The organism is Allobosea sp. LjRoot9 (assembly GCF_964252745.1).
Taxonomy (GTDB): Bacteria; Pseudomonadota; Alphaproteobacteria; order Rhizobiales; family Beijerinckiaceae; genus Allobosea.
The window spans coordinates 1,638,053-1,693,795 of sequence record NZ_CAXUPC020000001.1 but is presented as its reverse complement, the minus strand read 5'-3'; the positions used below and the strand labels follow the sequence as shown (position 1 = coordinate 1,693,795).

The following is a 55,743-nucleotide window of genomic DNA, read 5'->3' as shown; positions in this document are numbered from 1 at the left end:
GTACCATAACGGCAGATGCGCGCCGCGAAGGCGTGGCGAAAGGATGAGCTCTTGCCGACGGCCGCGTCCCCGGAAAACCAGCTGATCGACGAAAACCAGCTGATCGACCGCATCTATGAGGCGGCCATCGTCCCGGAGGGATGGCCGGAGGTCTTGCGGGCGACAGCCGAGCTCGCCGGCTGCCGCGAGGCGCTGTTCGGCACGATACTGGACGCAGAGGCGCGCCTGACGGCGTCGAGCGCGGCCTTCGAAAATACCTATAACGACATCATGCTGCGCCTGCCCGTGCCGGTGAACCAGCGCAGTCTGCGGCTTCTTGCCTGCCGGCATGCAGGCTTCATCACCGACACGGATGTGTTCACGGCCGACGAGATCGCCACCGAGCCGCTCTATCAGGAGATGCTGATCCCTTCGGGCTATGGCTCGGCCGTGGCGACGGCGATCGCCTGTCCCTCGGGCGATGTGATCGTCGTCCATTGCGAGCGCGGCTTCGATGAAGGCACCGTGGAGCCCGAGGCGGTCGCTTCGCTCAACCGCTTGCGGCCGCATTTCGCCCGCGCCGGCCTGCTGGCGCGGCGTCTCGGGCTGGAGCGGGCGAGAGCTGCCGCCCAGGCGCTCGAAATGATGGGTTTGCCTGGCGCCGTGCTGGGACCGGGCGGGCGCATTCTCAGCGCCAACAGCCTGCTGACCGCGCTGATGCCGGCGATCTTCCGCGACCGGCCGACGCGGCTCGGGATCGTCGACGCCGCCGCCGACCGCATGCTGGAGACGGCCATGGCGGCGCTTGCCTATCAGGCTCATGATGCGGCGGTGCGTTCGATCGCGATCCCGGCAGGGCAGGGGCACCCACCCATCGTCGTGCATCTCTCGCCTGTGACAGGCCGGGCGCGCGACGTGTTCACGCTGGCGAGCGCGATCCTGGTCGCGACGCCGGTGCTGCCCCATCGCGTTCCGGGCGCTGATCTCATCGAGGGGTTGTTCGACCTGACGCCGGCGGAGGCGAAGCTCGCGGCGATGATCGCCGCCGGGCATGCACCCCGGCAGGCGGCGCAGCGATTGGGCGTGACGGAGGGGACCGCGCGTACGACGCTCAAGCGCGTCCTCGCCAAGACGGGGGTTCACCGCCAGTCGGATCTCGTCGGTATGCTTCAGGGCGCTGCGAAGCTCGGCTGACTGCCGAGATGGCAGGGATGCCCCCATTTGGGGGGTGCGCGGATCGCGGCGGCGTGAAATCTCTGGAAATATATGCAGCCTATCGGCTGCAATTCGGGGCGCCGTCACTCCGGCGGACCGCTTCCGGCGGGCTCTCATGGCAGATGAGGGCTGTTTGCCGGTTGAAGCTTACGCCACCATGACCGGGTCAAGCGGTCATGGTGGCGCTTTTTTAAAGCGCTCAGGAAGCCTTGAACGGCACGAAGTTCTGCTTCTGCGTACCCAGCCCATCGATGCCGAGCGTGACGACCTCGCCGCCCTTCAGGAAGCGCGGCGGCTTGAAGCCGAGGCCGACGCCGGGAGGCGTGCCGGTGGTGATGACGTCGCCGGCATCCAGGCGCATGAACTGGCTGATGTAGTGCACCAGATAGGCGGCGCCGAAGATCATCGTCTTGGTCGAACCGTTCTGGACGCGCTCGCCATCGACCTCGAGCCACATACCGAGATTCTGCACGTCGGCGATCTCGTCTGGCGTCACCAGCCAGGGGCCGAGCGGTCCGAAGGTCGGGCAGCCCTTGCCCTTGGCCCATTGTCCGCCGCGCTCGGCCTGGAACTCGCGCTCCGAGACGTCGTTGCAGACGCAGAAGCCGGCGATCGCGGCCATGGCATTCTTCTCGTCGATATAAGAGCCGCCGTCGCCGATAACGATGGCGAGCTCGACCTCCCAGTCGGTCTTCACCGAGGCCTTCGGGATCATCACGTCGTCATAGGGGCCGACGATGCAGTTCGGCGCCTTGTTGAACAGGATCGGCTCCTTGGGGATCGCGGCGCCGGTCTCGGCGGCGTGATCGGCGAAGTTGAGGCCGACGGCGATGAAGTTATGCACGTCGCCGACGCAGGCGCCGATTCGCGGCGAACCCTGGACGAGCGGCAGCGATTCGGGATCGAGCGCCTTGAGCTTGGCGAGCGAGGCCGAGCCGAGCGTCTTGCCGGCGAGATCCGGAATGACGCTGGAGAGGTCGCGCAAGCCGCCCTTGGCGTCGAGAAGAGCCGGCTTTTCCTGGCCAAAAGCACCATATCGCAGCAGTTTCATAGTGTTTCCCCCTGTTTCAATCGATCTAATTCGGGTGGCGCGCACCTGAGCGGATGGGGCGCGCAATGACAAGTGAGTTCCCGCGCATGACGCGGCTGCGTCTGGATAGCCATGAGATTGTTGCGCTGATGCAACGTATCCCGCGAAAGCAACATGCCCGGCAATCGGGCTGCCTTGCATGGTTTTTAGCCGGGTGTGTCGAAATCGGCGATAGTTCGCATGTAAACGATCGTTTTGTCGGCGCCGCCGCGCGACGATGCGAGAAATCGGCGGGTTTTTAGCGATTTTTCGGCCTGCCGCTTCGGAAACAAGCGAAGTTGCGGCGTTTTCAGGGCGCTTGCGGCGGGATTGCGGCGAAACCGGCCTCGCGTCATGGTGGTGTCAGCGAGGCGCTTCGACCTCGAAAGAATGCAATCAAAGGGATGGATTAGGATGAAGAGCACCGTTCGCCTCATCGCCGCGGCAACCGTTTCGGCAGCTGCTCTTCTCGCGGCCGGCTCCGCCTCCGCCAGCTCCTTCGCCATCCGCAGCGGCCAGAGCGCCGAAGGGCTCGGCATGGCCTATGCCGGCGCCGCCTCGGGCGGCATCGGCATGGGGGCGATGGCCTGGAACCCGGCCACGATCACCATGTTCCCGGGCCGCAACAGCAACTGGAACTTCACCTATCTCAACGCGAATGCCGATTATCAGCCGACCGCGGCTACGCGGCTGGGCTCGCCGGTTGGCCCGCTGAGCCCGATCCAGAACGGCACCGGCAATCTCGGCGGCGACGGCGCCTTCATCCCCGCCTCCTACAGCGCCTGGCAGCTCACCGACCGCTTTTGGATCGGCCTGACCACCGGCGCGCCCTATGGCCTGCGCTCCAAGCCCGACCAGCAGGTCAATGCCGGACAGGTTTATGGTCGCTCGGCCAAGGTGCAGACGATCAACGTCTCGCCGACCGTCGGCTACAAGGTGAACGACTGGCTCTCGATCGGCGCCGCGGTGCAGGTCCAGTATTTCAATGCCGCGCTGAAGCAGGCTTCAGGCGTCGGCCCGACGGCCGCACCGGTCATCATCGAAGGCGACACGATCGACTTCGGCTATCGCTTCGGTATTACCCTGACGCCGTTCCAGGGGACCTCGATCGGCCTGGCCTATCGCTCCGAGGTGCGCCAGACGCTTGAAGGCACGTTCCGCACGCCGCTCGCGGTCATTCCGGTCAAGGCCAACCTCAACCTGCCCGATTCGGTCGTGTTGGGCGTATCGCAGGTGATCAATGATCAGTGGCAGGTCCATGCCGGCGTCGAATGGACGAATTGGAGCCGCTTCCGCAACATTCCGATCGTCAGCCAGCTGAACGGCGCGCCGGTCACCAGCCTGAACTTCCAATATGACGATGCCTGGTATTTCTCGCTGGGCGCGGAATACAAGTACAGCAGCGCGCTGACGCTGCGCGCCGGTGTCGGCTACGAGCTCTCGGCCGTGAACGACCGCAACCGCACGATCTTCATCGCCGACAATGATCGCCTCTGGCTCTCGGCCGGCTTGAGCTATCAGGTCACCGACAAGCTGAAGCTCGATCTCGGCTACACCTATATCGATGTGAAGAAGGCGAGCGTGAACTACACCGGCTCGCATCCGCAGCAGGCCGCCGTGTTCTACACCGCCGAGGCCAAGCCCTCGATCCACATCGCCTCAGTTGGCCTGACCTATCGCTGGGACGACCCCACCGAGACGGTCCCGGTGCGCCCGGTCGTTCGCAAGAACTGAGCGGAGCTTCCGCACACAAGGAAAAGCCGGCCTTCGGGCCGGCTTTTTTGTTTGTGAGCTTTTTGTTTGTGGGCTTGGGGCGAGCGCGGGGCTGTGAAGGTTTGCTCTGGATGGGCAGCGGTCATAGCGGCTGCCCGGCTGCGAAATGTCCACGGCACACCTATGGTCACGGTTCCTGCGTATCGACCGGAGCAACCGCAAGACCATCGATGCCGCTGCGCGCGACGGAACTCGCCAGAAAACCGCTTGAGCGCATCTCGCCGAGGGCCGTGTTGACCAATTGAAGCCGGTCCTGATGATCGATCGGCACGGCCACGGCTTGCGGCACACCGTAAAAATTGTCGTCGAGCATTCGCAGGCCGGGAACGCCGAGCGTCGCGCTGGAGAGCCGCTGTCGCCCACCCGCGAAGGCAATCACATCCCCGTTCCGAAGCCACTGGACAGCATCTCGCAAGGTATAGTCGGGCGTCTCTCGCACCTTCGCTGCGATCAGCCGCCCTTTCAGCCACACGCCGACACTGTCATCGGTGTTCACCCCGATCACCTGAGTGGGGCGGTCAAGCTCCTTCACGGACCGGAGCGGGGAATCTGCACTCACAAGCGCGCTCTGCTGCACCAGCATGTAGGTCCGGGAGTAGAGCACGATGCCAGTGCGCGCCGGGTTCGGAGCGACAAATCCGATGTCGACCTGGCCGCTTCGGACCGCCTCAAGCACGGCGGCGGCCGTCGGGAGGGGCGTGATGCTGACCGGCACCTCCGCCCGGCGGCCCAGTTCGCGCGTGATGTCGGCGACCACACCTGAAACTGTGCCGGTTGCCGGGTCGCGGCGAGCCTGCGCGACGTTCGTACCGATATATGCAACGCGCAGCGTGCCGCTCGGCGCCAGCACTGGGTCGGCAGCCTGCCCCGGACAGGCGAGCAAGACCGCAATGAGCGTGAGCAGGGCACAGCGCATGGGAAACCTCGGCATGAGAAACCCCGGCATGAGAAACCTCGGCCCATTGTTGAGCGTTAGGATATCGTGGTCACAACCTTATCCGCTCCGGCGAAAGGCGATATGCGCCGGCGAAAACACTTGGAGCGTTGAAAACACCTGGAGCGTTTTCGAGCGGAGTGGAGACCGGTTCGTCGCCGGGCTGGCGCGCAACGGAAAAGCTGGTCTTCGGGGCGGCTTTTTTGTTTGGCAGCGTGCGGTCATTCCCGATCGACTACGGTGCGAACCTGTCGTGCCACCCGATGAAAATCCAGCTCGGGTTCGTTGCCTTGAGCGTCGCTGGCGAGCCAAGCGCGCTTTGCGCGCAAATAATCGGCCATCGCTTTCAGTTCCGCCGCCTTGGTCTCAAGCTTGCCGATCTGCGCCGTGACGACCTCGATCCTGCGTTCGGCAGTCATGTGTCCGGCGCGGCGTTCGGCGCCCAGTGCCGCGATCTCCTTGAGGGACAGTCCGGCCGCCTGGGACAGGCGAATGAGTTCGACCGCTCCTACGTCGCTTTCACTGAAGATTTGATAGGGGTGGCGACCGCCCTTGCTGCCCGCGCCAGGCCGGAGAAGCCCAAGGCGGACGTAGAAGCGCACCGTGTCGGTTGTCAGCCCGGTTGCCCGCGCGAATTCGGAGATCAGCACGATCCGCCTCTTGACCATGGAGCGTGGTCCACACTTACAGCATGTGCCTCGCCAGGTGCAGAGGTGACGAGATGACGAACAAGATTTTTCGGATCGGCGGCGATCTGCCCGTGCATCGTATGGGATTTGGCGCAATGCGCCTGACGGGTCCCGGTGTCTGGGGGCCGCCGGAGAACCCGGCTGAAGCGGCTGCCGTTCTCCGTTGCGCGGTCGAACTGGGAATCGATTTCATCGACACGGCCGACGTCTATGGCCCTGGCGACAATGAGAGGCTGATCAGGGACACGCTGGTTCCCTACGAGCCGGGGCTGGTGATCGGCACGAAAGGCGGGATGGTTCGCAGCGGCCCGGCGACGCCGACCGATCCGGGCATGTCCATGAATGGCAGCGCCGCCCATATCCGCCGGGCGGTCGAAGGCAGCCTGTGCGATCTGGGCCTTGAGTGCATCGATCTCTACCAGCTGCATCGGGTCGATCCGACGATCCCGATCGAGGATACGATGGCGGTGTTCCTCGCCTTGCGGAACGAAGGCAAGATTCGCCATATCGGCCTGTCCGAGGTTGGGATTGAGCAGATCGAGCGGGCGCGATCGGTCGTCGAGATCGCCACCGTGCAAAACCGCTACAACCTGACCGACCGCCGCCACCACGAGGTTCTGGACTATTGCGAGCGGCACGGTATCGGCTTCATCGCCTTCTACCCGCTAGGGGCCGGCACATTGGCCAGGTCGGCGGCGGTGGAGCAGATCGTCGCGCGCACCGGCGCAACGTCGGGGCAGATCGCACTGGCATGGCTGCTGCAGAAATCGCCGGTCACGATCCTGATCCCCGGTACGTCATCCCTGACGCATCTCGAACAGAACGTCGCTGCCCGCGACCTCATCCTGACGGAGCAGGAGCTGACGGCTCTTGAGCAGATGGATGTGACGTCGCTCGGCTGAGCGCGCTATGCCTTCATCTTCACATAGCTGCCCGGCGCATCCTCCAGTGCCGGCAGCTTGCCGTGTCCGGGCTGGCGCGCCGGCACGCGCTTTGGCGCCTGCGCCTCGATCCAGGCAAACCAATGCGGCCACCAGGAGCCGGGATGCTCGGCGGCCGCCGCGATCCAGTCCTCGTAGCGCCCCAAAGCCGCGCCGCCGGTCCAGTACTGATATTTGACCTTGGCGGGCGGGTTGACCACGCCGGCGATATGGCCCGAACCCGCCACGACATAATCGACAGGGCCGCCGAAGCATTGCGAGCCGAGGAAGACCGACGGCGCCGGGGCGATATGGTCCTCGCGCGCGGCCAGATTATAGATCGGGATCGTGACCTTCTTCAGGTCGAGCGTCTTGCCGCCGATGCGCATTTCTCCCTTGGAGAGTTTGTTCTCGAGATAGCAGTTGCGCAGGTAGAAGGAGTGGTTGGCGGCCGGCATCCGGGTCGAATCAGCGTTCCAGTAGAGCAGGTCGAAGGCGGTCGGGGCCTTGCCCTTGAGGTAGTTGTTGATCGCATAGGACCAGATCAGGTCGTTGGGCCGCAGCATGTTGAAGGCGCCGGCCATGCGCGAGCCGTCGAGATAGCCGCTCTTGGCCATCTTCTCCTCGACCGCGCGAATCTGATCCTCGTCGACAAAGACGGATAATTCGCCGGCCTTGGAGAAATCCACCTGCGTCGTGAAGAAGGTGGCGCTGTCGATGCGCTTGTCCTTGGTGGCCGCCATATAGGCCAGGGAGACGCCGAGCAGCGTGCCGCCGACGCAGTAGCCGATCGTGGTGACGCGCTTCTCGCCCGTCGCCTGTTCGATGGCGTCGAGCGCAGTAAAGACGCCTTCGCGCATATAGCTCTCGAAATCCTTGTTGGCGTGGCGCTCATCGGGGTTGACCCAGGAGATGCAGAAGACGGTGAGCCCCTGCGATACGCACCAGCGGATGAAGCTCTTCTCGGCGTTGAGGTCGAGAATGTAGAACTTGTTGATCCAGGGCGGCACGATCAGCAGCGGGCGCTTCAGCACCTGCTCGGTTGCGGGTGCGTACTGGATCAGCTCCATGATCTCGTTGCGGAAGATCACCTTGCCTGGAGTGGTGGCGATGTTGACGCCGACCTCGAAGGCATGCGCGTCCGACTGGCGGATCTTGAGCTCGCCCTTGCCGGCCTCGATGTCCTCGGCCAGCATCTTCATGCCGCGCACGAGATTGTCGCCGTTCTGCCGCAGCGTCTCGCGTAGCAATTCCGGATTGGTCGCGACGAAGTTCGAGGGCGAAAGCGCGCCTGCGATCTGCTTGACGTAGAAACGCGCCTTCTCGCGCGTATGCGGGTCGATATCCTCGGTGCGCTCGACCATGTCCTCGGCCCAGCGCGAGCCGATGAGATAAGCCTGCTTGACGAAATCGAACATCGGATGCGCCGACCAGTCGGGGTCGTTGAAGCGCGCGTCGCGCTTGTCGGGCTGCGCCACGGGCTCGGTCGCCTCGCCGCTGACGCGCTTCAGCGTGGCGCTCCACAGGCTGAGGAAATCGGCCGTGATCGAGGCCTGCGCCTCGATGATCTTGCGGGGATCGCTGACCCAGCGCTCGGCGACTCGGCCAAGCGTCTTGACCATCTCGCTGACCTCTTCAGTCGGACCGGTCTTGGCCTCGCCGCGCTCGATCGGCTTCAGATAGGCAGCGGTGACCTTGCCGTATTCCTCGACCAGGCGGCCCATATTCTGCGTGAATTGATCGAAGTCGGGCGCTAGGGTCTCAGGCGCGGCATCGGGCGAACCGGCGTCCAGTCTCGGCTTGTCGTCCTTTGGCCGATTCATGGCGCGTCTTCTCCCGTCGCTTTATTCTGCGGGGCAGCTTAACACTCCCCATTTTGGTCCCATTAAGGACGTAGCCGATATGATTGACAAACAAAAATCGACAATGCGCCGGAACCGCTCATGCTCTTCGATCCGCCCATGATGAAATCGATGATCATGCTGCTGGGGCCGGCCGTGCTTGCCCTGTCGCTGGCAGGCTGCGCGGGCGAGGGACCGGTCAAGACGGTCGCCGAAGTCGCCGGAATCGCCACGACCCCGCAAGAGTCCAAGAGCTTCGTGCAGCAGACACGCCCTGTCGATCCGGCCTACATCCCGATCAACAAGACGATCGCCGTCAATCCTTTATGTGCAAGCCCGACGCCGCCGCCGGCCTATACGCCGACGGGTCAGGCCGCCCGCTTCGCGGCTCCGGTGCCCGCTCAGAAGCCGACCGACCCCTGCAAGCGGCGCGCCGAGTTCAAGCAGATTGAGAGCCAGCTCGAGGCCAGACGAATTGCCAATGATGCGGCAGGTTCCCAGGCCATCTCGCTCGGCAAGGCCTTGCCGGCACCGGCTCCAGCCGCGGCGCAGCCGACGAACTGAGCCGGCATCGACCCGGGAAGCCGGCCTTTTTGGGAGCGCCTGATCGATTCTTGCGTTTTTAGGGCTGCCATGACCGAAGATGCGGTGCTAAGCACTCCTGGCGCAAGGATTATGACTTGCGCGCATCATAAGTCCGCCGTCCTGGCGAGGGATCTGTTCGATATGGCCGATTTTCACCGCATCAAGCGCTTGCCGCCTTACGTTTTCGAACAGGTCAACAAGATCAAGGCAGCCGAACGCGCCAAGGGCGTCGATATCGTCGATCTCGGCATGGGCAATCCCGACCTGCCGGCCCCCCGGCATGTCATCGAGAAGCTGGTCGAGACCGCCGGCAAGCCGCGCACCGACCGGTATTCGGCCTCCAAGGGCATCGGCGGCCTGCGCCGCGCCCAGGCGCATTATTACGAGCGGCGCTTCGGCGTGAAGCTGAACCCGGACACGCAGGTCGTCGCGACGCTCGGCTCCAAGGAAGGCTTCGCCAATATGGCGCAGGCCATCACCGGCCCGGGCGATGTCGTGCTGGTGCCCAATCCGAGCTACCCGATCCACGCCTTCGGCTTCCTGATGGCGGGCGGCGTCATTCGCTCGGTGCCGGCCGAGCCGACACCGGCGTTCTTCCCGGCGCTGGAGCGGGCGATCATCCATTCCGTGCCGAAGCCGATCGCGCTCGTCACCTGCTATCCTGCGAATCCGACGGCCTTCACCGCCTCGCTCGATTTCTACCGTGATCTCGTCGCCTTCGCGAAGAAGCACGAACTGATCCTGCTCTCGGACCTCGCCTATGCCGAGGTCTATTTCGACGACAACAACCCGCCGCCCTCGATGTTGCAGGTGCCGGGTGCGATGGATGTGGCGGTCGAGTTCACCTCGATGTCGAAAACCTTCTCGATGGCGGGCTGGCGCATGGGTTTCGCCGTCGGCAATGAGCGGCTTCTGGCTGCGCTCGCACGGGTAAAATCCTATCTCGACTATGGCGCCTATACGCCGATCCAGGTCGCGGCGGCGGCTGCCCTGAACGGCCCCGACGATTGCATCCGCGAGATGCGCGAGATCTACCGCAAGCGTCGCGACGCGCTGGTCGAGAGTTTCGGCAAGGCCGGCTGGGAGGTGCCCGTGCCGCAGGCCTCGATGTTCGCCTGGGTGCCAATTCCGGAGAAGTTCCGCCATCTCGGCTCGCTGGAGTTCTCGAAGCTCTTGATCGAGAAAGCCGAGGTCGCGGTCGCGCCGGGTATCGGCTTCGGCGAGCATGGCGACGATTTCGTCCGCATCGCCATCGTCGAGAACGAACAGCGCATCCGCCAGGCAGCCCGCAATGTCGGCCGCTTCCTCAAGACGGCGGACCAGACCCTGCACAACGTCATCCAGATGCCGAAGGCCGGGTGAGGGCGGAGCCAACCCGGGCGCGACGCCAATACCATCCACCGCGTCATCCCGGGCTTGACCGGGGATCCATCGAAGGGCGCTGAACTCTACGATGGATCCCGGATCTCCGCTTCGCTGCGTTCGGCGTGACGGGGAGGGTGTCAGAAGGGCCGTAAGGACTGGACCGCGCCTGCGAAACATGGGAACCCCTTGGTCACGGACACGCCCGTCCGGCTCGGGGCTCAAGGCACGCGAGATGTTCTCAAAAGGCCGTCTGATCGGCATCGGCTTCGGCCTGTTCGCGTTGATCTGCCTCGTCGCCACCTTTGATTATTCGCGCGGGCGACTGCCCCAGACGGATTCGCCGCTGGTCGCCGATGTGCTGGCCGCAACGATCGCGCGCGATTGCGGCCGCGACGCCACCGAGATCGTCACCCGCTACATCCCCCTGGGCACTGAGCAGGCACAGGCCGAGCAGGTTCTGGAGAGCGTGACCATCGTGCCGCCGAAGCCCTGGTTCTGGCGCCCCATGATCGAGAACTCGACTGCCTGGGACGGATCCTCTCTCGAGGCGCTGCGGACGATCAAGGCCACGGCTTTCGGCAACAACCTGCTGCGGATTCATTTGAGCTTCGCCGAGAAGAAGGTGAAACGGATTGCAGCCGAGGTGGTCTGCCGCTTCGACTGATCACTTCCATGTGGGGAACCAGCTGTGACGATCGTGGTTCAGCGAGAAAGTCCGGATCAGCCGAGCGTCGTTGATTTTCTCGGGAAAGCCGATGAGCGCTCTTCGGCGCTCTATCCATCGCAGAACAGGGTCGGATCGCCCCTGGCCGCGCTGCTGGCGGACAATATTCGTTTTTTCGTCGCGAGGGCGGACGGCAAGGCGTTGGGATGCGGCGGCTATGCCGTCTTCCCGGATGGCTCGGCAGAAATGAAGCGCCTGTTCGTCGATCCCGATTCGAGAGGGCAGGGCGTCGGCTTCCGGCTCGTCCAGGCGATCGAGGCTGCTGCTGCGCAGGATGGTGTCCGGCGGATCTTCCTGGAGACGGGCGTCAAGTCACATGAGGCCTTGGGTCTCTACCGGCGCTTCGGATTCAAGCAGTGCGGACCGTTCGGCTCCTATGCCAACGACCCGTTGAGCATCTTCATGGTCAAATCGCTCGAGCCGGCGTGAATGGCCTATCATCCCGACCTGCGCCGTTGACTTGCGCCTCCCCTCATGCGACCCCGCGCCATATGACCCTCGCGCCTCCCTCGCCACAATCCTCGCCGCTTCGCATCGGCCTTGCCGGGCTTGGCACCGTTGGAGCCTCCGTGCTGCGCATCCTGCGCCGGCAGGAGAATGCGCTGGCCGCCCGCTGCGGCCGCGCCATTCGCGTCACCGCCGTCTCGGCGCGCGACAGGACCCGGGATCGCGGCGTCGATCTCGCCGGCCTGACCTGGTTCGACGATCCCGTCGCGCTGGCGAAATCCTCAGAGATCGACTGCCTGGTCGAGCTCATCGGCGGCTCGGACGGCCCGGCCAAGGCTGCGGTCGAGGCCGCGCTCGCTTCCGGCAAATCGGTCGTCACCGCCAACAAGGCGCTGCTCGCCCATCATGGCGTGGCGCTGGCGACGCTCGCCGAGGAGCAGGGCGTGGCGCTGGCCTTCGAGGCCTCCTCCGCAGGCGGCATCCCGGTGGTGAAGACGCTGCGCGAGGCCTTGTCGGGCAACAATGTCACGCGGCTCTATGGCATCCTGAACGGCACCTGCAACTACATCCTCTCGCGCATGGAGATGGAGGGGCTGACCTTCGAGGCCTGCCTCGCCGACGCCCAGCGCCTGGGCTATGCCGAAGCCGACCCGACCTTCGATGTCGAGGGCTACGACACGGCTCATAAGCTCGCCATCCTGACCAGCCTCGCATTCGGCACGAAGATCGACGCCGAAGCGATTCATGTCGAAGGCATTTCCTCGATCGCCCCGCTCGATCTGAAGATGGCCGACGAGCTCGGCTACCGGATCAAGCTGCTCGGCGTCGCCGAGCGCACCAAGACCGGCATCGAGCAGCGCGTGCACCCGACCATGGTGCCGAAATCCTCGGCCATCGCGCAGGTGATGGGCGTGACCAACGCCGTCACCATCGATGCCGACGCGGTCCGCGAGATCACCCTGGTCGGTCCCGGCGCCGGCGGCGACCCGACGGCTTCTGCCGTCGTCGCCGATATCGCCGATGTCGCACGTGGTACGGCGGGCCTGCCTTTCGGACTGCCCGTGGCGCGGTTGGAAACGCCGACGCGTGCGCCGATGCAGCGGCATGAAGGCGGCTATTATGTCCGGCTTGCCGTGCTCGACCATCCCGGAGCGGCGGCCGCAATCGCGACCCGCATGGCGGAAGCCGACATCTCGCTCGAAAGCATCGTCCAGCGCCGTTCGGAGAGCGCTGCCGCGCGCGATCCTTCCGGGCGTTCCGGCGCGCCGGTCCCGGTCGTGCTCATCACTTATGCCACCAGCGAATCCGCGATCCGGGCGGCGTTGGAGAAGGTCTCTGCCGACGGCCATATCGCGGAACCGCCGCAAGTCATCCGTATAGAGCGCGAGTAGCGAATAGTGAGTGGCGAGTAGAGTTCCATTCGCCACTCGCTACTCGCCATTCGCCCCCAAGGGAGCCATCCATGTCCGAAGATCTCCGTATTTCCCCGAACCAGATCATCGAGCGCTATCTCTCGATGGAGCTGGTCCGCGTCACCGAGCGCGCCGCCGTCTCGGCCGCGCGCCTGCGCGGTCACGGCAACGAGAAGGCGGCGGACCAGGCGGCGGTCGACGCCATGCGCCGCGAGCTCAACCGCCTGCCGATCGACGGTGAGATCGTCATCGGCGAGGGCGAGCGCGACGAGGCGCCGATGCTCTTCATCGGCGAGAAGGTCGGCACCAGGCAGGGCCCCAAGGTCCACATCGCCGTCGATCCGCTCGAGGGCACGACGCTCTGCGCCAAGGACATGCCCGATTCCATCGCCGTGATGGCGATGGCCGAGGCCGGCAAGCTGCTCAACGCGCCTGACGTCTACATGGACAAGATCGCGATCGGCCCGGGCTATGCCCGCGGCGTGGTCGATCTCGACGCGTCCGCGACTGACAACATCTATGCGCTGGCCAAGGCCAAGGGCGTCAAGCCGAGCGAGATCTCGACCCTGATCATGGATCGCCCGCGCCATGCCAAGCTGATCGAGGAGGTCCGCAAGACCGGCTGCTCGATCCGCCTGATCACCGATGGCGACGTCGCCGGCGTGATCTACTGCACTGAGCCGGACAAGACCGGTATCGACCTCTATCTCGGCATCGGCGGCGCGCCTGAGGGCGTGCTGGCGGCAGCCGCGCTGCGCTGCGTCGGCGGCCAGATGCAGGGCCGCCTCATCCTCGACACCGAGGAGAAGCGCGCCCGGGCCCTCACCATGGGCATCACCGATCCGAACCGGAAATACAGCATGGAGGAGATGGCCTCGGGCGACACCATCGTCTGTGCCACCGGCGTCACCAATGGCGGCATGCTGAAGGGCGTCAGGTTCGGCAAGGAGGTCATCGAGACCGAGACGATCGTCTATCGCTCGATCACCGGCACCGTGCGCCGGATCTATGGCGAGCACCGTCAGTTCGAGAAGTTCAAGCTCGATTGAGCCTGAGAGGCGAGAGCCTCGTCGAACCCAGCGCGGTTTCGAGCGGAGTGGCCCAACCCCGTTTCGCGTGAAGAAAGCGCGTTAAAACAAGAGGATGCAGCCATTTGACGATCCAGTTGGGTCGAAGATTGCTGTAGAGAGCCATGCCGCGCCCGACGCCGTCTTCAGCGCTCAACCGCCTCCGTGTGCTCGATCTCTCGCGCGTCCGGGCGGGGCCGACCTGCGTGCGGGTCTTCGCGGATTTCGGCGCCGATGTGATCAAGGTCGAGAGCCCGCCGGGCTTCGACCCCAACGAGAACATGAGCGGGCCGCGGCATGGCTATGACATGCAGAACCTGCATCGCAACAAGCGCTCGCTGACGCTCAATCTGAAGACGGAAGGCGGCGCGGCGGTCCTGCGCAAGCTGATCGAGAGCGCCGACCTCCTGGTCGAGAACTTCCGGCCCGATGTGAAGGAGCGGCTCAGCCTCGATTTCGAAACGCTGCACGCGCTCAATCCGCGCCTGATCCTGGTCTCGATCTCAGGCTTCGGCCAGAGCGGGCCTTACCGGACGCGCGCGGGCTTCGACCAGATCGCCCAGGGCATGGGCGGAATGATGTCGGTGACGGGTCTGCCCGGCCAGGGTCCGGTGCGCGCCGGCATCGCGGTGGCCGATTCCGCCGCCGGGCTTTATGGCGCGATCGGCGCGCTGGTGGCATTGCAGGAGCGTGCCGTCTCCGGCAAAGGCCAATGGGTCCAGACCTCATTGCTCGAGGCCCAGATCGCGATGATGGATTTCCAGGCGGCGCGCTTCCTGGTCGAAGGCCAGGTGCCGCCGCAGGCTGGCAACGACCATCCCTATTCGACGCCGATGGGCGTTTATGCGACGCGCGACGGCCACATCAATATCGGCGTCGGCGCGGAAGGGCATTGGCGCTCCTTCTGCGGTGCGATCGACCGCCCCGGCCTCGCGGCTGATCCGCGCTACGATAATATGGAGAAGCGGCTCAAAGCGCGGCCCGAATTGCGCGTGCTGATCGAGGCTATCCTGACGACGCAGGACAGCGCCCATTGGCTGGCTGCCTTCGAGGCGGCGGCCGTGCCGGCCGGGCCGATCTATGCGGTCGACGCGATGTTCGACGATCCCCAGGTCCAGCATCTGGGCATCGCGCAGCCGGTTTCGCATCCGGTGCTCGGCGATATCCGCGTCATCGGCGAGCCTGTCGGCTTGTCGCGCACGCCGGCTTCCGTGGCGACGCCGACGCCCGAGGCCGGCGAGCACAATGCCGAGATCCTGGGTGAGCTCGGCTATGACGAGGCGGCGATCTCGCATTTGAGAGATAGTGGCGCGATCTGAAAGGAGCCTTGAGAGCATGGACGACGAGATTCTGTACACCGTTGCGGACGGCATCGGCACCATCACGCTCAACCGCCCCCAGGCCCGCAACGCGCTGACTTTCGCGATGTATGAGCGGCTCGCTGCGATCTGTGGCGATCTTCCCGGCCATGGCGACCCGAAAGTGCTCGTCCTCACCGGCGCGGGCGAGAAGGCTTTTGCCGCCGGCACCGACATCACGCAGTTCCGCGCCTTCAATACGCCAGACGACGCGCTGGCCTATGAGAGCCGGATCGACCGCATCATCACGGCGATCGAAAGCTGCCCGATCCCGACCATCGCTGCGATCTCGGGCGCGGTCACGGGCGGCGGGGCGAGCATCGCCTGCGCCTGCGACATCCGGATCGCGACGCAATCGGCCCGCTTCGGCTTTCCGGTGGCGCGCACGCTCGGAAACTGCCTGTCGATGAGCAACTACGCCCGGCTCGCGACGCTGCTCGGCCCGGCCCGCGTCAAGGACATCGTCTTCACCGCGCGTTTGATCGAGGCCGAGGAGGGGCAGCGCATCGGGCTCTATAATGAGCTCGTCGCCGACCATGCTGCGCTCCTCGTCCGGATGCGCGAACTGGCGACCACGATCGCAGGCCATGCGCCTTTGACGATGCGCGCGACCAAGGAAGCGCTGCGCCGCATCGCCAAGGCCAATGGCCACCCGCAGGGCGATGACCTCGTCCTGATGTGCTATATGAGCGCCGATTTCCGCGAGGGCATGGAAGCCTTCCTCGGCAAGCGCGCGCCGCATTGGCAGGGCAAGTAAGCCGGACGAAGCGGAGGCCAGGGATGCCTGTTTGGGCTCGGAACCACGCCGTCATTCCGGGGCAGGCCGCAGGCCTGAGCCCGGAACCCAGAACCGCAGGTGGCGGCGATACAAGCGCTACCGATGACTACGCGTACTTCCCAGCTTCATCGGTTCTGGGTTCCGGGCTCTACGCTTCGCGTAGCCCCGGAATGACGGCGTGGTTCCGAGTGTAAGCGGGCGTGTCCTATCAGACCGCCTGCGCCGCGGCGCGCCCGGCGGTTCGGCCGGAGAACAGGCAGCCGCCGAGGAAGGTGCCTTCAAGGGCGCGATAGCCATGCAGGCCGCCGCCGCCGAAGCCGGCGGCTTCTCCGGCCGCGTAGAGCCCGGGCACCGGCTCGCCTGCGCTATCCAGCACGCGCGCGGACAAATCCGTCATCAGGCCGCCCAATGATTTGCGGGTCAGGATGTTGAGCCTGACGGCGATCAGCGGGCCATGCTCCGGGTCGAGGATGCGATGCGGTTTTGCAGTCCGGATCAGGCGGTCGCCGAGATAGGCGCGGGCGCCGCGCAGCGCCGTGACCTGCAGATCCTTGCCGAAGGGGTTGTCGAGCGTGCGGTCGCGCGCCTCGATCTCGGCCCGAAGCCGTGCCTCGTCGATCAGCGTCTCGCCGGCAAGCACATTCATGCGCGCGACCAGCCGGGAGAGATCGTTCTCGACGATGAAATCCTCGCCCTTGTCCATGAAGGCCTGGACGGGCGCCGGCACGCCGCCGCCCGCTCGTCCCAGCACTTGGCGCCAGCTTTTGCCGGTCAGATCGGGATTCTGCTCGGAGCCCGAGAGCGCGAATTCCTTGGCGATGATGCTGCGGTTCAGCACGAACCAGGAATAATCGTAGCCGGTCTTCATGATGTGCTCGAGCGTGCCGAGCGTGTCGAAACCGGGAAACAGCGGCACCGGCAGGCGGTTGCCGCGCGCATCGAACCAGAGCGAGGAGGGGCCTGGCAGGATGCGGATGCCGTGTCGCGGCCAGATCGGCGCCCAATTGGCGATGCCCTCGACATAGTGCCACATCCGGTCGCCATTGATCAGCCGGCCGCCAGTCGCCTCCGCGATTGCCAGCATCGCGCCGTCGACATGGTCGGGCACGCCTGAGAGCAGGCGCTCAGGCGGAGCGCCCAATCGCTGCGGCCAGCTCGCCCGGACGAGATCGTGATTGCCGCCGATGCCGCCGGAGGTGACGATCACGGCCTGCGCCTTGAGCGCGAAAGCGCCGACCGTGCCGCGCGAGCTCTTTGCTCCACGCTCGACCGTGCTCGCCTCCAGGATCTCGCCCGCGACGCCGTCGACCGCGCCGGCGCTGCGGGCAAGCGCGGTGACGCGGTGGCGAAAGCGCAGCTCGATCAAGCCACGAGCCTGCGCCTCCTTCAACCGGCGCAGGAACGGCTCCAGCACGCCGGGCCCGGTGCCCCAGGTGACATGGAAGCGCGGTACCGAATTGCCGTGGCCGCTGGCGAGATAGCCGCCGCGTTCGGCCCAGCCGACGACGGGGAACCAGCGCATGCCCATGGCGTGCAGCCAGGCGCGCTTCTCACCCAAAGCGAAGTCGAGATAGGCCTGCGCCCAGGCGCGCGGCCAGTCGTCCTCAGGGCGGTCGAACCCGGCCGAGCCGAACCAGTCCTGCGCCGCGAGTTCGCGCGAATCGCGAATGCGCAGGCGGCGCTGCTCGGGCGTGTCGACCATGAACAATCCGCCGAGCGACCAGAAGGCCTGCCCGCCGAGCGATTGCTCGGGCTCCTGATCGAGCAGGATGACCTTTCGACCGGCGTCGGTGAGCTCGGTCGCGGCCACGAGCCCGGCGAGCCCGGCTCCGATGATGATGACGTCCGCGTCCTGCCCCATATATCCTGCCCCACGCCTGCTGCCCTTTCCCGGCTGCTTGCCGCGCAGTATGGCGATCCCCCAAGCCCCGGCAAGGCAGGTAGTGGTTGACGAATGCGCGCGCCTGCGCGACCCCCTCAGATCATGAGTCTCATTCCCCAGCGCCTTTTCCTCGGCGTGTCCCACTCCGTGCTCGGCCGGCCCTGGCGCGACAGGCTGGACGCCGCAGGGCTCGGCCGCGCCGAGGCCTTGGCACAGCTCGAAGGCATCCCCGATACCTTGTCGCGCCTGCTCGCCGGGCGCGGCGTCGAGCCCAATGAGGCCTTGCGCTTCCTCGAGCCCCGCCTGCGCGATCTCCTGCCTGATCCCGCGACGCTGACCGATATGGAAGCCGCCGCCGCCCGCCTGGCCGAGGCGGCGCAGCGGCGTGAAAAGGTCGCGATCTTCGGCGATTACGATGTCGACGGCGCCTGCTCGGCAGCCCTGCTCGCAGGCTTCCTGCGGCAAGCCGGCGCGCAGCCGCGCATCCATATCCCGGACCGCTTGATCGAGGGCTATGGCCCCAACAGCGACGCCATCCGCACACTGGCAGGCGAAGGCGCGACGCTGCTGGTCACGGTCGATTGCGGCACGACCAGCCATGAGCCATTGGCCGAGGCGCAAAGGCTCGGGCTCGATGTCGTCGTCCTCGACCACCATCAGGCGCCCGAGCTGCTTCCGCCGGTCACCGCGCTGGTCAATCCCAACCGGCAGGACGATCTCTCCGGGCTCGGCCATCTCTGCGCGGCAGGCGTCGTCTTCCTGACGCTCGTCGCCCTCAGCCGGACGCTGCGGCGGCAAGGCTTCTGGGCGGGCAGGGCGGAGGGTGAGCCCGATCTGCTGGCGGCGCTCGATCTCGTGGCGCTGGCGACTGTGGCCGATGTCGTGCCGCTCAAGGGCCTGAACCGCGCCTTCGTGCGCCAGGGCATCGCCATATTGCGGGGGCGGACGCGGCCGGGACTGGCCGCGCTGATGGATGTCGCGGGCCTCGATGGCCCGGTGCAGCCCTGGCATCTCGGCTTCCTGCTCGGCCCGCGCATCAATGCCGGCGGGCGCATCGGCGATGCGGCGCTGGGCGCCAGACTCCTGCTGACCGAAGACGAGATCGAGGCGCGCAGCATCGCGACCGAACTCAACCGATTGAACCAGGAACGTCAGGAGATCGAGCGGCAGGCGGTGCTGGAAGCCACCGCGCAGGCCGATCATGCGCTGATGAACCTGCCCGACCAGCCCGTGCTGATGGCGGCCTCCGCCGATTGGCATCCCGGCATCGTCGGCCTCGTCGCCGCAAGGCTGAAGGAGCGCTTCCGGCGCCCGGCCTTTGCGCTCGCTTTGAACGGGGAGGGTGGTGCGACGGGGTCGGGCCGTTCGGTCGCGGGCGTCGATCTCGGCCGCGCCGTGCGCGAGGCGGTCGAGGCCGGGCTCGCGGTCAAGGGCGGCGGCCACGCCATGGCGGCCGGTGTGACGCTGGCTGCCGGGCAGGCTCCTGCCTTCCAGGCTTTCCTGGCCGAGCGGCTGGCGATGCAGGTCGCGGCGGCTGATGAGGCCGAGGCGCTGCTGATCGATGCGGCGCTGAGCGCGGGCGGCGCCAATCCGCGCCTGCTCGCCGAGATCGACAAGGCGGGGCCTTTCGGCGCGGGCAGTCCCGAGCCGGTTTTCGTCTTTCCCGCGCATCGCCTGGTCGAGGCTGTCGAGATCGGCAGCGGCGGCCATGTCCGGATCAAGCTCAAGAGCGGCGACGGCGCAACCGTGGGCGGCATCGCCTTCCGCGTGGCGCAGGAGCCGCTGGGACGCGCCCTGCTGGCGGCGCGCGGCGAGAGCGTTCATCTCGCCGCGACGCTGACGCTGAACCGCTGGGGCGGCCGTGAGAGCGCCGAGCTGCGTGTCCTCGACATGGCGCGTCCGGGCTGATTGCGGTGGTTTTCGAGGTAGGGCGGGGGAGCGGTGGGCCTGCCCAACTTTCCCCGGATATCGTCAAACTGGTGCTTGCAGAGGGCGCGCCCTGCCACTATACCTCGCCCCGCTTCTCGACGGGCAGCCGTCGATTCAGAGGCCCGCGACCTTCGTCTATCGGTTAGGACACCAGCCTTTCACGCTGGGGAGACGGGTTCGACTCCCGTAGGTCGCGCCATTTCACAATCGCAGCTTCGAACTGTCTCCGCTCAGTCCGCGTGACCACTCATCATGTGGTCAGCCAGGCTGTAGCAATGGCTCGCCTGATAGGCGTTCCGACCCCGGTTCATATGCGTCAGGTTGAACGCCCGGATGGCCTGCAACGAACGGCGCTCCGCGAGGAATTTGCCGATCGAGGAGAGACCGCGGATCTTGACGCCGAAAATGTTCTCGCCGCGGGGAAAGACATAGCTGACGTCTTCTAGCGTCATCACGCTGCGCTCGATGAAAGCTTCATCCACCTCGCCCTGATCGAGCGAATGGTCCCTGGTGAAATCGGAAAGATGCACCAGAAATAGCGCGCGGACGCCCTCGCCATCCGCATAGAGCGAGAAAAGCTCCATCCAGCTCGCATTGACGCGAATGAGCGCCTTGCCCGGCGTCGACGGCAGACAGGAAACCGACCAGTAATGCCGCTCGGTCCGGCTCGGGATCGGGATGCAGTTGCGGCCGTATTGCCGGAGAATGTCCAGGACCTCTTGTGCCTGGGGCCGGCGCAGCAGCTTCTCGAACCGCGCGACGTATTTGAGACGCAGTTCCAGCGACTCCGAGCGCTCATCGGCGTCGCGCAGGGTCGTCTTGCCCTGCATCCAATCGCTCTGCTGCTGGAGATCCAGGAATCGGCGCAGACCGGTGGTGCTTGGGCGGCGGGGCGCGCTCACGTCAGGTACCATGTCGGCCCAGTCGGTTCGGATGGGGTGTCAGCGATTCGATCAGCCTCAGATAGTCGAGTCAGGCCGCGTCCCGTTCGACGCCATTGCCGCCGGAGACTACGAGGCTCGTTGAAGCTCGATCGACCCAGAGCGACAACGGCTCGGCCTGTTTTGGACGAGCTCTTAGGCAATGAGCCGTTCGGTGTCGGAAGACAGATCTCCCAATTTGGATTCATCAATCTCAATGCCCAGTCCAAGCATATCCGAAACCGGATAAAAATCGCCCTTGATCAGCGGGCCGTCCTTTACGAACTGGTTTCGCGAGGGCGGATTGTCGTTCTCATACGATTCGAGAATGACAAAGTTCGTCAGGACCGCTGCCAATGTGACCGAAGCTGCGATTGCGATCGGCCCATGCGGATTGTGAGGCGCCACGCCGATCGAATAGGTTTCGGCAGCGTGGCCAATCTTGATCGCTTCGGTCAGTCCGCCGACGCGGATGATCGACGGCTGCACGAGGCCGACGGCCTGCTTCTCGATGATCTCCGCAAATTGCCTGCGGGAATGGAACCGCTCCCCGAAGGCAATTCTCGCATGCGTTGCCGCCGAGAGCCGCCCGAGTGCCTCGGCGCTTTGATACTCCGTCGGCTCTTCCACGAAGATCAGGTTGCAATCAGCGATCCCGGCGCAAAACTGGGCTGCCGAAGCCCAATCGAGCCGTCGCCAGATATCGACCATCAGGCCAATCGACGGCCCCAATGCCTCCCGCACCGCCTTCACTTCGGCGATGGCGCGCGGCACGTCATGCTTCATGACCTGATAGTGGAATTGGTCAGGCGTGCCGAACGGATACCATTTGAGGGCCGTCGCGCCTCGCGCAACGGCAGCCCTGGCCTTTTCGATCAGATCCTCGGTCGAGGTGTAACCGGCCCACCACTGGTTGAGGTAGACGCGGACCTTGTCACGAACGGCTCCGCCAAGCAGCTTGTGCACGGGCAGGCCATACGCCTTGCCGGTGATGTCCCACAGAGCCTGGTCGATCGCGGCAAGGGCGGCCCGGCTGCTCGCTCCGTCGCTCCAGTAGACCTTGTCCTTCAGTGTCGCCCAGTGCTTTTCGACCGTGGTCGGGTCCTGCCCGGCGATCGCGCGAAATCCTTCCTGGATTCCGGCGATGACGGATGGCCAGCGATGGTCGAGCGTTGCTTCGCCGACACCGACAATGCCCTTGTCGGTCTGGAGGACAGCAATCAGGTAGTGCTTGTTTGCATTCGGATGAACATAGGTCCGAAGCTCGGTCAGTTTCATGATGCTGTCCTCAGGTCGGGAAGATCGGCGGCGTTTGGGCGGGCGTTCGTCGCCTATTGCGACGCGGCCGCGGTCACGATGATCTCGACGAGGACGTCGGGCGCGCCCATCTCGCATTGAGCCGTCGCTCGCGTCGGCGCCGCATTCGGCGCGGTCCAAGCGTTCCAGACCTCGTTCATGCCCTCGAAGTCCCGGGAGAGGTCCTTGATCCAGATCTGTGCGGTCAGGAGGCGGCTCTTGTCGGTGCCTGCCTTCGCCAGGAAATCCTCGATCTTTGCGAGGGTCTGCTGCGTCTGTCCCTTGATATCCTGGCTGCGGTCATCGGCGGTCATGCCGCCGACGAAGACCATGCCGTTGTAGATCACGGTACGGCTGCGGCGCTTGTCGGTCTCGATACGGACGATATCGCTCATGGTGGTTCCTTTCGGTCGGTGGTGAAATTCTTGTGGGAAGGCCGCGGTCTACTGCACGAAATCGCCGAGCATGACGGGCTTGATCGGTGGCCTGATGCGGTAGTAGCCGACCTCCTCGGGTGCGACTCCGCGCGCACGAGCGATGATTTCTGTCACCGTCAGGCCGCAGAACCGCCCCTGGCACGGCCCCATCCCGCAGCGCCCGAACGCCTTGGTCTGATTGGGGCCGAGGCAGCCCAGTTCGACATAGCGGCGGATCTGCCCGGCGGTGACCTCTTCGCACCGGCAGACCACGACGCCGGGATCCTGCGGGATCCGGTTCTCGTCGGTCGGTCGGTAGAGGGCGTTCAGGAACGGCCGAATATGGGTATGGCGCTTGAGCTGGCTCTGCAGCGCCGCCCGCTGGGCGCCATCCACCTTGACGCCGAGGCGTTCGCTGATGGCCAAGGCAGCCAGCCGACCTTGTACGGCGGAGGCCTGGGCGCCCACGATGCCGCGGCTGTCGCCTGCGACATAAAGCGGCGTGTCACCCAGGCGTCCCCACGGGTCGGTATCGGGAAGCCAGCAGAGTTGATCTTCATCCCAGCGATGCTTTGCGCCAGTCGACCAGCTCAGTTGCGTGTTGGGGACGATGCCCTGATGCAACAGCAGCAGCGACGTCGGAATCCGAACCGCTCGCCCGCGATGCCTGAAGGCAAGGCTCTCGGCCCGCTTCTCTCCCGCGATCGCGAGTTCGCTGGCTCCCGAGAAGACAGGGACGCCGTGGCGCCGAAGAGCTGAAAGCAGCTTGAGGCCCTTCACAAGGTCGCGCCAACCCCTCAGTGCTCCGAAAGCATGGGGCAGGGCGCGCTTGTAGGCCGATGGCGCAGCGGTGGCATCGACCAGCGCCGCGATCGTCGCACCGGCCCGCAGGTACTGCCAGGCGAGCAGGTACAGCAGCGGCCCGCAGCCGGCGAGGACGACCGGACCATTCGGCAGAGCTCCCGAGCCTTTCAGCAGGATCTGTGCGGCGCCGGCTCCCATGACCCCGGGCAGGGTCCAGCCGGGGATGGGGAAAGGCCGCTCCATCGCGCCGCTGGCGAGCAGGATATGCTTGCCGACGACCTGCTGGGAGCGACCGCTCGCCACGTAGTCGACGGCGCCATCCAAAGACACATTCCAGACAACGGCGCCGCGAAGATGTCGCGCTCCGCTGTTTTGGAAGTCCGATGCCAGGCTGCGGCCGGCCTCGTAATCCTTGCCGAGTATCTCGACACGGTCCGCCGGAGCGGACTCGATGTTGCGATAGATCTGGCCACCGCTGGCGGCCTGCTCGTCAAGCAAGACGACAGACAGATCGAGCGCGCGAGCCTCGCAGGCCGCAGCCATCCCGGCAGGGCCGGAGCCAACGATGACGAGGTCGACCATGGCATCGCTCATGGTTCTTCTCCGAAGCCGAGTTCTTCTCCAAAGCCGATGTCATCCAGATGGGCGGCGCCGATCTGGCGGCACACCGTCATCCCGTCACTGACCGGGACGAGGCAGCTCTGCCTGGCGGGAACGCCGTCGATTTCCACCAGGCATTCGAAGCAGACGCCCATCATGCAGTAGGGCGCTCGCGGCACCTGGCCAACGACGCTCGAACGAAAATCATGCACGCCGCCGACGAGCAGGGCAGCCGCGACGCTGATCCCGGCCGGCACCGTCAAAGGCTTGCCGTCGAAGGTGATCGTGACCGTTTCCAGATCCGGCGACCGCGGAATCGCGAAGAGCGCGTCAGTGGTCATGGGAGAAGCTCGCATTGGGGTCCAGGAAGCGATCGCCCTTGAAGACGTCGAAGTCAGCCGGCGCCTGTGCGAGGCCGGCCATCCACGGCCCGATCACGAAACTATGGGCGGCCGCGAGCGTGACACCGCTATGGCTCGTCGCCATATAGGCCCCAGGGCACGAGGCCGAGCCCTGGTAGATCGGGTGTCCATCGGGCGTCAGCGGCCGCAATGCGCCCCAGGCCCGGACGAGGCGTGCACGCGCCAGCGCGGGAAAGGTCGCGACGGCGCGGCGCGCCAGCCCTTCGATCTTCTCGGTCGTCGTGCCGTCGTCCAGCCCGACATCCTCCGAGGTTGATCCGATCTGCACGCTGCCTTCGGCGGTCTGCCGGCACTTGTTGGTCGGATAATCGAGGAACGGCTTGAGCCGTTCCGTGATCAGGACCTGGCCGCGGGTCGAGGAGACCGGCGCATGCAACCCCACCTGCGGCGCCAGCCGGGCATTGCCGAGACCGGCCGCCAGGACCAGCCGCTCGCTCTTCCAACGCTGGCCGTCGGTCGCGAGGGCCTCGAACTGCCCGCTATCGCGATCATATTGAACGTCGGCGATGTCGACGCCGCTGATGACCTCGGCGCCTCTTTGGCGGAGAGCCGCATGCAGGCCCCGCAACAGCTGCAACGGATTTGCGTGACCGTCCAGCGAACAGAAGCTGCCGCCGACCACGGACGGGCCGAGACCGGGCAGATATTGCCGGAGCTCGGGCGGATCCATCATCTGGAAGGGGATGCCGCCAACCTCGCGGTCGATCCTCTCCAGAAGGTCGGCGCGCACCCTGACATCCGCTTCGCTGAACCCCAGCCAGAAGCCGCCCGGCTGCTGCAGGCCGGCATCGACATTCGTCAGATCGAGGAGTTCCTTCTGCAACTCGGGCCATAGCTTCAGCGCATCGCGGCTCCAGCTCGCATATCGCGGCATCTTGCCGCCCTTGCTCGACACCCAAACCAGCCCGAAATTGCCTCGGGAGGCGCGGAAGGCGACGTCGCCTTGATCGAGGACGCGGACCTGAATTCCGGCGCGGACCGCGCCGTAGGCGATTGCCGCCCCGACGAGACCACCTCCGACGACGGTCATTGTCTTGTTGCCCATGTGAAACTCCAGTCCGGGCCCCTCGCATCGCGAATTTTGGGCGCACGTATCCTGTCCTCGCCAGGGATGACGAGGTTCGTTCAGCTTCGATTGGTCTATTTTTTCCCGATGAGGACCTTGTCCAGCCCGACGATCCTGTCGAGCGCGAACATGAATCCCATCGTTCCGATGATCAGGATCGTCGAGACCGAAGTCGTTACCGGATCGGTAAGCTGCGATATACGATTGTACAGCGCGACAGGCAGCGTCATCGTCCCGGGCGTCGCAACGAATATCGTCATCGTTACTTCGTCGAAACTCTGGATGAACGCCAGGATCCACCCGGCGGCCACGCCCGGCAGGATCAGCGGCAGGAGAATTCGACGAAAGGCGACGAAGCGCGACGCGCCCAGCGATCTGGCGGCAGATTCGGCATCGCGTTCCAACCCGATCACGGCAGCCAACGTCAGTCGCAGCGAATAGGGAACGACCGTGAGCGCATGGACCAGCGCCAGCGCTAGGAAGGAACCGGTCCATTCCATGATGGAGAAGAAGCGCAGGAACGCGACGCCAAGGACGACATGGGGGATCATCAGCGGCGACATCAAGAACGCCATCAACCCATCGCGGCCGACGAACCGATGCCGTGCGATGGCAAGCGCCGCAGGCACGGCGACGATCGAGGCCAACGTAGCCGAGGCAAGTCCCAGCCAGACCGATAGCCAGAATGCGCTGATCAGTTCAGGCGCGGCCAGGATCTCGCGATACCAGCGAAGCGAAGCGCCGTCGAAAGGCATCGAGACGTATTCCTTGTCCGACAGCGACACCAGCATCACCACGATGAGCGGGGCCATGATGAACCCGGTGAGAAGCGTGTGGAATGTCAGCGCCACAGGCCCGTTTTTTCCGATTCCCCCGCCGCTCATGCGAACACCTGCTTGAAACGCCGCTCCACGAGCCGGTTGCATCCAACGATGATGAGGATGTTGGCGAGCAGGAGCAGGACTGCGATGGCTGCCCCGAGCGGCCAGTTCAGGGAATTGAAGAACTCGTCATAGAGCGTTGTCGCGACGACCTTGACCCTCCGGCCGCCGATGATCGCCGGCGTCGCATACGCAGATGCGGACAGGGCGAACACGATGATCGCGCCCGACAGGATGCCGGGCATGAGTTGTGGCAGGATGATGCGGCGGAAGCTCGTCAGCGGCCCGGCGCCCAGAGATCTCGCGGCATGTTCGACCTGATTGTCGAGCCGTTGCAGCGCGCTCCAGACGGCGATGATCATGAAGGGTAGGAAGACGTGCGTCAGCACGATGATCACGCCCGTCATGGAGAAGAGAAGCCGAACCGGCTGATCCACAAGCCCAAGCCGGAGCAGGGTGGAATTGACTAGGCCCTGGCTGCCGAGCAGGACCGACCAGCCCAGCGTGCGGACGACAACCGAGATCAGCAGCGGGCCGAGAATGACGACGAAGAAGGTGCCGCGCCAAACGGGCTTCATCTTCGCGAGGATCAGCGTTTCCGGCACGCCCAGAATGATGCAGAGGACGGTGACGCCAAGGGCCATACCACCGGTGCGAAGGAAGATTTCCTGATAGTAGCCGTCGAAGAGGATCTCGATGTAGTTGCCAAAACTATAGGTAGGCTGGATCCCGCGCATGCCGTCGAATGCGTTGAACGACAGGATCGCCGTCAAGACCAACGGCACGGCGAGCAGACCCAGGAACAACGCAAGGGCCGGCATCGACAGGAACCACGGAGCCCCGCTCCCTTGGGGTGTTCCGTCAGCCATGGGTCACCTCCGGAGCAACCACCCGCAGATCCTCGGCGCGCCAGCTGACGCCAACCGCATCGCCCTCCTGGGGTTGCGCCGTTCCGAGGTTCTGGGTGGTGACGCGCAGTGTCCCGACATCGGTTTCGACCTCGTAGATCCACAGGCCGCCGAGGAAGAGCCGCGTCCTCACCCGCCCGGCCACCGTCGCCTCCTCGTCCGGACCGATCCGGAGGCGCTCCGGGCGAACGAACACCTTGATGTCGGAACCGACACGGCCTTCGTCGGTCTCCGCAGAAAATGACGAGGAGCCCACGCGGATGACGGCCGCACCGTCGCGCCAGGATGCAATGTGTCCGGTCAGGACGTTGGTGTGCCCGAGGAACTTGGCCGCGAACTCCGTGGTCGGCTTGTCATAAAGCTCTTGTGGACTGCCGAGTTGCGCGATCCCGCCATTCGTCATGACGGCGATCCTGTCGCTCATCGTCATCGCCTCGACCTGATCGTGCGTCACCAGGATCGCGGTGATGCCAAGACGCCGCTGCAGCGCCCGGAGCTCAACATGCATCTCCCCGCGGAGCTTGGCGTCGAGATTCGACATGGGCTCGTCCAGCAGGAGGACACGGGGACGGATCGCAAGCGCCCGCGCGATGGCGACCCGTTGGCGCTGACCGCCCGAAAGCTGCGTCGGGTAGCGGCCCTCCAGACCGGAGAGGCGCACCATGGCGAGCGCTTCTTCGATCCGCCTGCGCAGCTCGGTCCCCTTCACGCGCCGCATCTCAAGACCGAAGCCGATATTCTGTGCCACGCTCATGTGCGGGAACAGCGCATAGCTTTGGAAGACGACGCCCATGTCGCGCTTTTCCGGCGCGACGTTGGTCAGATCCTGCCCATCGACCACGACGCTGCCGGTGGTCGGCGGCACGAACCCCGCGACCATCTGCAGCGTCGTCGTCTTGCCGCATCCGGAAGGGCCGAGGAGCGACAGGAATTCTCCCTCCTCGACCTCCAAATCTACGCCGCGAACCGCCTGGACAGGGCCATAGGTCTTCGACAGGTCTCGTAGAGACAAGCTGCTCATATGATGGCTTTCGCTTGGACGGCTGGCGTGATCAGCGGAGAGCCGCGCTCACCTTTCGATCGTGCGATTCCAGCGGTTCGTCCACTCGGCACGCTTCTTGTTGATCTCGGGCCAATTCATGGGGATCATGTTGTCGACGTTTTTCCGGTAGGGCAGCCCCGCCGCGAGCTTGTCATCCAGAGCGGTCAGGCGATTCGTCGGCCCCAGCCCCTCTAAGGCCAGCTTTGCCTGAACTTCCGGCGTGACCAGATATTGCAGGAAGGCCTGGGATGCCTCGGGCGCGCTGTTCTGAACGACGGGGCAGGCGCCCAGAACGAGAACCGGCGCACCCTCCTGCGGGTAGACGAATTCAAGAGGGAAGCCGGTGCTCTTCATCGCAATCGCACGGCTGCTGCCCCAGACAGCGACGTCGACATCGTTGTTCTGGAACATCTCGGCGAGCTTTGCGGGTGACGACGACCAGCTCAGGACGTTCGGCACGAGATCCTTGCGAATGGCTTCGAAGCCAGGATCGATGTTCTTCTCATCGCCGCCGTTGATCCGGGCGAACATCACGAGCGTATGGACGCCATAGGTTCCCGACAGCGAAGACGCGGTAAAACGCTGGGAATACTTCTTGTCGGTGAGATCCTTCCAGGACGTCGGAGGAGCCCAGCCCTTCTTCTCGAAACTTGCTTTGTTGTAAGCGATACCGGTCCCCACAAGGCCAATGCCGATTCCGTTCCGGCCGAAATGAGCAAAGGTGTAGACGTCCTTGTAGATCGGCGCGTCAGCCAGCTTATCGCAGTATCCAAACTGGATTGCCTGATAGAGCGGACCGTCATCGACGATGGCGACGTTAATCTCCTGCTTGCCGCTCTGCGCTTGCAGCTTCGCAACGATCTCGCTGGAGATGCCAGGAACATAGGTGATTTTCACGTTATGCTTGGCTTCGAACTCAGGAATGATCTGTGATTGAATCAGTTTCTGAGTGCTGCCGCCGGGGCCCGCAACGTACATCGTCTGCTGAGCATATGCAGATGAGCTAATAGCTGTCGTTCCAACGAGCAATAGGGTTCGCAGATACTTCATTTTCCCCTCCGAATTTTCTTCGGTAGATCTGAAAGGAGGGGCGCATCTCTCTCGCCCCAAGCTCCTGCAGACATCCAAGACTATTTACCGGCTCTCATCAGAGCAAATAGAAATGAACCGAGGGCCTATGCACTGATGATATAGGGCCAGCGCATTCAATGAGCCGTTTTGGGCATCACGGGCTGGTGCGCGAGGCTCGGTCCTCGGCGAGGTCGGGATGTGTCGCGGCACGCGTATGTCGTCTAGCTGCCACGCGACCATCCCAAACGGGCCAGTTCAAACAAAGTCGGCCGGTTGCGGGTCGAATACCGGTGAGGCCAGGAAGCGCTGACGTTCAGTCCGACAAGGGTATCATGCTGGTCGCGAGCGATTGCGGAGGCGCCAAAAGCGCATCTTGCTCTTCGATCGTCACGAGCTTGAGGACCTCGACAAAGCTCGCGACCAGACGATCTTCCGGGCGGGCTTTGGAGTAGATCAACATTGCAGCGTGTTCGAGTGCCGGGCGGAAGGGACGCATCACCACGCCCATATGGCGGAAGTCCTGGGCCGCGATCGGGTTGACGATGGCGAGACCAAGCCCCTGCGCAACCAAGGAGCAGGTGATCGAACTGTAGGAGGTCTCGAGGGTGATCCGGCGGCTGACGGCGGCCTGCTCAAAAACCTCGTCGACAGCGGAGCGTCCGAAGTCGTTTCGGGCGAACGAAATAAAGGGCTCTCCCGCCAAGTCCGCCGGCTCAACGCACATCTTGGCTGCGAGACGGTGGTTCTTCGGCATCAGGCATACGCCGTCAATCCGGTACAGTTCTTCGCTTTCGAAGCCATAGCTTTCGATGAGATGCGAGACGATGCCGATATCGCAAAACTGTTCGTCGACCCATTGCGAGACTGCGGTGGAATGCCCGGCATGGATGGAGATACTTGCTTCGGGGTAGATCTCAGCGAAGCGCTTGATCGTCTTGGGAATCAAGCCGAGGGCCAATGTCTGGATCGCCGCGATTCTCAGGATGCCGCCGCTGAACCTGCGGATGCGATTAGCGGCTTCATCGAGGCGTTGCAGTCCGACGAAGCTGCGCTGCACCTCTTTGAAGAATGAGACCCCGTCACTTGTCGGAACGACCTTCCCCGGCAATCGATCAAACAGACGCAGCCCAGTGGCCTTTTCCAACTGCGCGATCGATCGGCTGACATTGGGCTGAGACGTGTGGAGGATGCGGGCCGCAGCCGTGGTGGAGCCTGAGACCATGACGGCTCGGAATGCCTCCACATGAGATAACCGCATTGTCGCTGTCGCGCCCTTCAGGCCTTGAGATGTCAACGCGAGAGCCTAGAGCATTTCCGCGTTTCTTCGAATCGCGGAAATGCTCTAGCTCCTTATTTTATCGCATTGTCTTCACGCGAACCGGGGTCCACTTCGCTCGAAAATGCTTTAGCGGCAGTTTGGCACGGTATCAAAAGAGATCGGCATGGCTGGGACCACCCAGAATGCGCCCCTGGAAAAGTACGCCTGACCTCAAATCGGACCTGCTCGACATAAAGCCAAGAAGACCGTGCGGTTCATGGCGCTGTCGTAACCGAGGGGGGCGGTAGTCGAGGGTTGCCCCCACGATATGTCCCCCCTTCGGTCCCGCTGCCCGTCCAGCTGACGCAAGGCGTCCTTCGGAGCGCCTATTCAGCTGGGCAGAGCACCAGATGACCGGGCGCGACTTCGCTGTATTGCGACGGCGCGGCCACGTGACCGGCGGGATGGATGGGCGAGCTTAGGACCGGGTGGCCGGTCAGGCTGCGCGTCGTCCGTCGCGCCGGATCGGCGATCGGAACCGCCGACAGAAGAGCCCTTGTATAGGGGTGCTGCGGGGTCTCGAAGATTGCGGCACGCGGGCCGATTTCGACGATCCGGCCCAGATACATCACTGCGACACGATGGCTGATCCGCTCGACGACGGACATGTCGTGGCTGATGAACAGACAGGAAATTCCCAGATCCGCCTGCAGCTCCATCAGCAGGTTCAGCACCTGCGCCTGCACCGAGACATCCAGCGCCGATACGGCCTCATCGGCGATGATCAGCTTCGGGTTGAGGGCAAGCGCGCGGGCGATGGCGATGCGCTGACGCTGGCCGCCCGAAAGCTCGTGCGGGTAAAGCTCGATGAAGGCGGCGGGCAGGCGCACGCGGTCGAACAGCTCTGCCACGCGCCGGTGCAGGGCCTGTCCCGACAGCCGGTCGTAATTGAGCAGGGGCTCCGCCACCTGGTCGAACAGGCGCATTCGCGGGTCGAGGCTCGCATAGGGATCCTGGAAGATCATCTGCATCTTGCGGCGCAGTGCGTGCATTCCCTGCCTCGACTGGGCCAGAACGTCCTGCCCGTCCAGCACCACCTCGCCCGACAAGGGTTGGATGAGGCGCAGGATCGAGCGGCCGCAGGTCGACTTGCCGCAGCCCGACTCGCCGACGAGGCTGAGCGTCTGGCCACGGTCGATGGTGAAGCTCACATCCTCGACCGCGTGGACATTGGCGATGGTCCGGCGCAGCAGCCCCTTCTGGACAGGGAACCGGGTGCACAGGTGACGCACCTCGAGAAGCGGCGCAGCCTCCGTCCCGGCAGCTGTCGCGATGGAGGGGGCGGCCGCTGCGCGTGGGGCATCGCCGGTCGCGATGCCGCGCATCGGGGCTGGGCAGGTCGTGCCGCGCATCTCGCCCAGCCTGGGCACGGCGGCGAGCAGCGCGCGCGTATAAGGGTGTCGCTGGTCGGAGAAGATCGCCTCGACGGGACCATCCTCGACCTTGTCGCCGCGATACATCACCACGACCCGGTCGGCCATCTGCGCGACCACGGCCATGTCGTGGGTGATGAACAGCACAGCCGTTCCCGTCTCGCGCTTCAACCTGTCGATCAAAGCGAGTATCTCGGCCTGGATCGTCACGTCGAGCGCGGTCGTCGGCTCATCGCAGATCAGCAGGCGCGGCTCGCAGGCCATCGCCATGGCGATCACGACGCGCTGGCGCATGCCGCCCGACAATTCATGCGGATATTGCTTCAGGCGGCGCTCGGGCTCGCTGATCTGCATCTGCGTCAGCAGGTCGAGCGCGCGGGCGCGCGCCGCAGTCGCCGGGATGCGGCGATGCGTCAGGATCACCTCGACCAGCTGGCGCTCGATCGTGAAGACGGGATTCAGCGCCGTCATCGGCTCCTGGAAGATCATGCCGATCTGGTCGCCCCGGATCGCACGCATCCTTGCCTGATCGGTCCGGGCGAGGTCGATCACGCGCCCGTCGGCCTGCCGAAAGCGCAGCTCCCCTCCGGCGATCCGGCCGCCGCCGAATTCGACGAGCCGCATCAGCGACAGCGCCGAGACCGACTTGCCCGAACCGGATTCGCCGACCACGCAGACGCATTCCCCGGGTGCGATGTCGAAGCTGATGTCGCGCACGCCGATGACGGGGCCGGAATCGGTCTCGAACGCGACGCGCAGGCCCGCGATCGAAACGAGTGGCGTCAGGCCGGATGCTTGCGGAGCATGGGACGTATCGAACATCAAACCTCCCGGGCACGGGCCCGGCCATCTTATTGGCTTGAAGGCGCCGCCGCAGCCGGGGCAGAGCATCCGGCGCGGTGCGGGCCTGTCTCGAAAAAAGTACTATTTGTTACATATTGACTGCGGTATGGCGTGCTTGCAATATATTTTACATAATCCGGCGATCGCGACAGGTGCCTTCAGGATGGATCAGAACCTCACATGCGGCGCTGCCGGCGACTGCGCCCGCCGCATGCGCGGCTGAGGCCCTCCAGATGTTCCAATACACGCTGCGCCGGCTGCTGGTGGCGATCCCGACGCTCCTGCTGATCAGCCTGGTCATCTTCCTGCTTCTCGGCCTCGCGCCCGGCGATCCGATGGCGCAGCTGCCGCTGACGATTCCGCCCGAGGTGAAGGAGAAGATGCGCCAGTCGCTCGGCCTCGGCGATCCGCTGATGCTGCGCTACCTGCTGTGGCTCAAGCAGTTCTTCTGGATCGAGCCGCTGCATGTCCTCGACACGTTCTTCGGGCTGAACCTGGCAGGGGACAGCCAGCGCGTGATTTCGTGGCAGTCGCGCGCGCCCGTCGCCGATATCATCGCGCTGCGCCTGCCGCAGACGCTGTGGGTCGTGGGCCTGGCTTATCTGGTGGGGATCGCGATTGCGCTGCCGATCGGCATCCTCTCGGCCTATCGGCAACATAGCTGGTTCGACCAGCTCGGCACCTTCCTGTCGATGATCGGCTTCTCGGTGCCGACCTTCTTCACCGGGGTCGTGCTGATCGTGATCTTCTCGGTCGAGCTGCACTGGTTTCCCTCGCTCTACGATACGACGCTGAAGGTCACCGACTGGAACAGCTTCCTGGCGCAGCTGCGCCAGATGGTTCTGCCGGTGATGGTGCTGGCGCTCTACAATGCGAGCCAGATCAGCCGGTTCATGCGGGCCTCGATGCTCGACAATTTGCGGCAGGACTACGTCCGCACCGCTCGTGCCAACGGCCTGAGCGAAAGGGCCGTGGTGCTGGTCCATGTGCTCAGAAACTCGATGATCCCGGTCGTGACCGTCATCGCGATGGGCGTGCCGCAGATCTTCGGCGGTGCCATCATCACCGAGCAGGTCTTCAAGGTGAATGGCATCGGCGAGCTGCTGATCTCGTCGATCCAGGCGAATGACGTGCCGATGGTGCAGACCCTGACCTTCATCTTCGCGGTGCTGATCGTGCTGTTCAACCTGGTCGCCGATATCCTGTACGGCGTTCTGGATCCGAGGATCCGCTATGACTGAGCGAGGATCTGCTCTTACTGAGGTCGCCGCGACCGCTGCCCGCCGGCGCTCGAGCCAGGCGCGCGATGTCTGGCGCCGGTTCCGCAGCCATCGCGGCGCGGTGATTGGCGTGGTGATCCTGGGGGCGATCCTGCTGGCGGTCATCGCGGGGCCCTGGCTGTGGCAGCTCGACCCGACCGCGCTGGCGATGCGGCTGCGCAACAAGGGCCCGTCGCTGGAGCATCCGCTTGGCACCGATCAGCTTGGCCGCGACATGCTGGCGCGATTGATCGCGGGCGGGCGGGTCTCGCTGACGGTCGGGCTGACGGCGATGGGGCTGGCGCTGCTGCTGGGCACGCTGGTGGGGGTCTGTGCGGGGTTCCTGCGCGGGCTCGACGGGGTCCTGATGCGCTTGACCGATCTGTTTCTGGCGCTGCCGCTGCTGCCGCTGCTCCTCGTCATGTCGATGCTGTTCCGCGAGCCGCTCTCGCAATGGCTCGGCGCCGAGACGGGGATATTCCTGCTGATCGTCACCTCCATCGGCGGAACCAGCTGGATGCACACCGCGCGCCTCGTGCGGGGCGAGGTTTTGAGCCTGAAGGAACGCGAATTCATCCTTGCCGCCCGGTCGATCGGCACGCAGCGCGGCAAGATGATCCTGCGCCACATCCTGCCCAATGTGCTGTCGCCGATCCTGGTTTCCGCCACGCTCGGGATTGCGAGCGCGATCATGACAGAAAGCTCGCTGTCGTTCCTCGGGCTCGGCTTCCCACCGGATTTCCCGACCTGGGGGCGGTTGCTTTACGATGCGGTCGATCAGATCCAGCTCTATCCGATGCGAGCGATCCTGCCTGGCATCGCGATCTCGCTGACGGTGCTTTCGGTCAATTACATCGGCGACGGATTGCGCGACGCGATGGATCCACGGATCCGTGGGCGCTGAGCCGGCCCGCGTCGAGGGGAGGGCCTTCAGCCCTCCATCCGGTCACGCAACTGGTTGAACGGGCCACGGCACAGCTGCACCATCCGCCCCAGCAACTCGCGGGCGACGACCCGCGGCGGTTGCCGCTGGGGCCACCAGGCGAGCCCCGCCGCGGGGTCCTCAAGGGTGCGAGCGAAGGCGCAGGCCAGCGCGGCCGATGTCGGCACGCCCCGGCCGGACCAGCCCGAAAGCGCCCAGAGCCCGTCGTCGAGGCGCTGGATCGAGGGCGTCTGGTCGAGCGCCATGCTGACGGTGCCGGTCCACATAAAGTCCCAGTCCAGCCCCTCGAGCACGGGCCAGATGCGCGACAGGCGGCGGGTCATGAAGGCAGCAGTATAGTCGAAGCGACTGCCGCGACCGGGTTCCTGCAGGCCGCCGGTGATGATCCGCCCCGAAGTGTCGATGCGGAAGAACATCGGGTCGTGATGGGTATCGCCGAAATTCATGCCCGACGGCATGACGCCCGCGCGTTCCTCAGCCGTCAGCGGGCGGCTTGCGACGGCGTAGCTCGTCAGCGGGAAGAAGCCCTGCGTCACCGCGCCGGGGATTGCGGCCGTGGAATAGGCGTCGGTCGTCAGGCCGACGGTCTTGGCGCGGATTTCGCCATCAGGGGTGCGGATGCACCAGCGACCGTCGCGGCGCGAGAAACCCGTCATCGGGCTGTGGGTGAAGACCTCGACCCCGAGCGAAAGCGCAAGCCGCGCCAGTTCGCGCGCATAGCCGAGCGGATTGAGATGGCCTCCCTCGCGGTGGACCCACCCGCCCAGGAAGGCGCGCGTGCCGGTCAGCGCGGCGACCTCCTCGGCGTCGAGATAGCGCTCGGTCTTGCCGTAGCCTGCATATTTCGCCTGCGCCGCCCGGGTCGTCGCCAGCGTCCGCTCGTTATAGGCCGCGCTGAGCGTGCCCTTCTGGACAGCTTCGCAGCGCAGGCCGTGGCGCGCGACCCGCTCGAAGACGCGGGCCCCGGCCTCGGCGAGGAGTCCGACGCCCTTTTCGGGCAGCGTCGCGGGATCGAGATAGCCAAACACCGGAATGCACTGGCCGTGGTTGCGCCCGGACCCGCCGGCGCCGATGTCGCGCGCCTCGATCACCGCGACGCGGGCCCCGGCCTCGGCCAGTTCGATCGCGGTCAGCAGGCCGCCATAGCCGCCGCCGACCAGGAGCATATCGACATCGCGCGTGCCGGCGAGGCGCTCGGTCACTGGCGCGGCGACGGCGGTCAGCGCATAGGGGGGCTCGGCGGAAAACCGGGTCACGCGGCAACTCCGTCATCGATGGCGGCCGTCAACGCGCCGGCCAGACGGCTGGCCCAGCGCGCTCGGTCCGGCCCGGTCTCCAGAAGGTCGTTCGTCACCTCGAAACCGCAGGCCGGCAGGCCCGAGCCATAGCTGTGCCAGTCGACGGTGAAGACACCGTTCCGGCCGGAATAGGGCTGGTTGTCGCCCAGGACGAGGCCGTCTTCCTTGCCGAGATGGCCGAGCAGGTGGCGCGACAGGGTGTCGTCGTCATGCCAGATCGTGCCGCCATCCCAGGGGCGGTGCTGGCCGGCGAAAACGCGGGTGCAGCTGTGCAGCGCGAAGAGGAAGGGGCGCGGATGGCGCGCGGTCTGGCGCTCCCAGATCGCCCCCAGCAGGCTGTGATAGGGCCAGAAGACGGCCTCCTGCCGGGCCTCTCTTTCAGCCGGGGACAAGGCGGCATTCGCCGTGATCGGCGTGTCTTCGAGCGCCATGGCGATTGAGCGGGGATCATCGACCCAGCGGTTCACGTCGATCACGAGGCGGCTGACGTCGCAGAGCACGATCGGCACGTCGATCCGTGCAGCAAGCTCATGGGCGAGTTCCGCCACGCCCAGATCGCAGAAATAGTGGCTGTCGCGCCAGGCCGGGGCGAGACCGAGCTCGCCGAGCCCGGTTGGGACCGACCGGCCGGCATGATCGACCGCGATCACCCCGGGCAAGCGACCGTCCGGGTTCAGCACGATCGGCGGATTGGCATTCATGGCAGGTCGGCAATCATGGCAGGTCAGCAATCATGGCAGGTCAGCATTCACGGGAGGTCAGCTCTCCTTGGACGGCTGGGTCGCCCCGAGGGTGCGCAGTTCCTCGATCCGGGCGAGCCGGTCGCGGCTCCCATCGCGGCAGCGCAGGCTGATGGCGGCGACGATCGCCTCGATCTGGGCGGTGGCGACGACGCGCGAGCCGAAGGGCGAGGTCGAGGCGTCGGGCGAAGTCAGCACCGCATCGGCATGTTCGGCGATGGGTGAACGCCAGGTGTCGGTGAACAGGCAAAGGCGCGCGCCGCTTTGCCGTACGCCGCGCGCGAAGGTCAGAAGCTCGCTCTGGTAGCGGCGGTAGTCGAAGATCACGAAGACGTCCTGCGGCCCGGCATCGACAAGCGGGTCATAGGCGAAGCCCAGCGTCAGGGGGGTGAAGACGACGCCGGGCCGCAGCTGGCTAAGCTGCGTCGCCAGCCGCTGCGCAAGGTTCTGGCTGTAACGCCCGCCCAGCAGTTTGATCGTCGCCCGGGGGGACACCAGCAGGTCGACGATCGCATCGAATTCCGCCGGCATCGCTTGGGCGGCTGCGACCTGCAGCGCCTCGGCCTGCATCAGCAGGGTGCGCTGATAGATATGGTGGGGTGCCTCAGCCGGTGCTTCCGAGCGGATGTTGTTCAGCGGCGAGCCGAGCTGGCGCTCGACATCGGCGATCGCCGCGGCCTGGAAATCGGCGAAGCGCGAGAAGCCGATCTTGGTGAGGAAGCGCAGTACCGTCGGCGCACTGACCGAGGCCTGCTTCGCCAGCACCTCGACCGTCGCCAGCGCGCGCGTCGGGTAGCCTTCGAGCAGAACCGAGGCGACCTTCCGCTCGGCCGTCGACCGGGCTTCGCTGCGAATCCTGTCGAAAAGGGGCGGTGCGGCCATTCCTGTATTCTTTATTACATATTGACTCAAATCAAGCGTCTTGCACAGTATGTTACAACAATCAATGCGCGTCGGAATGTCCCCCGCGGGAGCCCGCAGGCGAACGGGGGCCAGCCACAGGAGAGAACGGAATGAGCATGGCCAAGTTCTCGACCACGACTAAGTTCTTGACCACGGCCGCGCTTGCGCTGCTGCCGTTCGCCGCGCAGGCGGAGCGGGGCTCGGACGGGGATCTGAAGATCTTCTACTGGCAAGCCGCGTCCACGCTGAACCCCTATCTGTCGGGGATCGGCAAGGAGGTCGATGCCGCGGCCCTGGTGGTCGAGCCTCTCGCGCGGTTCGATCCGCAGGGCACGCTGGTGCCGCTGCTGGCCGCCGAGATCCCGACGAAGGAGAATGGCGGCATCCTGGCCGACATGACGATGATCACCTGGAAGCTGCGCCCCGGCGTCAAATGGTCGGATGGTAGCGCCTTCACAGCGAAGGACGTGGTCTTCACCTGGACATACTGCACCGCCACGGGGGCAGGCTGCGCGGCCTCGAACGCCTTCGACGGCATCAAGGACGTGATCGCCAAGGACGATCTGACCATCGAGATCCGGTTCGCGCAGCCGACGCCCTATCCCTATGTGCCCTTCGTCAGCTCGACCACGCCGATCCTGCAGGAAGCGCAGTTCAAGGAGTGCATGGGCGCCAAGATCGCGTCCTGCACCGCGCAGAATTTCGCGCCGATCGGCACCGGCCCCTACAAGGTCAAGGATTTCAAGCCGAACGACGTCGTCGTCTACGCGATGAACCCGATCTACCGCGAAGCCGACAAGCCGCATTTCTCAGGCGTGACGATCAAGGGTGGGGGCGACGCGATGTCCGCTGCACGGGCCGTCTTCGAGACGGGCGAAACGGATTACGCCTGGAACCTGCAACTGGCGCCCGACGTCCTGGCGAAGCTGACCTCGGCGGGCAAGGCGCGTCCGGTGACGGCCTTCGGCTCGATGGTCGAATACCTGTTCCTGAATCTGACCGATCCCGGATCGGATCTGGGTGACAAGCGCTCGACCGTGGCAGGCGGCCCGAACAAGATTCTGAGCGACATCCGCGTGCGCAAGGCGCTGTCCCTTGCCACCGACCGGGCCGAGATCGCGGAGGTTCTCTATGGCGATCAGGGCAAACCGAGCTGCAATGTCGTGCCGGCGCCCGCGCAATACGTCTCGACGGCCAATGACGGCTGCCTGGCGCCCAATGTCGCGGCGGCCAAGGCCTTGCTGGACGAGGCGGGATGGAAGCCCGGCTCTGACGGCATCCGCGAGAAGGGCGGACAGAAGCTGAAACTGTCCTTCCTGACCTCGACCAGCGGAGTGCGGCAGGACACCCAGGCCATGCTGAAGGAATACTGGAAGGTTCTCGGCGTCAGCGTCGATCTTCGCAATGTCAGCGGCTCGGTCTTTTTCGGCGGCGATGCCGGCAACCCGGACACGCGGCAGAAGTTCTACGCTGATGTCGAGATGTACACTGACAACTCGAAGGGCCTCGACCAGGAATCCTACCTGAACAAATGGGTCTGCGCGGCGATCCCATCTCCGGTCACGCAATGGCAGGGCAGCAACATGCCGCGCTACTGCTCGCAGGATTACGATGCTGTGTCGCAGGCGTTGCGGAAAACGGATGGGATCACTGCCCGAGCCGAGCTCGCGCGCAAGATGAACGACATGCTGGTGCAGTCCTACACGGTGATCCCGCTCGTGCATCGCGGCAATATCTCGGGCGCGGCCAAGTCGCTCAACGGGGTTTCGATGAACCCCTGGGACAGCGAGCTGTGGGACGTGGCCGGCTGGTCGCGAGCCAGGTGAGGGGGCTGTCACTCGCCGTCCTTGGGTTTTCCGGGGGATGTCCGATCGGATGTCCGGGTATCGCAAGACGAACTCCGCAACGGCCAGAGCGTTTTCGAGCGAAGTGGGCAGCGGTTCGCGTGAAGAAAACGCATTAAAACAAAGAGCTGGAGCTGTTTAGCGATCCGATTTGATCGGAAGCGGCTCTAGCGCCGCGTCTTTATGGCGCAAGAACGCCTAGGCTGTGCCCGAAATGACGGCTTCGACAACTGGCAGTTGTTCCTGATCCGCAGCGAATTGAGCAGCGTCGGTTGCTGCTCGCTTTTGCCAGTTCCTCTGCGTAAGCGTATCGTGAATCAAGCAGCTTCCATTCGACGTGATGGAAGGCTGCTTGATATCTTCCAATTGGGGAGGATGCCATGGGACGCAAGTTCATCGACTGCCGTGAATTCCCGAGCGAGATGAAGTGCTCGGTCGCGATTACCGCCGATACCGAGGGCGAACTCCTGGAGGTGGCTGTGCAGCACGCCGTCGCGGTGCACGGGCATCAGGATACGCCTGAACTGCGGGACCAGATCAAAGGCGCCATCAAGGACGGCACGCCGTCTGAACAGGCGCCAGGTCGCGCCGCCTGATCAGTAAGCACCATCGCCCTGATCTCATCCTGCCTGCTGCTGCTAGGTGGTCGGGAGCAGGGCGGCTGTGATGATGATCTCGATCAGGTCGCCTTCGGGCATCACCGATTGCACGAAGGAGCGCACGGGCCCGTAACCGGCCGGCATCCAGCTCGACCAGGCTTCGTCGAAAGCCGGCTTGTTGTCGTGATCGGTCACCACGATCTCCGCCTTGACGATGCGCGTGCGGTCGAGGCCCGCATCCCTGAGATAGATCTCGATGACGCCCAGCGCGCCCAGCGTTTGCGCCCGGATATCCTGCGTGCGGTCAGGCGAGGTCGCGACCGCCCAGAGGAAGCCGCCTCCGCCCGGCAGGCGGTAGACCGCCACGGCCGACTTGCTGGGAAGCGTCTTGTTGGGGATGCGGGTGATGTCCGGCGTGGTCATGTTTCGCTCTTGGGCAGTCAATCTTGGGGCCGTCGATCATGGGCGTATCTGCATATCGGCGCAGGGGTGCAGGACGCTAGCAATTGCGAGATGGAGCCGGCCTCCCGCTCAGGTAAGGTAGCGCTTGAACCAGCCTATCGTCCGGTCCCAGGCCAACTTGGCGTTCGCCTCGTCATAGCGCGGGGTCGAGTCGTTGTGGAAGCCATGATTGGCGCCAGGATAGATATACGCTTCATAGGTCTTGCCGCCCGCCTTCAGTGCCGTTTCATAGGCTGGCCAGCCCGCATTGATGCCGGTGTCGAGCTCACCATAATGGATCAGGAGAGGTGCCTTGATGCGTGCCACATCCTCGGCGCGGGGCTGGCGACCATAGAACGGTACGGCGGCACCAAGCTCCGGATAAGCGACGGCGGCCGCATTGGCCACGCCACCACCATAGCAGAAGCCCGTGATGCCGACCTTACCGGTGGTTTGATCGCTCTTCATAAGGAATTCGATGGCTGCGAAGAAGTCGTTCATCAGCTTCTCGGGATTGACCTGCTGCTGCAGCTGGCGGCCCTTGTCGTCATTGCCGGGATAGCCGCCGACGGAGCTCAGCCCGTCCGGCGCAAGGGCAATGAAGCCGGCCTTTGCCACCCGGCGGGCGACATCCTCGATATAAGGGTTCAAGCCACGGTTCTCGTGTACGACCACCACTGCGGGGACGCGGCTGGTGGCTTTCGTCGGGGCCACCCAGTACCCTCGCACATCGCCATGGCCCTTCGGAGAGGGGTAGGTGATATAGCTAGCGACGATATCGGGATCGGTGAACGAGATTTGTTGCGCAAGCGCGTAGTCGGGGCTCATCGAGGCCAGAATTGAGGCGGCCGTCATGCTGCCCACGGCGAATTTGCCGGCGCGATCTAAGAATTCGCGCTTGGTAATTTTTCCGTGAGCATAAAAATCGTAGAGCTCAAGCAGCTCTTGCGGAAAATCCTTGGCGGTCAGGCGCTGCACGGCACTTCCCCCTTTTTTGCCTATGGCATCAAGAGATCGATCCTACCCCCACGCCAATCTTGTCTTCAACATTCCGTTCGCCGCAGCTGAAGGATCGCCAGTCCATTCAGCCGCAATCGGTCGTCGTCACGCGGCGCTGCCGCCATGGCGGGTCGAGGCGAGAAAGGCCTGGAGGCGGGAATGCGCCGATGTGCCGGTGAGCTCGGCCGGCTTGCCGCGCTCGAGCACCGTGCCGCGCTCCATGAACCAGATCTCGTCGGCCACTTCGCGGGCAAAACCCATCTCATGGGTGACGCAGATCATGGTCATGCCGCTGGCGGCGAGCTGCTTCATCGCGGCGAGGACTTCGCCGACCATTTCCGGATCGAGCGCCGAGGTCGGCTCGTCGAACAGCATGACCTGCGGATCCATGGCGAGCGAGCGGGCGATGGCGACACGCTGGCGCTGGCCGCCAGACAGCCTGCCCGGCATCTCCTCGGCCTTCTCAGCCAAGCCGACGCGGGCGAGCTCGGCCAGGCCGCGTTCGCGCGCTTGCGCCTTGCCCATCCCGCGCAATTTGGTCAGGCCGAGCGTGATGTTGCCGATCGCGGAGAGATGCGGGAACAGGTTGTAGGCCTGGAAGACGAAGCCGACGCGCTGGCGTAAGCGATTGATGTCGACGCCGCGGGAGGCGATATCGGTACCGTCGACCAGGACGCGGCCGCCCTGGATCGTCTCCAGCCGCGTCACCGTGCGGATCAGGGTCGATTTGCCGGAGCCGGAGGGGCCGACCAGCACCTTGACCTCGCCGCGGCCGACCTCGCCGGAGACGCCGGCGAGCGCCTGCATCGGCCCGAACCATTTATCGACATTCTCGAACCGGATCATGGTTTGCCTCATGCCGCGACGATGACGCCGGGCGCCCCGCCGCGCCCCGACGAGGTGCGCCGCTCGATGAAGCGGGCGAGCGAGGTCAAGGCGAAACACAGCACGAAATAGGTCAGCGCCAGGATGCCATAGACCTCGAAGGGCTGGGTCAGCAGCACATTGTTCACCTGGCTCGCCGCGAAGGTCACCTCATGGGCGCTGATGACGTAGCCGAGCGAGGTTTCCTTGATGGTCGAGACGAACTGGCTGACCATGCTCGGCAGCATGTTGTGCAGCGCCTGCGGCAGCACGACCTTGAAGGTGGTCGGCCAATAGCGCAGCCCCAGCGATTTGGCGGCCTCGACCTGGCCCGCCGGCAGGCCCTCGATGCCGGCGCGGATGATCTCCGAGAGATAGGCCGCCTCATAGACCACCAGCGCGATGACAAGCGTCTCGACCCCGCCGACCGCGCGCCCGATCACCAGCGGCGAGACGAAATAGGTCCAGAAGATGAACATGATCAGCGGCAGGCCGCGCACCGTATGCACGATCGCGGTCGCCGGCAGGCGCAGCCAGCGATAGGGGCTGAGCCGGGCGAGCGCCAGCGCGATGGCGAAGGGAAAGCACAGGGCGAGCGCCGTCGCCGCCATGAACAGCGTCATGGTCAGGCCGCCGATTGGCCCGTGCGGGTATTGGCCGACGAGGAAGAGCAGCCAGTTGTTCTCGAGGATCTCCAGCATCAGCGCGTCTCGAGCTTGAGGCGGCGATCCGAATAGGAGCCCAGCGCCATGATGCCGAAGGAGATCGCCAGATAGATCGCGGTGGCGACCGCGAAGGCCTCGAAGGTCTTGAAGGTGTAGCTCTCGACCTCACGCGTGCGGTAGGTCAGTTCGCCGACGCCGATCGCCATGGCGAGGCTGGTGTTCTTGAACAGCAGCAGGGTCTGGTTGATCAAGGGCGGGATCGCGATCCGCATCGCCTGCGGCAGCACGACATAGCCCATGGCGCCGAGATAGCCGAAGCCGATCGAGCGCGCCGCCTCATATTGCGCCTTGGGGATCGAACGGATGCCGCTGCGGATATCCTCGGCGATATAGGCCGCCGAGGCGAGCCCGAGCGCGATTGCCGCCAGCAGGAACTCGCCGTGATGGGCGTTGATCCATTGCCGGGCCGGGCGCGGCAGCAGTGAGGGCACGCCGAAATACCAGATGAGGATCTGCACCAGCAGCGGCACGTTGCGGTGATACTCGACATAGAGCGCAACGAACCAGCCGAGCGGCGGCAGCGGGATCATCCTGATCAGGGTCAGGATGATCCCCATCGCCATGGCAAGGCACCAGGCGACGCAGGTCAAGGCGAGCGTGGTGGCGACGCCGATCACGAACCAGTCGAGATACTGGCCGCTGAGCACGCCACGCAGGTCGAAGACATATCCCATAGCGCCGCCCCCCGGCCGCCGAGCTTAAGCCCTCAGCCCTTGATCTCTTCGATCGGGAAATCGCGCTTGATGTCGAAGGCGGTGCCGGCGCCCAGCCATTTCGAGAAGACCGTGTCGATCTCGCCGGAGCTGGCGAGCTTCGCCAGGACGCCGTTGACATGGTCCTTGAAGGCGGTTTCGCCGCGACGCAGGCCCAGACCCCAGGGCTCGACGAAGAGCGACTTCTCGATCACCACCATCGGCGTCTTGGCCTGGCTCTGCTGGCGCAGCTTCACCAGGATCAATTCGGAGGCGCAGAAGGCGTCGACCTTGTCCTGGACCAAAGCGAGATAGGCTGAGGAGGTGTCCTGGAAGGTCACCGTCTCCGCCGTTGGGATCAGGCGACGCACGCCCTGCTCGGAGGAGGAGCCCTTGAGCGCCGTGACCTTCTTGCCGGCGAGTTTGTCGAGCGTGGTGATGCCCGATTCCTTGGTGACCATCAGCTTCTGCTGGCTGACGAAATAGGAATAGGAGAAGTCGATCTGCTGGGCGCGCTCGGGCGTATAGCCGAGATTGGCGGCGAGGATGTCGACGCGGCCCTGCGTCAGCTCGGGAATGCGCGCCTCCACCGCGATCGGCTTCAATTCGAGCGTCACGCCGAGCGAATCCGCGACCTTCTGGCAGATATCGACGTCGTAGCCGACGATCTGGCGGGTCTGCGGGTGCTGGAAGGAGAAGGGCTCGGCTGTGCCGAGCGTGCCGCAGATCAGCTTTCCACGCGCCTTGACGTCGGCGAGCTGGTCGGCCTTGGCCGCGGTCGTGGCGGAGCCGGCGAGAAGGGCGGCAAGGCCCAGGATCGAAATCAGCTTCATGGTCTAGTCCCCTGTTTTTATGATCGTTGCAATGCGTCGCTTGCGCGCTTCATCCGCGCGCAGGCCTCCTCGATCGCGTCGAGAGATGTCGCGATCGACAGGCGCAGATAGGGCGAAAGCCCATAGGCCGAGCCGTCGAGCATGGCGACGCCGGCCTCCTCCAGGAAATAGACCGCGACATCGAGATCGCTCTTCAGTTCATGGCCCTCAGCCGTCCTCCGGCCGATCAGCCCGGCGCAGGACGGGTAGACATAGAAGGCGCCGTCGGGCGTGAGGCAGGTGATGCCGTCGATCGCGTTGAGCAGCGCGACCGCCCGGTCGCGGCGGGCCCGATAGGCGAGGCGGGCCTCACCGACGAAGCTTTGGTCGCCTTCGAGCGCGGCTGCAGCCGCGGCCATGCTCGGGGCCGCTGCCGCCGAGGTGGTCTGCGACTGGATGACGTTCATCGCCGTCACCAGCGGTTTCGGGCCGGCGCCGTAGCCGATGCGGAAGCCGGTCATGGCGTAGGTCTTGGAGACGCCGTTGACCAGGAGCGTGCGCTCGCGCAGCCCGGGTGCGATCGCTACGGGGCAGACCGGCTCGCCACCATCGAAGCGGATATGCTCGTAGATGTCGTCGGTCATCAGCGCTACATGCGGATGGCGCAGCAGCACCTCGGTCAGCGCCGTCATCTCGGCGGCCGAATAGAAGGCGCCTGTCGGGTTCGAGGGCGTGTTCAGCAGGAGCCAGCGTGTCTTCGGCGTGATCGCGGCCTCAAACGCCTCCGGCGTCAGCTTGAAGCCGGAGTTTTCCCCGCAGGCCACGATCACCGGCGTGCCGTCGCAGGCGAGCACCATGTCGGGATAGGACACCCAGTAAGGCGCGGGCACGATGACCTCGTCGCCTTCGCCCAATGTCGCCGCGAGCGCGTTGAAGATGATCTGCTTGGCGCCGCTGCCGACGACGATCTGGTCGAGGGGATAGCTGACGCCATTCTCACGCTCGAACTTCGCGGCGATCGCCTTGCGCAATCGCAGCGTGCCGTTAACCGGGGAATAGCGGGTCTCTCCGGCCGCCATCGCGGCGGTCGCCGCTTGCTGGATGTGGAGGGGCGTGTCGAAATCGGGCTCGCCGGTGGTGAGGTCGATGATGTCGCGGCCCTGCGCCCGCAACTCCTGGGCGCGCATCCGCGCGACCATGCTCGGCGACGGCTTGATGCGCTGGACGCGCGCCGAGAGCGGGATGGCGGTCACGGTCATGACGCGGCCTTTTCGACGATCCCGGTATAGGGCTTGTCGAGGCGGCCCTCAGTGATGTCGGTGAGCGCCTGGGCTTCGCGCGCCTCCTGCTGGCGCACCAGCGCCAGCAATTCTTCGGCGTCGGCGCGGTCGAAGGTCACGATGCCGTCCGCATCGCCGACCACGACATCGCCCGGCATCACCACCATGCCGTCGATCGCGACCGGCACGTTGATCTCGCCCGGCCCCGTCTTGTAGGGGCCGCGATGGGTGACGCTGCGGGCATAACAGGGGAAACCGGCCTCGACGAAGGCCGCGACATCGCGGATCGCGCCGTCGATGACGAAGCCGGCGACGCCCATCGCCTTGGCGCGGCTCATCATGATCTCGCCGACCAGCGCCTGGATCTCGTCGCCGCCGCCATCGACGACCAGCACGTCGCCGGGGCGCAGCAATTCATAGGCCTTGTGCAGGGTCTGGTTGTCGCCGGGCCGCGTCTTCACAGTCACCGCGGTGCCGACCAGATGGCCGGAGCGATGATAGGGCTTGAGGCTCTTCGTGCCGTGCAGCCGGTTCATATTGTCGGAAATGACCGCGACAGCGGCGCCGCGAAAGGCGTCGAGAATGGCAGCCGGAACGGCGGGGGCGCTCGGGTTGGTGCGGTGGCCGATCAGCGGCATGGTTTTGAACCTGCGTCAGAAAAATGGTTTCGACGACAACCAATATGTGACGTCGCAATAATGACAGAAAGCGAATATTATTCGCGGAAGCGATCGCTTTTCTTCATAGTTAGGGGGCGGCGGTCGCGCGCGATTTCGAGGTCTCATTTTTTAAGGCCCTGCCATGCCAGCCAGCCTGAAGCAGCTCGAGGCTTTTTATTGGACTGCAACGCTGGGCGGCTTCACCGAAGCGGCTCAACGCCTCAACCTGGCTCAGTCCACGATCTCGAAACGGATCCTGGAGCTCGAAGCTGTTACCAACGGGCCGCTATTCGATCGCGCGAGCCATGCCTTGCGCTTGACCCGGGCCGGTGAAGCGAGCCTGCCGATCGCGGCGCAGATGCTGGCGCTGGAACTGCGCTTCCGTGAAGAGGCCAGCGGCCCGGCGAGCTTTTCGGGCCCCTTCCGCTTCGGCGCTACCGAGCTCGTCGCGCTGACCTGGCTGCCGAAGCTCGTCGTCGCGATGAAGCGCGACTATCCGAACCTCGTCCCGGTGCCCGAGGTTGCGGCGAGCATCGACCTGTTCGGCAAATTGACCACGAACGAACTCGACCTCGTGATCGGGCTCGATCCGCCGCAGACGCTCGATCTGACGGCGGTGCCGCTGCAGGCTGTCCAGCTCGAATGGGTCTCGGCGCCGGGCTTCGGTCCGGTCGAGGACTGCATCCCGCTGGGCGAGATGGCGAAATATCCGATCCTGAGCCAGACGCAGGGCTCCGGCCTGCAGCGGCTGGTGCTCGACTGGGCGCTGGCGAACGGCCTGCAGATCAACCGCGTCGTCCAGTGCAACAGTCTGAACGTGCTTGCCGGGCTCGCGGCCTCGGGGCTGGGCGTCACCTTCCTGACCGCGAGCTACTTCGCGCCCGAGATCAGGAGCGGTCTTCTGCGTGTGATCAGGACAGAGCCCGCCATTCCGCCGATCCGCTATTTCGCGGTGCACCGCGCCCGGGACCTGTCGCCGCTCGCGGCCCGCGTGGCGGCCATCGCGCAGGACTGCTGCGATTTCTCGGCGCGCAGCCTGCCGGAGCGTGAAAGCGCCTCAGTAGCCTGAGCTTGGCCGGGGCGGCCCTGACCGGCCCGCCCCGTTAAACCCATCAGGCGATCGCGCGCGCATCCTCGGGAGCCACGCGCGGCAGGTCCGTGAAACGCGCCACGACATCCTCATAGGCGCGGTAGATATCGGCCGCGCCTTGCCCGCCCTCGGAGGGCGGATTTTTGATGACATGGAAGATCTGGTGCTTGACGAAATAGCGCCAGGTCACCGGCACCTGCGCGAGGATGCGCGTCAGCGCCGCATAGCGTCCGCGCGTCCAGACCTTCTCGAAGGCGATGCGGCCCGGCCCGTAGCCGAATTCCGCGCTATCGGCCTCTCCCGCCATTTGCGCGCGGAGCGTGACGGTGGCGGCGTCATCGAGAGCGAAGTCCGGGCCGATGACGACGCCGTAGTCGAGGCGCGCCCGCTCGACTGAGACCAGGCCGCGCTTCACATCGGTCAGGACGTCGGCCACCGGGCGTTCCAGGGGCGAACCGTAGCCGCCGGCGCCTGGCCCCTGGATCAGGATGATGTCGCCGGGATCGCAGGGGACGATATCCTGCGAGCCGAGATCGACCGCCTTCGGCGTGCCGGGGTTCTTGATGAAGCGCGAGACGGCGCCCGAGCGGCCGCCGACCAGCCCCCAGGCCGAGAAGACCGAGCGGTCGCGGTTGCGCGCGGTCACAAGGGATTGCGGCGCGTCGAGCTGGAACTCCATCTCCAGCCCGGTGCCGCCACGGCGACGGCCGGGGCCGCCGGAATCCGGCACCAGCCCGTAGCGGCGGATCTTGATCGGGATTTCCGCTTCGCTGATCTCGACGGGCGTGTTCTTCAGGAAGGAGAGGTTGGCGCCGCTGCCCTCGGCCCCGTCCCCGAAGGCGCTGCCACCGGCGCCGCCGCCGACCGGGCCGATCGAGGCCATGATCGGCTGGCCGGATCTGGTGCTGGTCTTGACGTTCATGATGCTGACGGCGCTGCCCGGCGAGGCCGGCAGCCGCTCCGGCACGGCGCGGCAGAAGGCCCCGATGGTGACCGTCTGCGCCAGGTTGCAGAGCAGGCTGCGCATGCCGACAGCCGCCGGCTTGACCGCGTTCACCACCGTGCCCTCGGGCAGGACGGCCCGCGTCGGACGCATCAGCCCGGCATTCAGCATCATCGTCGGGTCCAGGCAGTAGAGCGCATAGACCGTCCCGACCGTCACCAGCGAATGGCGCTCCTTGCCGCCTGTGGGCATGTTGAGCGAGGAGGCGAGCTGGGGATCGCTGCCGGTGAAATCGACCGTCAGCGTATCGCCATGGACCTTGAGCGTCACCGCGACGCGCACGGGATAGCCGCCCGTCTGGTCCTCGTCGGCATAGTCGGCGAAGAAATATTCGCCATCGGGAATCTGCGCGATCACGGCGCGCGCCTGGCTCTCGGCATAATCGAGCAACTGCTCGAGCCCGGTGATGAAGTCCTCCTTGCCGAAACGGTCGAGGATCTCGTGGATCTTGCGCTCGCCGACATTGATGCAGGCAATCTGGGCGTTGAGATCGCCCCAGTTCTGCTCGGGCAGGCGCACGTTGTGGGCGATGATGGCGAGCAGATCCTGGTTCAGCACGCCGGCGCGCATCAGACGCATCGGCGGAATCCGCAGGCCCTCCTGCTGGATCTCGGTCAGGGTGCGTGAGAGCGTCGCCGGCACGGCGCCGCCGACATCGGTGTTGTGGATGTGGTTGCCGACGAAGCAGACGATCTCGCCGTCGCGGAAGACCGGTTTCCACATATGGATGTCGGGCGTATGGGTTGCGACATTGCCGGTATAGGGGTCGCTGGTGACGTAGATATCGCCCTCCTCATAGTCGAAGAGCGAGATCACGCCGCCATAATCCAGGCCGGTGTACCAGGTCGCCCCGAAGGTCTTGGGCGAGGCGACGGTCAGCCCGTCCCGGGTCAGGACCTGGCAGGAAAAATCCTCCGTCTCCTTCACGAAGGTCGAATAGGCGGTGCGCATCAGCGTCCAGCCCATGCTCTCGGCGGCAGCCGCGCAGTAATTGGCGAGAACCTGCAGCGTGGTGTTGTCGAGCTTCACGGTGCGATCTCCGAAACGATGCGAAGGTTGGCGTATTCATCGACGCGCACAGTCAGGCCGGGTGGTACGATCGTGGTGCAGTCGTCCTGGGTTATGACGGCCGGACCGGCGAAGCGCTGGCCGGGCTTGAGGTCGTTGCGGTTGAACACTGCGATCGAGCGATAGGCCCCGTCGAGCCAGGCCTCGGCATGGCTGAGCGGCGTCGCCGGTTCGGATACGGCCTCGTGGCGGCGAAACTCGGGCTTGGTGGTCTTGCCTGAGATCACGAGGCGCAGCGAGATCACCTGGACGGCGGCCGTGGGATCGGCATGGCCATAGACGCGCTCATGCTCGGCATGGAAGGCGGCGGCGAGGGCCTTCGTGTCTCCAGCCGCGACGGCTGTGGCGTCGAGAGGCGTGTCGAGTTCGAAGGACTGGCCGCGATAGCGCATCTCGGCCGAATAGGTCAGCTGGTGCTCGCCGGAATAGCCCTGGTCGACATGCAGCCAGGAGAGCGCTTTCACCTTCAAGGCCTCGAACTCGTCGCGGATGACCGCGCCGGTGGCCGGGGCGAGATCGGCATAGAGCGTCTTGATGAAGTCGCTCTTGATGTCGGCGATCAGGCCACCCAATGCCGAGAGCACGCCAGGCGTCGGCGGCACCACCGTCTCGCGCATGTTGAGTTCGCGGGCGAGGAAGCAGGCCATCATCGGGCCGGCTCCGCCGAAGGCGAGGCAGGAGAAATCGCGCGGGTCGATGCCGAAACGCGAGACCAGCGCGCTGACATCCGAATACATTCCGGAGACGGCGATGCGGATGATCGCCTCCGCCGTCTCCTCGATGCTGCGGCCGAGCTTTCCGGCGAGCTCGCCGACGACCGCGCGGGCCTTGTCGCGATCGATCGTCACGGCGGAATAGCCGATCTCCGAAAGCCCGACGAGGCCGAGCGCGGCAAAGGCGTCGGTGATCGTGGCGCGCGTACCGCCGCGGCCATAGCAGGCCGGTCCCGGCCGCGAGCCGGCGCTTTCCGGCCCGACCTTGAGCACGCCTTGCGCATCGACCCAGGCGATCGAGCCGCCGCCTTCGCCGATCGAGCTCACTGAGACGGATGGGATGTGGATCTGGAACTCGCCGATCTGCTCGCCGACGCCATATTGCGGCTGGCCGTCGATGATGATCGCGACATCCGCCGAGGTGCCGCCGATGTCGAGGCTCATGCAGTGCTTGATGCCGCAGACCTCCGCGACATAAGCCGCGCCGATCACGCCCGAGGCCGTGCCGGACAGGATCATCTGCACGCACTCGCTCTTGCCCTGCTCGGCGGTCATCACGCCGCCATTCGACTTGGTCAGGCGCGGATCGACCGTGACGCCGGCATCCCTGAGCGCCGCCTGCAGCGAGCCGAGATAATGCGCGACGCGCGGCTGCACATAGGCGCCGATCGCCGCCGTGATGGTGCGCTCATATTCGCGGATGATCGGCCAGGTTTCGCTGGAGAGAAACACCGGGATCTCGGGTGCCAGGCGCTCGACGAGCGCCTTGACGGCGCGCTCATGGCCGGCATTGCGATAGGAGTGCAGCAGCGAGACGACGATGCCCTCTGCGCCTGCCGCCTGGGCGCCGGCCACGGCGCGGGCGACGCTGGCCTCATCGAGCGCCGTTTCCTCGCTCCCGTCCGCCTTCATGCGGCCCACGATGCCGAAGACGCGGTCGCGCGGGATCAGCGGCTCCGGCCGCTTCGACAACAGATTGTACATGTTCGGGATCTTGAGGCGGGCGACCTCCAGCACGTCCCGGAAATGCTCCGTGGTGAACAAAGCGAGCTTGAGCCCCTTGCGCTGGATCACCGTGTTGATGCCCACGGTCGTGCCATGGGTGAAATAGGTGATGTCGCCGGGCTTGATGCCGTAGCGCTCGCCGACGAGCCTGACGCCTTCGAGCACCTCCGCGCCAGGCTCGTCTGGCCGCGAGAACACCTTCAGCGTCTTGAGGCTCTGCGTATTCTCGTCGAACAGCGCGAAATCCGTGAATGATCCGCCGATATCGACGCCGACCCGATAACCCATTGAAACCTCCAGAGCCTATCCCCCAGCTTCCGCTGGCAGCGCGCAGGCGAATAGGATTTTTCGCGTGCGTGATGGGATGGCGGGCGTGCGCCAGCCGCATGCCGGCGCGAACGCGGCAGCGCGGTCGGGGCTGGCCGGGAGCGGGCGCGGAGGAAACCGCACCGCACGCTCTCCTCAGAGATCGACGAGAACCCAGAGCACCACGGCGTTGGTGGGGCCCTTCGAGGTCCAGGTGTGCTCGGTCGTGGCGTCGTAATAGACCGAGTCGCCCTTGTTCAGTTCCAGCGGCTCGTAGAGACGGCTGTGCACGACGAGCGTGCCTTCCTGCACCATCACGAAGATCTCCGCCTCCGACTTGGCCCAGGCCGGGTATTCGTCGGGGGAGCGCGCCGTCACCGTGGTCAGGATCGGGGTGGCGCGCTTGTTCTTCAGGTCGGCGCAGAGCAGCACATTGTTGCAGGTGCCGGTCGTATGGCGGCTGCCCGCGCCGGCGCGGCTGATGCTGCGCCGGCCGCCGAAGGCGCCAACGCTGTTGTCCTGGTCAGTCAGCAGGGTGACGAGTTCGACGCCGAGCCCCTGCGCGATCCTCTGCATGGTCGAGATCGTCGGCGACAATTCGTTGCGTTCGATCTTCGAGAACGCCGATGCCGAGACACCGGTCAGCGTGCTGACCTCCTGGAGCGTCAGCCCACGGCTCTTGCGCAGCTTCAGCAGGTGGGCGCCGATATCGACCGCGGATCTGAGATCATCCCCGGTCCGGGCGGAATCGCGCTCGCCATACTCGGTCGCTTCGCGAACGGCATCGCCCCGTTCAGCCAGCGAGATTTCCGGCATGCTGCTTCTCCCTCAGCGATCCAGTGCAACCAGTGAGAGCACCTCATAGTCGCCAGCTTAGGCCAAGGGAAGCGTGCTGTCTGCCCGCTTTCGACATAAAATGTCGTATAAGACATTTTTCTATTTTCATATTGACAGCCATCTGATCGTCGATGAGGCTGCGTTTCCGACAGCGCGCCGGCAAAACTTCTTCGGGGCCGGCACGGCGCCGGTTCCGGATGCGAAGGCGGCAGAGCTAGGCGCAAGGATCAGGTCGGATGACACTCACGCAAGATCATTTGAGCGGCCTCTACACCGCGATCGTCACCCCGCTGACGCAGGACGGGGCCGTCGATATCAAGGGGTTGCAGGCGCTCGTTCGCTTCCAGCTGGCAGCCGGAGCCCAGGGCATCGTGCCGATCGGCGGCACCGGCGAGTATCCCGCCTTTTCCCGCAGCGAGCGCCGCGACATCGTTGCGGCTTGCGTCGAGGCGGCCGACGGCAAGCCGGTCATCCCCGGCGTGCTCTCGACCGGCTTCGAGGATGCGCTGGAAGCCGGCCGTGATTTCGCCGCCGCCGGCGCCGCCGCCGTGATGACGGTGACGCCCTATTACGCTCCGGGCACGCAAGAAGGCATGCGCGCCTATTTCCGCCGCTACCGCGACGCGCTCGATCTGCCGGTGATGCTCTACCAGATCCCGCGCCGCACCACGGTCGCGGCCTTCGCCGACACGGTCCAGGCCATGGCCGAGGACCGCTCGATCATCGGCATGAAGTACTCCTCCTATGACATGCCGGACTTCATCCGCACGGTGAAATATGCCGGCGACAAGATCGCGATCCTGAGCGGCGAGGAGCCGCTCTTCGCCACCCATATCGCGCTCGGCGCCAAAGGCGGTGTCCTCGCCTCCGCCTCGATCTATCCGAAGATCTGGATCGAGATCTTCGAGCTCGCCCGACAGGGCAAGCTCAAGGAGGCCCTCAAGCTTCAGGACAAGATCGATCCGGTTACCGACGCGATCTATATCGAGACCAATCCCGGCCCGCTGAAGACCTATATGGAGCTCGTCGGCATGTCTGTCGGCGGGGTGCGCCTGCCACTGCAGGGCCCGAGCCCGGAGACGCTGGCGAAGCTCAAACTTGCCGCGCAAGGCGCCAAAGCCATCAACCTCGCCTGATCCTGGAAGGGCCCTGTCGTGCTCGAGCAGTTGCGCGCCATCGTCGGAGACAAGGGCCTGATCACCGATCCCGGTGAGATGGAGCCCTGGATCACCGATTGGCGCCAGCGTCGGCGCGGGCAGGCGCTTTGCGTGGTGTCCCCGGCGACGACGGCCGAGGTTTCGGCCGTGGTTGCGCTCTGCGCCACCGAGGGCCAGCCGGTCTTCCCGGTCGGCGGCAATACTGGGCTGTGCTTCGGCGCGGTGCCGGAGAGCGACCGGCAGGGCAAGATCGGGATTGTGCTCTCGCTGCGCCGGCTCAACCGCATCCGTGCGGTCGACCAGGCGACGGGGATCGCCACCGTCGATGCCGGCGTCGTCCTCGGGGATCTGCATGAGGCAGCCGTGAGGGCAGGGCGTCAGTTTCCGCTGCATCTCGGCAGCGAAGGCAGCGCCCAGATCGGCGGCCTGATCTCGACCAATGCCGGCGGGACGGGCGTCGTGCGCTACGGGCCGATGCGCGATCTCGTCGCCGGGCTCGAGATCGTGCTCGCCGACGGGCGCGTGCTCTGCGACCTCGCGGGCCTGCGCAAGGACAATACCGGCTACATGCTGCGCCATCTCTTCATCGGCGCGGAAGGCACGCTCGGCATCATCACCGGGGCGGCGCTCAGGCTCCACCCCCAGACGCCGAACACGGCCCATGCCTGGGTTTCGGTCGCTGATCCGGCGGCGGCGGTTTCTCTGCTGGCGGCGCTGCAGGGCCGCGCCGGTTCCTATATCCAGGCCTTCGAGCTGGTCTCGGCCTCGCAGTTCGAACTGGTGCGCCGGCATGAAGAGCGGGTGCGCATTCCCTTCGCCGAGATCCCGGCCTGGTCGCTGCTCATCGAGCTCGGCAGCGAGGACGCCACGACCGCGCTGAATGCGATCCTGGAAGAGGTGCTGGGCGCCGCCCTGGAGAGCGGCGGCATCATTGATGCGATCATGGCCGCGTCCGAACAGCAGGCCGCCGATTTCTGGCATGTCCGCCATTCCGTCTCGGAGGCGAACAAGAAGGAAGGCATCGGCATCGTCCATGACGTTGCGGTGCGGACCTCGGACGCTGCCGCCTTCATCGCGGCCGCCGACAAGGTTGCAGCAGAGCGCTTTCCGCAGGCGGTGACGCAGGTCGTCTGCCATCTCGGCGACGGCAATGTGCACTACATCCTGATGTTCCAGCACGAATTCTGGAACAGCCTGGCGGATGAGGATGCCTTCGCGCTCGAGGTCGAGCGGGCGATCCATGATGCGGCTGCGGTTTTTGAGGGCACCTTCAGCGCCGAGCACGGCGTCGGCCGCAAGCTCACCGAGGAGCTGGAGCGTCTCGCCGATCCGCTTCGCTACGAATTGATGGGGCGGGTCAAGGCGTTGTTCGACCCGCAGAATCTGATGAACCCCGGCGTCCTCCTCACGGCGAAGGCCGTGTGAGGAAGCCGGGGGACGATCCGCTGTCGCCTTCGATGAGGGGGGCGCAGGACGGAAGGCCCGCCAACGCAAGCGGGTGCCTGCCTCATCGGTTACGAGGCTTGTTTTCAACAATCGGGAGAATCGACATGATTGCACGCAGGGATCTCGCAGGCCT

52 protein-coding genes and 1 tRNA gene (1 of these 53 running past the window's edge) are annotated in these 55,743 nt (G+C 65.2%); 21 read left to right on the top strand and 32 right to left on the bottom strand.

Annotated features, from left to right (window positions below; translation table 11 throughout):
• Window positions 1-51: 51 nt before the first annotated feature.
• Window positions 52-1,173 carry a helix-turn-helix transcriptional regulator gene (locus ACSQ3P_RS07755; protein ID WP_436164984.1) on the top strand — a complete coding sequence of 374 codons (1,122 nt, stop codon included), beginning with the start codon at window positions 52-54 and terminating at the stop codon, window positions 1,171-1,173.
• Window positions 1,174-1,393: 220 nt separating this feature from the next.
• Here the strand turns inward: ACSQ3P_RS07755 and ACSQ3P_RS07750 are convergent, their stop codons facing one another.
• Window positions 1,394-2,245, bottom strand: coding sequence for a fumarylacetoacetate hydrolase family protein (locus ACSQ3P_RS07750; RefSeq protein WP_436164983.1), 852 nt, complete (start codon window positions 2,243-2,245; stop codon window positions 1,394-1,396).
• A 185-nt stretch (window positions 2,246-2,430) separates the two neighbouring features.
• On the bottom strand, window positions 2,431-2,688 hold the full coding sequence (locus ACSQ3P_RS07745; protein WP_436164982.1) for a hypothetical protein: 258 nt from the start codon (window positions 2,686-2,688) through the stop codon (window positions 2,431-2,433).
• Here ACSQ3P_RS07745 and ACSQ3P_RS07740 point away from each other — a divergent pair.
• The gene (locus ACSQ3P_RS07740; protein ID WP_436164981.1) at window positions 2,678-3,997 is read left to right on the top strand and encodes an OmpP1/FadL family transporter; all 1,320 of its coding nucleotides are present in this window, start codon (window positions 2,678-2,680) and stop codon (window positions 3,995-3,997) included. The two genes, ACSQ3P_RS07745 and ACSQ3P_RS07740, sit on opposite strands and share 11 nt — an antisense overlap.
• 166 nt (window positions 3,998-4,163) lie before the next feature.
• Here ACSQ3P_RS07740 and ACSQ3P_RS07735 read toward each other — a convergent pair whose 3' ends face one another.
• Window positions 4,164-4,982, bottom strand: coding sequence for a transporter substrate-binding domain-containing protein (locus ACSQ3P_RS07735; protein WP_436164980.1), 819 nt, complete (start codon window positions 4,980-4,982; stop codon window positions 4,164-4,166).
• Window positions 4,983-5,191: 209 nt separating this feature from the next.
• Window positions 5,192-5,620 carry a MerR family transcriptional regulator gene (locus ACSQ3P_RS07730; RefSeq protein ID WP_436164979.1) on the bottom strand — a complete coding sequence of 143 codons (429 nt, stop codon included), beginning with the start codon at window positions 5,618-5,620 and terminating at the stop codon, window positions 5,192-5,194.
• Between the two features lie 71 nt (window positions 5,621-5,691).
• Here ACSQ3P_RS07730 and ACSQ3P_RS07725 point away from each other — a divergent pair, with 71 nt between their 5' ends.
• Complete coding sequence (locus tag ACSQ3P_RS07725) at window positions 5,692-6,561, top strand: aldo/keto reductase (protein ID WP_436164978.1); 870 nt, start codon at window positions 5,692-5,694, stop codon at window positions 6,559-6,561.
• A 5-nt stretch (window positions 6,562-6,566) separates the two neighbouring features.
• Here the strand turns inward: ACSQ3P_RS07725 and ACSQ3P_RS07720 are convergent, their stop codons facing one another.
• On the bottom strand, window positions 6,567-8,303 hold the full coding sequence (locus tag ACSQ3P_RS07720) for a PHA/PHB synthase family protein (RefSeq protein WP_436165181.1): 1,737 nt from the start codon (window positions 8,301-8,303) through the stop codon (window positions 6,567-6,569).
• 219 nt (window positions 8,304-8,522) lie between these two features.
• On the opposite strand from ACSQ3P_RS07720, the gene ACSQ3P_RS07715 reads away from it, so the two are divergent.
• The 8 genes from ACSQ3P_RS07715 (at window position 8,523) to ACSQ3P_RS07680 (ending at window position 16,135) form a co-directional block, all read left to right on the top strand.
• Window positions 8,523-8,984, top strand: a complete 462-nt coding sequence (locus ACSQ3P_RS07715) for a hypothetical protein (protein WP_436164977.1) — start codon at window positions 8,523-8,525, stop codon at window positions 8,982-8,984.
• Between the two features lie 162 nt (window positions 8,985-9,146).
• Window positions 9,147-10,367, top strand: coding sequence for an LL-diaminopimelate aminotransferase (locus ACSQ3P_RS07710; RefSeq protein ID WP_436164976.1), 1,221 nt, complete (start codon window positions 9,147-9,149; stop codon window positions 10,365-10,367).
• A 235-nt stretch (window positions 10,368-10,602) separates the two neighbouring features.
• Complete coding sequence (locus tag ACSQ3P_RS07705) at window positions 10,603-11,034, top strand: hypothetical protein (protein WP_436164975.1); 432 nt, start codon at window positions 10,603-10,605, stop codon at window positions 11,032-11,034.
• A gap of 24 nt (window positions 11,035-11,058) precedes the next feature.
• Window positions 11,059-11,523, top strand: coding sequence for a GNAT family N-acetyltransferase (locus ACSQ3P_RS07700; protein WP_436164974.1), 465 nt, complete (start codon window positions 11,059-11,061; stop codon window positions 11,521-11,523).
• A gap of 62 nt (window positions 11,524-11,585) precedes the next feature.
• The gene (locus tag ACSQ3P_RS07695; RefSeq protein WP_436164973.1) at window positions 11,586-12,932 is read left to right on the top strand and encodes a homoserine dehydrogenase; all 1,347 of its coding nucleotides are present in this window, start codon (window positions 11,586-11,588) and stop codon (window positions 12,930-12,932) included.
• Between the two features lie 71 nt (window positions 12,933-13,003).
• Window positions 13,004-14,002, top strand: coding sequence for a class II fructose-bisphosphatase (gene glpX / locus ACSQ3P_RS07690; RefSeq protein ID WP_436164972.1), 999 nt, complete (start codon window positions 13,004-13,006; stop codon window positions 14,000-14,002).
• 143 nt (window positions 14,003-14,145) lie between these two features.
• Window positions 14,146-15,339, top strand: coding sequence for a CaiB/BaiF CoA transferase family protein (locus tag ACSQ3P_RS07685; RefSeq protein WP_436164971.1), 1,194 nt, complete (start codon window positions 14,146-14,148; stop codon window positions 15,337-15,339).
• A 16-nt stretch (window positions 15,340-15,355) separates the two neighbouring features.
• Window positions 15,356-16,135, top strand: a complete 780-nt coding sequence (locus ACSQ3P_RS07680; RefSeq protein ID WP_436164970.1) for an enoyl-CoA hydratase/isomerase family protein — start codon at window positions 15,356-15,358, stop codon at window positions 16,133-16,135.
• Between the two features lie 229 nt (window positions 16,136-16,364).
• On the opposite strand, the gene ACSQ3P_RS07675 is transcribed toward ACSQ3P_RS07680, so the two are convergent.
• Entirely contained in the window at window positions 16,365-18,017 is a 1,653-nt protein-coding gene (locus ACSQ3P_RS07675) for an FAD-binding dehydrogenase (protein ID WP_436164969.1), read from the bottom strand.
• A gap of 123 nt (window positions 18,018-18,140) precedes the next feature.
• Here ACSQ3P_RS07675 and recJ point away from each other — a divergent pair, with 123 nt between their 5' ends.
• Both recJ and ACSQ3P_RS07665 read left to right on the top strand, forming a co-directional pair.
• A complete protein-coding gene (recJ, locus tag ACSQ3P_RS07670) occupies window positions 18,141-19,946 on the top strand; it encodes a single-stranded-DNA-specific exonuclease RecJ (RefSeq protein ID WP_436164968.1) in 1,806 nt (601 codons plus the stop codon).
• Window positions 19,947-20,091: 145 nt separating this feature from the next.
• Window positions 20,092-20,166 (top strand) — tRNA-Glu (locus tag ACSQ3P_RS07665).
• 31 nt (window positions 20,167-20,197) lie between these two features.
• On the opposite strand, the gene ACSQ3P_RS07660 is transcribed toward ACSQ3P_RS07665, so the two are convergent.
• From ACSQ3P_RS07660 to ACSQ3P_RS07605, 12 genes are all read right to left on the bottom strand, one after another.
• The gene (locus tag ACSQ3P_RS07660) at window positions 20,198-20,881 is read right to left on the bottom strand and encodes a hypothetical protein (protein ID WP_436164967.1); all 684 of its coding nucleotides are present in this window, start codon (window positions 20,879-20,881) and stop codon (window positions 20,198-20,200) included.
• Window positions 20,882-21,043: 162 nt separating this feature from the next.
• The gene (locus ACSQ3P_RS07655; protein ID WP_436164966.1) at window positions 21,044-22,165 is read right to left on the bottom strand and encodes a mandelate racemase/muconate lactonizing enzyme family protein; all 1,122 of its coding nucleotides are present in this window, start codon (window positions 22,163-22,165) and stop codon (window positions 21,044-21,046) included.
• Window positions 22,166-22,218: 53 nt separating this feature from the next.
• Complete coding sequence (locus ACSQ3P_RS07650) at window positions 22,219-22,578, bottom strand: RidA family protein (protein WP_436164965.1); 360 nt, start codon at window positions 22,576-22,578, stop codon at window positions 22,219-22,221.
• Between the two features lie 48 nt (window positions 22,579-22,626).
• Complete coding sequence (locus ACSQ3P_RS07645; RefSeq protein WP_436164964.1) at window positions 22,627-23,997, bottom strand: FAD-dependent oxidoreductase; 1,371 nt, start codon at window positions 23,995-23,997, stop codon at window positions 22,627-22,629.
• A complete protein-coding gene (locus ACSQ3P_RS07640) occupies window positions 23,994-24,344 on the bottom strand; it encodes a (2Fe-2S)-binding protein (protein ID WP_436164963.1) in 351 nt (116 codons plus the stop codon). The genes ACSQ3P_RS07645 and ACSQ3P_RS07640 overlap by 4 nt, the downstream gene beginning before the upstream one ends.
• Window positions 24,334-25,470 carry an NAD(P)/FAD-dependent oxidoreductase gene (locus tag ACSQ3P_RS07635; RefSeq protein ID WP_436164962.1) on the bottom strand — a complete coding sequence of 379 codons (1,137 nt, stop codon included), beginning with the start codon at window positions 25,468-25,470 and terminating at the stop codon, window positions 24,334-24,336. Before ACSQ3P_RS07635 ends, ACSQ3P_RS07640 begins: the two co-directional genes overlap by 11 nt.
• 95 nt (window positions 25,471-25,565) lie before the next feature.
• Complete coding sequence (locus tag ACSQ3P_RS07630) at window positions 25,566-26,360, bottom strand: ABC transporter permease (protein WP_436165180.1); 795 nt, start codon at window positions 26,358-26,360, stop codon at window positions 25,566-25,568.
• 11 nt (window positions 26,361-26,371) lie between these two features.
• Window positions 26,372-27,145: an ABC transporter permease gene (locus tag ACSQ3P_RS07625; protein ID WP_436164961.1), complete on the bottom strand. Its 774-nt coding sequence runs from the start codon at window positions 27,143-27,145 to the stop codon at window positions 26,372-26,374.
• 88 nt (window positions 27,146-27,233) lie between these two features.
• Complete coding sequence (locus ACSQ3P_RS07620) at window positions 27,234-28,301, bottom strand: ABC transporter ATP-binding protein (RefSeq protein WP_436164960.1); 1,068 nt, start codon at window positions 28,299-28,301, stop codon at window positions 27,234-27,236.
• A 48-nt stretch (window positions 28,302-28,349) separates the two neighbouring features.
• Window positions 28,350-29,372 carry an ABC transporter substrate-binding protein gene (locus ACSQ3P_RS07615; protein WP_436164959.1) on the bottom strand — a complete coding sequence of 341 codons (1,023 nt, stop codon included), beginning with the start codon at window positions 29,370-29,372 and terminating at the stop codon, window positions 28,350-28,352.
• Between the two features lie 334 nt (window positions 29,373-29,706).
• On the bottom strand, window positions 29,707-30,651 hold the full coding sequence (locus tag ACSQ3P_RS07610) for a LysR substrate-binding domain-containing protein (protein ID WP_436165179.1): 945 nt from the start codon (window positions 30,649-30,651) through the stop codon (window positions 29,707-29,709).
• A gap of 386 nt (window positions 30,652-31,037) precedes the next feature.
• A complete protein-coding gene (locus ACSQ3P_RS07605; protein ID WP_436164958.1) occupies window positions 31,038-32,906 on the bottom strand; it encodes an ABC transporter ATP-binding protein in 1,869 nt (622 codons plus the stop codon).
• A gap of 254 nt (window positions 32,907-33,160) precedes the next feature.
• On the opposite strand from ACSQ3P_RS07605, the gene ACSQ3P_RS07600 reads away from it, so the two are divergent.
• Both ACSQ3P_RS07600 and ACSQ3P_RS07595 read left to right on the top strand, forming a co-directional pair.
• The gene (locus ACSQ3P_RS07600; protein WP_436164957.1) at window positions 33,161-34,168 is read left to right on the top strand and encodes an ABC transporter permease; all 1,008 of its coding nucleotides are present in this window, start codon (window positions 33,161-33,163) and stop codon (window positions 34,166-34,168) included.
• The gene (locus tag ACSQ3P_RS07595) at window positions 34,161-35,090 is read left to right on the top strand and encodes an ABC transporter permease (RefSeq protein ID WP_436164956.1); all 930 of its coding nucleotides are present in this window, start codon (window positions 34,161-34,163) and stop codon (window positions 35,088-35,090) included. The genes ACSQ3P_RS07600 and ACSQ3P_RS07595 overlap by 8 nt, the downstream gene beginning before the upstream one ends.
• A gap of 26 nt (window positions 35,091-35,116) precedes the next feature.
• Here ACSQ3P_RS07595 and ACSQ3P_RS07590 read toward each other — a convergent pair whose 3' ends face one another.
• The 3 genes from ACSQ3P_RS07590 to ACSQ3P_RS07580 are packed head-to-tail and all read right to left on the bottom strand — an operon-like array spanning window position 35,117 to window position 38,049.
• Complete coding sequence (locus ACSQ3P_RS07590) at window positions 35,117-36,385, bottom strand: NAD(P)/FAD-dependent oxidoreductase (RefSeq protein ID WP_436164955.1); 1,269 nt, start codon at window positions 36,383-36,385, stop codon at window positions 35,117-35,119.
• On the bottom strand, window positions 36,382-37,128 hold the full coding sequence (locus ACSQ3P_RS07585) for an N-formylglutamate amidohydrolase (RefSeq protein ID WP_436164954.1): 747 nt from the start codon (window positions 37,126-37,128) through the stop codon (window positions 36,382-36,384). Before ACSQ3P_RS07585 ends, ACSQ3P_RS07590 begins: the two co-directional genes overlap by 4 nt.
• 57 nt (window positions 37,129-37,185) lie before the next feature.
• The gene (locus tag ACSQ3P_RS07580) at window positions 37,186-38,049 is read right to left on the bottom strand and encodes a MurR/RpiR family transcriptional regulator (RefSeq protein WP_436164953.1); all 864 of its coding nucleotides are present in this window, start codon (window positions 38,047-38,049) and stop codon (window positions 37,186-37,188) included.
• 131 nt (window positions 38,050-38,180) lie between these two features.
• On the opposite strand from ACSQ3P_RS07580, the gene ACSQ3P_RS07575 reads away from it, so the two are divergent.
• Complete coding sequence (locus tag ACSQ3P_RS07575) at window positions 38,181-39,896, top strand: peptide ABC transporter substrate-binding protein (RefSeq protein WP_436164952.1); 1,716 nt, start codon at window positions 38,181-38,183, stop codon at window positions 39,894-39,896.
• A 398-nt stretch (window positions 39,897-40,294) separates the two neighbouring features.
• Window positions 40,295-40,510 carry a DUF1059 domain-containing protein gene (locus ACSQ3P_RS07570; RefSeq protein WP_311915727.1) on the top strand — a complete coding sequence of 72 codons (216 nt, stop codon included), beginning with the start codon at window positions 40,295-40,297 and terminating at the stop codon, window positions 40,508-40,510.
• 42 nt (window positions 40,511-40,552) lie between these two features.
• Here the strand turns inward: ACSQ3P_RS07570 and ACSQ3P_RS07565 are convergent, their stop codons facing one another.
• The 8 genes from ACSQ3P_RS07565 to ACSQ3P_RS07530 form a co-directional block, all read right to left on the bottom strand.
• Complete coding sequence (locus tag ACSQ3P_RS07565) at window positions 40,553-40,936, bottom strand: RidA family protein (RefSeq protein ID WP_436164951.1); 384 nt, start codon at window positions 40,934-40,936, stop codon at window positions 40,553-40,555.
• A 108-nt stretch (window positions 40,937-41,044) separates the two neighbouring features.
• Entirely contained in the window at window positions 41,045-41,932 is an 888-nt protein-coding gene (gene yghX, locus ACSQ3P_RS07560; RefSeq protein ID WP_436164950.1) for a YghX family hydrolase, read from the bottom strand.
• A gap of 126 nt (window positions 41,933-42,058) precedes the next feature.
• A complete protein-coding gene (locus ACSQ3P_RS07555; protein WP_436164949.1) occupies window positions 42,059-42,799 on the bottom strand; it encodes an amino acid ABC transporter ATP-binding protein in 741 nt (246 codons plus the stop codon).
• 8 nt (window positions 42,800-42,807) lie between these two features.
• Entirely contained in the window at window positions 42,808-43,518 is a 711-nt protein-coding gene (locus tag ACSQ3P_RS07550) for an amino acid ABC transporter permease (protein WP_069691195.1), read from the bottom strand.
• On the bottom strand, window positions 43,518-44,216 hold the full coding sequence (locus ACSQ3P_RS07545; RefSeq protein WP_069691196.1) for an amino acid ABC transporter permease: 699 nt from the start codon (window positions 44,214-44,216) through the stop codon (window positions 43,518-43,520). Before ACSQ3P_RS07545 ends, ACSQ3P_RS07550 begins: the two co-directional genes overlap by 1 nt.
• 32 nt (window positions 44,217-44,248) lie before the next feature.
• Window positions 44,249-45,067 carry an ABC transporter substrate-binding protein gene (locus ACSQ3P_RS07540; RefSeq protein ID WP_436164948.1) on the bottom strand — a complete coding sequence of 273 codons (819 nt, stop codon included), beginning with the start codon at window positions 45,065-45,067 and terminating at the stop codon, window positions 44,249-44,251.
• 17 nt (window positions 45,068-45,084) lie between these two features.
• Entirely contained in the window at window positions 45,085-46,305 is a 1,221-nt protein-coding gene (locus tag ACSQ3P_RS07535; protein ID WP_436164947.1) for an aspartate transaminase, read from the bottom strand.
• Entirely contained in the window at window positions 46,302-46,964 is a 663-nt protein-coding gene (locus ACSQ3P_RS07530) for an RraA family protein (RefSeq protein WP_436164946.1), read from the bottom strand. Before ACSQ3P_RS07530 ends, ACSQ3P_RS07535 begins: the two co-directional genes overlap by 4 nt.
• A 163-nt stretch (window positions 46,965-47,127) precedes the next feature.
• On the opposite strand from ACSQ3P_RS07530, the gene ACSQ3P_RS07525 reads away from it, so the two are divergent.
• On the top strand, window positions 47,128-48,054 hold the full coding sequence (locus ACSQ3P_RS07525; RefSeq protein ID WP_436164945.1) for a LysR family transcriptional regulator: 927 nt from the start codon (window positions 47,128-47,130) through the stop codon (window positions 48,052-48,054).
• 43 nt (window positions 48,055-48,097) lie between these two features.
• Here the strand turns inward: ACSQ3P_RS07525 and ACSQ3P_RS07520 are convergent, their stop codons facing one another.
• The 3 genes from ACSQ3P_RS07520 to ACSQ3P_RS07510 all read right to left on the bottom strand — a co-directional run bounded on the left by ACSQ3P_RS07520 (window position 48,098) and on the right by ACSQ3P_RS07510 (window position 52,986).
• Entirely contained in the window at window positions 48,098-50,107 is a 2,010-nt protein-coding gene (locus ACSQ3P_RS07520) for a hydantoinase B/oxoprolinase family protein (RefSeq protein ID WP_436164944.1), read from the bottom strand.
• Window positions 50,104-52,152, bottom strand: a complete 2,049-nt coding sequence (locus ACSQ3P_RS07515) for a hydantoinase/oxoprolinase family protein (protein WP_436164943.1) — start codon at window positions 52,150-52,152, stop codon at window positions 50,104-50,106. The genes ACSQ3P_RS07520 and ACSQ3P_RS07515 overlap by 4 nt, the downstream gene beginning before the upstream one ends.
• A 174-nt stretch (window positions 52,153-52,326) precedes the next feature.
• Entirely contained in the window at window positions 52,327-52,986 is a 660-nt protein-coding gene (locus ACSQ3P_RS07510) for a helix-turn-helix domain-containing protein (protein ID WP_069691201.1), read from the bottom strand.
• A gap of 257 nt (window positions 52,987-53,243) precedes the next feature.
• On the opposite strand from ACSQ3P_RS07510, the gene dapA reads away from it, so the two are divergent.
• From dapA to ACSQ3P_RS07495, 3 genes are all read left to right on the top strand, one after another.
• Complete coding sequence (dapA, locus tag ACSQ3P_RS07505) at window positions 53,244-54,143, top strand: 4-hydroxy-tetrahydrodipicolinate synthase (protein WP_436164942.1); 900 nt, start codon at window positions 53,244-53,246, stop codon at window positions 54,141-54,143.
• Window positions 54,144-54,161: 18 nt separating this feature from the next.
• Window positions 54,162-55,589 carry an FAD-binding oxidoreductase gene (locus ACSQ3P_RS07500; RefSeq protein WP_436164941.1) on the top strand — a complete coding sequence of 476 codons (1,428 nt, stop codon included), beginning with the start codon at window positions 54,162-54,164 and terminating at the stop codon, window positions 55,587-55,589.
• A gap of 125 nt (window positions 55,590-55,714) precedes the next feature.
• On the top strand, window positions 55,715-55,743 hold the start of the coding sequence (locus tag ACSQ3P_RS07495; RefSeq protein ID WP_436164940.1) for a transporter substrate-binding domain-containing protein. Its footprint extends 820 nt past the window's final position; only the first 29 of its 849 coding nucleotides appear in the window; the start codon lies at window positions 55,715-55,717; the stop codon falls past the right edge of the window.

Excerpts from the sequence above, each read along its gene's own strand:
- ACSQ3P_RS07735 (WP_436164980.1), bottom strand. The coding sequence starts at position 4,982 with ATGCCGGGGTTTCTCATGCCGAGGTTTCCCATGCGCTGTGCCCTGCTC.
- ACSQ3P_RS07580 (WP_436164953.1), bottom strand. The coding sequence starts at position 38,049 with ATGGCCGCACCGCCCCTTTTCGACAGGATTCGCAGCGAAGCCCGGTCG.
- ACSQ3P_RS07605 (WP_436164958.1), bottom strand. The coding sequence starts at position 32,906 with ATGTTCGATACGTCCCATGCTCCGCAAGCATCCGGCCTGACGCCACTC.
- ACSQ3P_RS07530 (WP_436164946.1), bottom strand. The coding sequence starts at position 46,964 with ATGCCGCTGATCGGCCACCGCACCAACCCGAGCGCCCCCGCCGTTCCG.
- ACSQ3P_RS07615 (WP_436164959.1), bottom strand. The coding sequence starts at position 29,372 with ATGAAGTATCTGCGAACCCTATTGCTCGTTGGAACGACAGCTATTAGC.
- ACSQ3P_RS07525 (WP_436164945.1), top strand. The coding sequence starts at position 47,128 with ATGCCAGCCAGCCTGAAGCAGCTCGAGGCTTTTTATTGGACTGCAACG.
- ACSQ3P_RS07585 (WP_436164954.1), bottom strand. The coding sequence starts at position 37,128 with ATGAATGCCAATCCGCCGATCGTGCTGAACCCGGACGGTCGCTTGCCC.
- ACSQ3P_RS07740 (WP_436164981.1), top strand. The coding sequence starts at position 2,678 with ATGAAGAGCACCGTTCGCCTCATCGCCGCGGCAACCGTTTCGGCAGCT.
- ACSQ3P_RS07640 (WP_436164963.1), bottom strand. The coding sequence starts at position 24,344 with ATGACCACTGACGCGCTCTTCGCGATTCCGCGGTCGCCGGATCTGGAA.
- ACSQ3P_RS07680 (WP_436164970.1), top strand. The coding sequence starts at position 15,356 with ATGGACGACGAGATTCTGTACACCGTTGCGGACGGCATCGGCACCATC.
- ACSQ3P_RS07645 (WP_436164964.1), bottom strand. The coding sequence starts at position 23,997 with ATGAGCGATGCCATGGTCGACCTCGTCATCGTTGGCTCCGGCCCTGCC.
- ACSQ3P_RS07650 (WP_436164965.1), bottom strand. The coding sequence starts at position 22,578 with ATGAGCGATATCGTCCGTATCGAGACCGACAAGCGCCGCAGCCGTACC.
- glpX (WP_436164972.1), top strand. The coding sequence starts at position 13,004 with ATGTCCGAAGATCTCCGTATTTCCCCGAACCAGATCATCGAGCGCTAT.
- ACSQ3P_RS07595 (WP_436164956.1), top strand. The coding sequence starts at position 34,161 with ATGACTGAGCGAGGATCTGCTCTTACTGAGGTCGCCGCGACCGCTGCC.
- ACSQ3P_RS07555 (WP_436164949.1), bottom strand. The coding sequence starts at position 42,799 with ATGATCCGGTTCGAGAATGTCGATAAATGGTTCGGGCCGATGCAGGCG.
- ACSQ3P_RS07675 (WP_436164969.1), bottom strand. The coding sequence starts at position 18,017 with ATGGGGCAGGACGCGGACGTCATCATCATCGGAGCCGGGCTCGCCGGG.
- ACSQ3P_RS07620 (WP_436164960.1), bottom strand. The coding sequence starts at position 28,301 with ATGAGCAGCTTGTCTCTACGAGACCTGTCGAAGACCTATGGCCCTGTC.
- ACSQ3P_RS07655 (WP_436164966.1), bottom strand. The coding sequence starts at position 22,165 with ATGAAACTGACCGAGCTTCGGACCTATGTTCATCCGAATGCAAACAAG.
- ACSQ3P_RS07610 (WP_436165179.1), bottom strand. The coding sequence starts at position 30,651 with ATGCGGTTATCTCATGTGGAGGCATTCCGAGCCGTCATGGTCTCAGGC.
- ACSQ3P_RS07535 (WP_436164947.1), bottom strand. The coding sequence starts at position 46,305 with ATGACCGTGACCGCCATCCCGCTCTCGGCGCGCGTCCAGCGCATCAAG.
- ACSQ3P_RS07515 (WP_436164943.1), bottom strand. The coding sequence starts at position 52,152 with ATGGGTTATCGGGTCGGCGTCGATATCGGCGGATCATTCACGGATTTC.
- ACSQ3P_RS07705 (WP_436164975.1), top strand. The coding sequence starts at position 10,603 with ATGTTCTCAAAAGGCCGTCTGATCGGCATCGGCTTCGGCCTGTTCGCG.
- ACSQ3P_RS07685 (WP_436164971.1), top strand. The coding sequence starts at position 14,146 with ATGCCGCGCCCGACGCCGTCTTCAGCGCTCAACCGCCTCCGTGTGCTC.
- ACSQ3P_RS07570 (WP_311915727.1), top strand. The coding sequence starts at position 40,295 with ATGGGACGCAAGTTCATCGACTGCCGTGAATTCCCGAGCGAGATGAAG.
- ACSQ3P_RS07750 (WP_436164983.1), bottom strand. The coding sequence starts at position 2,245 with ATGAAACTGCTGCGATATGGTGCTTTTGGCCAGGAAAAGCCGGCTCTT.
- ACSQ3P_RS07540 (WP_436164948.1), bottom strand. The coding sequence starts at position 45,067 with ATGAAGCTGATTTCGATCCTGGGCCTTGCCGCCCTTCTCGCCGGCTCC.
- ACSQ3P_RS07510 (WP_069691201.1), bottom strand. The coding sequence starts at position 52,986 with ATGCCGGAAATCTCGCTGGCTGAACGGGGCGATGCCGTTCGCGAAGCG.
- ACSQ3P_RS07725 (WP_436164978.1), top strand. The coding sequence starts at position 5,692 with ATGACGAACAAGATTTTTCGGATCGGCGGCGATCTGCCCGTGCATCGT.
- ACSQ3P_RS07720 (WP_436165181.1), bottom strand. The coding sequence starts at position 8,303 with ATGGGCCGCCTGGTCGAGGAATACGGCAAGGTCACCGCTGCCTATCTG.
- ACSQ3P_RS07575 (WP_436164952.1), top strand. The coding sequence starts at position 38,181 with ATGAGCATGGCCAAGTTCTCGACCACGACTAAGTTCTTGACCACGGCC.
- ACSQ3P_RS07545 (WP_069691196.1), bottom strand. The coding sequence starts at position 44,216 with ATGGGATATGTCTTCGACCTGCGTGGCGTGCTCAGCGGCCAGTATCTC.
- ACSQ3P_RS07565 (WP_436164951.1), bottom strand. The coding sequence starts at position 40,936 with ATGACCACGCCGGACATCACCCGCATCCCCAACAAGACGCTTCCCAGC.
- ACSQ3P_RS07660 (WP_436164967.1), bottom strand. The coding sequence starts at position 20,881 with ATGGTACCTGACGTGAGCGCGCCCCGCCGCCCAAGCACCACCGGTCTG.
- recJ (WP_436164968.1), top strand. The coding sequence starts at position 18,141 with ATGAGTCTCATTCCCCAGCGCCTTTTCCTCGGCGTGTCCCACTCCGTG.
- ACSQ3P_RS07600 (WP_436164957.1), top strand. The coding sequence starts at position 33,161 with ATGTTCCAATACACGCTGCGCCGGCTGCTGGTGGCGATCCCGACGCTC.
- ACSQ3P_RS07710 (WP_436164976.1), top strand. The coding sequence starts at position 9,147 with ATGGCCGATTTTCACCGCATCAAGCGCTTGCCGCCTTACGTTTTCGAA.
- ACSQ3P_RS07635 (WP_436164962.1), bottom strand. The coding sequence starts at position 25,470 with ATGGGCAACAAGACAATGACCGTCGTCGGAGGTGGTCTCGTCGGGGCG.
- ACSQ3P_RS07550 (WP_069691195.1), bottom strand. The coding sequence starts at position 43,518 with ATGCTGGAGATCCTCGAGAACAACTGGCTGCTCTTCCTCGTCGGCCAA.
- ACSQ3P_RS07715 (WP_436164977.1), top strand. The coding sequence starts at position 8,523 with ATGCTCTTCGATCCGCCCATGATGAAATCGATGATCATGCTGCTGGGG.
- dapA (WP_436164942.1), top strand. The coding sequence starts at position 53,244 with ATGACACTCACGCAAGATCATTTGAGCGGCCTCTACACCGCGATCGTC.
- ACSQ3P_RS07695 (WP_436164973.1), top strand. The coding sequence starts at position 11,586 with ATGACCCTCGCGCCTCCCTCGCCACAATCCTCGCCGCTTCGCATCGGC.